Source organism: Haloferula chungangensis (genome assembly GCF_042664875.1).
Classification (GTDB): domain Bacteria; phylum Verrucomicrobiota; class Verrucomicrobiia; order Verrucomicrobiales; family Akkermansiaceae; genus Haloferula; species Haloferula chungangensis.
Genome location: NZ_JBHTBS010000007.1, coordinates 1 through 57,671 on the forward strand (window position 1 = coordinate 1; position 57,671 = coordinate 57,671).

General features: G+C 57.2%; 39 protein-coding genes and 1 pseudogene (1 of these 40 running past the window's edge). 20 read left to right on the forward strand and 20 right to left on the reverse strand.

Going from position 1 to position 57,671, the window contains the following annotated elements:
• Positions 1-245: 245 nt before the first annotated feature.
• Both ACFQY0_RS13500 and ACFQY0_RS13505 read right to left on the reverse strand, forming a co-directional pair.
• Positions 246-1,817 carry a sensor histidine kinase gene (locus tag ACFQY0_RS13500; protein WP_379713253.1) on the reverse strand — a complete coding sequence of 524 codons (1,572 nt, stop codon included), beginning with the start codon at positions 1,815-1,817 and terminating at the stop codon, positions 246-248.
• Complete coding sequence (locus ACFQY0_RS13505; RefSeq protein WP_379713255.1) at positions 1,814-2,536, reverse strand: response regulator transcription factor; 723 nt, start codon at positions 2,534-2,536, stop codon at positions 1,814-1,816. The genes ACFQY0_RS13500 and ACFQY0_RS13505 overlap by 4 nt, the downstream gene beginning before the upstream one ends.
• Before the next feature lie 157 nt (positions 2,537-2,693).
• Here ACFQY0_RS13505 and ACFQY0_RS13510 point away from each other — a divergent pair, with 157 nt between their 5' ends.
• A complete protein-coding gene (locus ACFQY0_RS13510; RefSeq protein WP_379713257.1) occupies positions 2,694-4,433 on the forward strand; it encodes a peroxidase family protein in 1,740 nt (579 codons plus the stop codon).
• Between the two features lie 376 nt (positions 4,434-4,809).
• A complete protein-coding gene (locus ACFQY0_RS13515; protein ID WP_379713259.1) occupies positions 4,810-5,196 on the forward strand; it encodes a VOC family protein in 387 nt (128 codons plus the stop codon).
• A 40-nt stretch (positions 5,197-5,236) separates the two neighbouring features.
• Here ACFQY0_RS13515 and ACFQY0_RS13520 read toward each other — a convergent pair whose 3' ends face one another.
• The 3 genes from ACFQY0_RS13520 to gnd all read right to left on the reverse strand — a co-directional run bounded on the left by ACFQY0_RS13520 (position 5,237) and on the right by gnd (position 8,001).
• The gene (locus ACFQY0_RS13520; RefSeq protein ID WP_379713261.1) at positions 5,237-5,608 is read right to left on the reverse strand and encodes a VOC family protein; all 372 of its coding nucleotides are present in this window, start codon (positions 5,606-5,608) and stop codon (positions 5,237-5,239) included.
• A 9-nt stretch (positions 5,609-5,617) separates the two neighbouring features.
• On the reverse strand, positions 5,618-6,364 hold the full coding sequence (locus ACFQY0_RS13525; protein WP_379713263.1) for a PEP-CTERM sorting domain-containing protein: 747 nt from the start codon (positions 6,362-6,364) through the stop codon (positions 5,618-5,620).
• 203 nt (positions 6,365-6,567) lie between these two features.
• Positions 6,568-8,001: a decarboxylating NADP(+)-dependent phosphogluconate dehydrogenase gene (gene gnd, locus ACFQY0_RS13530; protein WP_379713265.1), complete on the reverse strand. Its 1,434-nt coding sequence runs from the start codon at positions 7,999-8,001 to the stop codon at positions 6,568-6,570.
• A gap of 99 nt (positions 8,002-8,100) precedes the next feature.
• Between gnd and pgsA the strand changes: the two genes are divergently transcribed.
• The 8 genes and pseudogenes from pgsA to ACFQY0_RS13570 form a co-directional block, all read left to right on the forward strand.
• On the forward strand, positions 8,101-8,688 hold the full coding sequence (gene pgsA, locus ACFQY0_RS13535) for a CDP-diacylglycerol--glycerol-3-phosphate 3-phosphatidyltransferase (RefSeq protein WP_379713267.1): 588 nt from the start codon (positions 8,101-8,103) through the stop codon (positions 8,686-8,688).
• A 369-nt stretch (positions 8,689-9,057) separates the two neighbouring features.
• Positions 9,058-10,047 (forward strand): BON domain-containing protein, encoded by a 990-nt coding sequence (locus ACFQY0_RS13540; protein WP_379713269.1) that lies wholly within the window; start codon positions 9,058-9,060, stop codon positions 10,045-10,047.
• A gap of 44 nt (positions 10,048-10,091) precedes the next feature.
• The gene (locus ACFQY0_RS13545) at positions 10,092-10,364 is read left to right on the forward strand and encodes a hypothetical protein (RefSeq protein WP_379713271.1); all 273 of its coding nucleotides are present in this window, start codon (positions 10,092-10,094) and stop codon (positions 10,362-10,364) included.
• A gap of 76 nt (positions 10,365-10,440) precedes the next feature.
• A complete protein-coding gene (gene trpE, locus ACFQY0_RS13550) occupies positions 10,441-12,006 on the forward strand; it encodes an anthranilate synthase component I (RefSeq protein ID WP_379713273.1) in 1,566 nt (521 codons plus the stop codon).
• Positions 12,007-12,061: 55 nt separating this feature from the next.
• The gene (locus ACFQY0_RS13555) at positions 12,062-12,625 is read left to right on the forward strand and encodes an anthranilate synthase component II (RefSeq protein ID WP_379713275.1); all 564 of its coding nucleotides are present in this window, start codon (positions 12,062-12,064) and stop codon (positions 12,623-12,625) included.
• 275 nt (positions 12,626-12,900) lie between these two features.
• On the forward strand, positions 12,901-19,482 hold the full coding sequence (locus ACFQY0_RS13560; RefSeq protein ID WP_379713277.1) for a hypothetical protein: 6,582 nt from the start codon (positions 12,901-12,903) through the stop codon (positions 19,480-19,482).
• 21 nt (positions 19,483-19,503) lie between these two features.
• Positions 19,504-20,646, forward strand: a complete 1,143-nt coding sequence (locus tag ACFQY0_RS13565; RefSeq protein ID WP_379713279.1) for a hypothetical protein — start codon at positions 19,504-19,506, stop codon at positions 20,644-20,646.
• An 11-nt stretch (positions 20,647-20,657) separates the two neighbouring features.
• Positions 20,658-20,759, forward strand: a pseudogene (locus tag ACFQY0_RS13570) (glutamine amidotransferase-related protein); the annotation flags it as partial.
• A 94-nt stretch (positions 20,760-20,853) separates the two neighbouring features.
• Here the strand turns inward: ACFQY0_RS13570 and ACFQY0_RS13575 are convergent.
• The 4 genes from ACFQY0_RS13575 to ACFQY0_RS13590 form a co-directional block, all read right to left on the reverse strand.
• Positions 20,854-22,326: a hypothetical protein gene (locus tag ACFQY0_RS13575; protein ID WP_379713281.1), complete on the reverse strand. Its 1,473-nt coding sequence runs from the start codon at positions 22,324-22,326 to the stop codon at positions 20,854-20,856.
• A gap of 14 nt (positions 22,327-22,340) precedes the next feature.
• Complete coding sequence (locus ACFQY0_RS13580; RefSeq protein WP_379713283.1) at positions 22,341-23,738, reverse strand: hypothetical protein; 1,398 nt, start codon at positions 23,736-23,738, stop codon at positions 22,341-22,343.
• A 108-nt stretch (positions 23,739-23,846) separates the two neighbouring features.
• Complete coding sequence (locus ACFQY0_RS13585; protein WP_379713285.1) at positions 23,847-25,178, reverse strand: RICIN domain-containing protein; 1,332 nt, start codon at positions 25,176-25,178, stop codon at positions 23,847-23,849.
• 40 nt (positions 25,179-25,218) lie between these two features.
• Positions 25,219-27,021 (reverse strand): RICIN domain-containing protein, encoded by a 1,803-nt coding sequence (locus tag ACFQY0_RS13590; RefSeq protein WP_379713287.1) that lies wholly within the window; start codon positions 27,019-27,021, stop codon positions 25,219-25,221.
• 763 nt (positions 27,022-27,784) lie between these two features.
• Here ACFQY0_RS13590 and mgtE point away from each other — a divergent pair.
• Positions 27,785-29,185 carry a magnesium transporter gene (mgtE, locus tag ACFQY0_RS13595; RefSeq protein ID WP_379713289.1) on the forward strand — a complete coding sequence of 467 codons (1,401 nt, stop codon included), beginning with the start codon at positions 27,785-27,787 and terminating at the stop codon, positions 29,183-29,185.
• A 13-nt stretch (positions 29,186-29,198) separates the two neighbouring features.
• Positions 29,199-29,609, forward strand: a complete 411-nt coding sequence (locus tag ACFQY0_RS13600; protein WP_379713291.1) for a protein kinase family protein — start codon at positions 29,199-29,201, stop codon at positions 29,607-29,609.
• Here ACFQY0_RS13600 and ACFQY0_RS13605 read toward each other — a convergent pair.
• Positions 29,606-30,187, reverse strand: coding sequence for a hypothetical protein (locus ACFQY0_RS13605; protein ID WP_379713293.1), 582 nt, complete (start codon positions 30,185-30,187; stop codon positions 29,606-29,608). The two genes, ACFQY0_RS13600 and ACFQY0_RS13605, sit on opposite strands and share 4 nt — an antisense overlap.
• Before the next feature lie 287 nt (positions 30,188-30,474).
• On the opposite strand from ACFQY0_RS13605, the gene ACFQY0_RS13610 reads away from it, so the two are divergent.
• The 6 genes from ACFQY0_RS13610 (at position 30,475) to ACFQY0_RS13635 (ending at position 35,322) form a co-directional block, all read left to right on the forward strand.
• Positions 30,475-31,326 carry a protein-disulfide reductase DsbD domain-containing protein gene (locus ACFQY0_RS13610; protein ID WP_379713295.1) on the forward strand — a complete coding sequence of 284 codons (852 nt, stop codon included), beginning with the start codon at positions 30,475-30,477 and terminating at the stop codon, positions 31,324-31,326.
• 37 nt (positions 31,327-31,363) lie between these two features.
• Complete coding sequence (gene deoC / locus ACFQY0_RS13615; RefSeq protein WP_379713297.1) at positions 31,364-32,290, forward strand: deoxyribose-phosphate aldolase; 927 nt, start codon at positions 31,364-31,366, stop codon at positions 32,288-32,290.
• 39 nt (positions 32,291-32,329) lie between these two features.
• Positions 32,330-32,638 carry a carboxypeptidase-like regulatory domain-containing protein gene (locus ACFQY0_RS13620; RefSeq protein WP_379713299.1) on the forward strand — a complete coding sequence of 103 codons (309 nt, stop codon included), beginning with the start codon at positions 32,330-32,332 and terminating at the stop codon, positions 32,636-32,638.
• 69 nt (positions 32,639-32,707) lie between these two features.
• Positions 32,708-34,195 carry an aldehyde dehydrogenase family protein gene (locus ACFQY0_RS13625; protein WP_379713301.1) on the forward strand — a complete coding sequence of 496 codons (1,488 nt, stop codon included), beginning with the start codon at positions 32,708-32,710 and terminating at the stop codon, positions 34,193-34,195.
• Positions 34,196-34,206: 11 nt separating this feature from the next.
• Positions 34,207-34,479 (forward strand): hypothetical protein, encoded by a 273-nt coding sequence (locus tag ACFQY0_RS13630; protein ID WP_379713303.1) that lies wholly within the window; start codon positions 34,207-34,209, stop codon positions 34,477-34,479.
• A gap of 12 nt (positions 34,480-34,491) precedes the next feature.
• Positions 34,492-35,322: an aldehyde dehydrogenase family protein gene (locus tag ACFQY0_RS13635; protein ID WP_379713305.1), complete on the forward strand. Its 831-nt coding sequence runs from the start codon at positions 34,492-34,494 to the stop codon at positions 35,320-35,322.
• A 6-nt stretch (positions 35,323-35,328) separates the two neighbouring features.
• On the opposite strand, the gene ACFQY0_RS13640 is transcribed toward ACFQY0_RS13635, so the two are convergent.
• The 8 genes from ACFQY0_RS13640 to ACFQY0_RS13675 form a co-directional block, all read right to left on the reverse strand.
• On the reverse strand, positions 35,329-36,822 hold the full coding sequence (locus tag ACFQY0_RS13640) for a sulfatase-like hydrolase/transferase (RefSeq protein WP_379713307.1): 1,494 nt from the start codon (positions 36,820-36,822) through the stop codon (positions 35,329-35,331).
• 26 nt (positions 36,823-36,848) lie between these two features.
• Positions 36,849-40,271: a DUF7133 domain-containing protein gene (locus tag ACFQY0_RS13645; RefSeq protein ID WP_379713309.1), complete on the reverse strand. Its 3,423-nt coding sequence runs from the start codon at positions 40,269-40,271 to the stop codon at positions 36,849-36,851.
• A 145-nt stretch (positions 40,272-40,416) separates the two neighbouring features.
• A complete protein-coding gene (locus ACFQY0_RS13650) occupies positions 40,417-40,821 on the reverse strand; it encodes a YchJ family protein (protein WP_379713781.1) in 405 nt (134 codons plus the stop codon).
• A 168-nt stretch (positions 40,822-40,989) separates the two neighbouring features.
• Positions 40,990-45,114 carry a beta strand repeat-containing protein gene (locus ACFQY0_RS13655; protein ID WP_379713311.1) on the reverse strand — a complete coding sequence of 1,375 codons (4,125 nt, stop codon included), beginning with the start codon at positions 45,112-45,114 and terminating at the stop codon, positions 40,990-40,992.
• A gap of 596 nt (positions 45,115-45,710) precedes the next feature.
• On the reverse strand, positions 45,711-49,202 hold the full coding sequence (locus ACFQY0_RS13660; RefSeq protein WP_379713313.1) for a hypothetical protein: 3,492 nt from the start codon (positions 49,200-49,202) through the stop codon (positions 45,711-45,713).
• Between the two features lie 172 nt (positions 49,203-49,374).
• Positions 49,375-50,820, reverse strand: a complete 1,446-nt coding sequence (locus tag ACFQY0_RS13665; protein WP_379713315.1) for a DUF1501 domain-containing protein — start codon at positions 50,818-50,820, stop codon at positions 49,375-49,377.
• Positions 50,817-53,933 carry a DUF1553 domain-containing protein gene (locus ACFQY0_RS13670; protein WP_379713317.1) on the reverse strand — a complete coding sequence of 1,039 codons (3,117 nt, stop codon included), beginning with the start codon at positions 53,931-53,933 and terminating at the stop codon, positions 50,817-50,819. Before ACFQY0_RS13670 ends, ACFQY0_RS13665 begins: the two co-directional genes overlap by 4 nt.
• Positions 53,934-54,054: 121 nt before the next feature.
• Complete coding sequence (locus ACFQY0_RS13675; protein ID WP_379713319.1) at positions 54,055-54,816, reverse strand: AraC family transcriptional regulator; 762 nt, start codon at positions 54,814-54,816, stop codon at positions 54,055-54,057.
• Between the two features lie 101 nt (positions 54,817-54,917).
• On the opposite strand from ACFQY0_RS13675, the gene ACFQY0_RS13680 reads away from it, so the two are divergent.
• Positions 54,918-55,259: a hypothetical protein gene (locus ACFQY0_RS13680; protein ID WP_379713321.1), complete on the forward strand. Its 342-nt coding sequence runs from the start codon at positions 54,918-54,920 to the stop codon at positions 55,257-55,259.
• A 165-nt stretch (positions 55,260-55,424) separates the two neighbouring features.
• On the opposite strand, the gene ACFQY0_RS13685 is transcribed toward ACFQY0_RS13680, so the two are convergent.
• Entirely contained in the window at positions 55,425-56,588 is a 1,164-nt protein-coding gene (locus ACFQY0_RS13685; RefSeq protein WP_379713323.1) for a lactonase family protein, read from the reverse strand.
• Between the two features lie 43 nt (positions 56,589-56,631).
• Entirely contained in the window at positions 56,632-57,477 is an 846-nt protein-coding gene (gene folP, locus ACFQY0_RS13690; RefSeq protein ID WP_379713325.1) for a dihydropteroate synthase, read from the reverse strand.
• 57 nt (positions 57,478-57,534) lie between these two features.
• Between folP and ACFQY0_RS13695 the strand changes: the two genes are divergently transcribed.
• A protein-coding gene (locus ACFQY0_RS13695) for a hypothetical protein (RefSeq protein ID WP_379713327.1) crosses the window boundary here: on the forward strand, positions 57,535-57,671 show its 5' end (the start). Its footprint extends 454 nt past the window's final position; the window shows 137 of its 591 coding nt (coding positions 1-137); it begins with the start codon at positions 57,535-57,537; its stop codon lies beyond the right edge, outside the window.

Below are 57,671 nucleotides of genomic sequence, written 5' to 3' on the forward strand. Positions count from 1 at the left end.
AGGGTGACCCTTGGGTCCGTTCCCGACTTCCGATCGACTCTCGTCTCTCGCGCTGCGCTGTTCGGCGCGGCGGGGGGAAACTACATTTTCACCCCGTTACGTCAATACCTTTCGGGACGTTTTTTGAGGTTTTTTCCAAAATGACCAAAAACCCCTAGAAAACAAGGGTCCGCGGAACCTGGGTTTTTCTCGAAGGGGTCGGAAAAACGCGGTCGAGTGAGGGTCGTTTTGCAGATTCCTGCAATTCAGGCGGCTGGAAGGACCAAAATCACCGCCAAACCATGAGGATCGACACGGCGTGCCGAGACGGATCCGCCGCAGGCTTCAGCGGCGGTTCGGACGATCGCCATTCCAAGCCCCGCACCACCAGCTTCCCGATTGCGGGCTTCGTCAGGCCGATAGAAGGGTTCGAACAGGCGAGAAACGATACCAGGACCAACTCCCGGCCCGTCGTCTGCGATCATCAGCTCGACGTTCTCGCGCCTGGCTTTCGTGTAGATGGCAAGAGCGCACCCCGCACCTGCGTGCCGATGGGCATTCCGCATGACGTTCGCGACGGCACGCGAAAGCAATCTCCGATCTGCGAGAACACGCGTTCCATCGGCGACCCTCCACTCCACCTCATGACCTGGGCATTCCCGTTCCAGCTCTTCCTTCAGTAGGGGAAGGAGATCGACTGGCTCAAGATTGACGGAATTGGGCGCGGTTGAGGCCTTGGTAAAAGCGAGGATCTCCGAAATCAGATCTGACAACTCGCCAACGTCCTCATCGATTGAATCGAGTCGCTCTTTCTGTGCGGGGCTCAATCCGTGCTCCATGACGCCCAGGCCGGTCCTGATTCGCGCAAGAGGCGAACAAAGTTCATGAGCGACATCGCCGAGAAAGCGTTTCTGCCCCCGGAGGAGTCGGTCGATCTGCTGCGCCATTTCTTCGATCGACTCACCGAGGCTTCCAAGCTCATCCCTGCGGGAGCCGTTGATTTGGGTATCAAATTTCCCAAGAGCGATGCGCTCGGTTGCACGCGAGAGTCGCGAAACATAGCGAGTGATACCGACGATGAAGGGAGCCCAGAGGAGAAGACTTAGGAAGAGAACGGCAAGCCCACCCATAAGCCATGGCTGGAAGTCGAAGAACAAGCCTCCAGCAGAAGCACTGTTAGATCGCAGGATCAGCATGCCATGAAGAGGAGATTCCTCTTCTGGCTCGAAAAGCGGCAAATCGATGGCGGCCCAATAGCTGCCCGTGTCCGAGCGATGAAGAAACAGAGGGCGCACTTCAGGTCCATCATCCTGGCTTCTGCCGGGCCCCGGAGGTCTTCCATTTGGTGGTCTATCAAGAGACCCAAATCCCAGGTCGCCTTCGCCTCCGGTCATCCCATCCGGTGGAGGAGGACCGCCTCGACGACTTCTTCCATCCTGCTCGGGAAACCGCTCACGCTCACGCGGCGGCGTCGGCCCCCTCCCCCCGCCACCTCCCTGGTTCAACCTCTCATGAATATCTTTGGGGATCTCCAGTTCTCCCCCAATCACCGTATTCTCCGGCGGAGAGAGCTTGAGCATCGCATCCAGACCGTATGCTCCGAGATGGTCCTCCATGATCTCCGGCCACTCATCGCGGTTTGCTACTTTGAGATCTGAGGCCACCGCGCTCCCTAGAGTCTTCAAACGATCACCGGCAGCACCACTCAACACCGAGTCGAGCCCGAGTTTCAACTGCCAGTCCACGAAGATGGCGAAGGCTCCCGTCAGCACCACAAAGTGGATCAGCAACCACACCACCATTTTGGCCAAAAGCGGAAATCGGGGCTTCCGGCTCATCGCGCACCTCCTTCGAGAAGCTTGTATCCGACACCACGAATCGTCTGAATATACCGCGGAGCTCTGGCATCATCTCCCAGCTTCCTTCGCAGCTGGGAAACGTGCACATCGATGGATCTGTCGAAGACATCGAAGCGACGCTCGGAAACATCTTCTAACAGAGCTTCACGGGATTTGACCCGTCCCTTCGCCTTCATGAGTGATGCCAGCATCGCGAACTCGAGTGCTGTTAGATCCAGGACTTCGTTTTCAAGGAGCGCAACATGGGTCTCTTCATTCAACCGCAAATCTCCTACAACCAGATCTCCAGCAGGCTTCGACTCCGATTCGCCAAGTCCCACCCTCCTCGTGACGGCCCGCAAGCGCGCGAGAAGTTCCCGGCTCGAAAATGTTTTGGGAAGATAGTCATCCGCTCCCATTTCCAGTCCCACAATTCGGTCCGCCTCCTCACCCATCGCAGTGAGCATGAGAACCGGTACATTCGAGGTCTTGCGCAGCTCACGAAGCACCTCGAAGCCATCCATTCCAGGCATCATCACATCGAGAATGACCGCCTCGTAGCAACCCGTCTTCGCCTCCTCCAGACCCTCTGTCCCAGTGTGCCGCATGTCCACCTTCCAGCCCAGTGGGGCAAGATAATCGCGAATCAATCCACAGAGTTTCCGGTCGTCATCGATGACCAGCAGTGGGCGACCTTCCGAACCGTCATTTGCATCCATTGGGTGGATGCTGACTTAGAATCCGCCTCGAGGGCGACCACTTTTACCATTGCTTAACAGAATCCGCTGCCGTCCGACATCATCCCCTAACATGGCTCGGGCCCAATCAACTCCATGCGGAACCGGCAATTCCACGGAAACCAAACCATTCCAAGCCATGACCAAGAAAATACCAATCTCCACGAGTTTATTGATCGCCTCTACCCTCTCCAGTGCCCTTTGGGCGCGAGACGCGGATCGCTTCGCACCGGGCATCCCGGTTCCACGGCATCGGGAAGAACATCGAGCCGAGCGTCCACTCGAAGAATCGGAAACGGTGGAGTTTCCCGAGGAGTTCCGAAGCATCGATGGTCACGGAAACAACCTCGAGGAACCCGCGCTGGGTGCAGCCCGGCAGCCCATGCTCCGGATCTTTGATGCCGACTATGCCGATGCCTCTGGATCTCCTGCAGGCCCAGAACGTCCTTCTGCACGCGCCGTCAGCAACGCGGTCGTCGCAGGCGAGCAAGATCTTCCCAATCGTCGCGGCGCCACCGACTACCTTTGGCAATGGGGCCAGTTCCTTGATCACGACATCGTCGAAACTCCAACAATCGAACCCGAGGAACCTTTCGACATACGGGTGCCCATGGGAGACATCTGGTTCGATCCGAATGGGACTGGGACGCAGATCATTCCCATGAACCGCTCTTACTACGAAGATCACAGCGGAGTCCGCGAACAGGTCAATGAGAACACTTCATTCATTGATGCTTCAAACGTCTACGGTTCTGACAGCGTCAGAGCCTACGCACTGCGGAAACTCGATGGCAGTGGTGAACTCAAAACGAGTTCATCGGAGCATGGCGATCTCCTTCCTTACAATGAGGGTGGTGAGGAAAATGCGCCCGACTCCTCCGGCATCTGGTTCCTCGCAGGTGACGTGCGCGCGAATGAACAAGTCGGACTAACCGCCATGCACACGCTCTTCGTGCGGGAGCACAATCATTGGGCTGCGGAATTCAAAAAAGCCAATCCGGCAGCGGGCGACGACGAAACCTACGAGTTCGCACGGATGATCGTCGGGGCAGAAATGCAGCACATTACCTATAAGGAGTTTCTTCCCCTCCTCCTCGGAGCTCGCGCCATCCCCCCCTATCAAGGATACGATGGCGAACTGGATCCAACAGTTGCCAACGAGTTCGCCACCGCGGCCTATCGCCTGGGGCACAGCTTGTTGTCGCCAGAAATCCTGCGCCTGAATGGCGATGGAGAAACGATTGAGGACGGGAACCTTTCACTCTCCAACGCCTTCTTCGATCCGGCCCTGACGGAAGATTACGGCATCGACGCCGTGCTTCGCGGACTCGCCGGACAGCGCTGTCAGGAACTCGATATCACCCTGGTGGATGATCTTCGGAATTTTCTTTTCGGTCCACCTGGATCTGGCGGATTCGACCTTGCTTCATTGAATATTCAGCGAGGACGCGACCACGGAGTTCCATCCTACAACTCTGTTAGAGCGGAACTGGGCATGCCAAAAGCCCGCAATTTCCGAGATGTCACTCCTGATCGTGACCTGCAAGGGAAGCTAGCCTCGGTGTATGATTCCGTGGACGACATCGATCTCTGGGTTGGCGGACTTTGCGAGCCTCACGTCCGCGGAGCGATGCTCGGTCCCGTGCTTCACAAGATCATCAGCAAGCAATTCATCGCTCTCAGGGATGGTGACCGATTCTGGTATGAATCCGCATTGGATCCATCACTTCTGGAAATCATTGAGCAACAGACGCTTTCGAAGATCATCCGTCGAAACACCGAAATTGGTGCTGAACTCCCCGACCATGTGTTCCTTACCGACGAAATGCCGGCTCCTCCCTCATCAGCCCCTGACGGGAAGCCATCCCGCCATCGGTGAACCGGCACCGTTCATTGAGGCTTTCAACACCTGCAGATCCCTTGATCCCGTGACCTTCATTTTCATTCCCTTCACTCTTCTGGCTCTGGGCTATCCCACTTCCACTCGCAATTCTTCGACGAAGCGAGAGCCCCGCCCTCCTCCGCTACCAAGTTACCAAGCGATTCCGCCAGCCTCCTACCTCAAATCTTTGCCCCGCACGATGCTTCTTCCCCACTCGTCGCCGCCTGACTCAAAGCTCTGGGGACTTGGCTTCGTCGCCCCCACGAAACCACAGAAACCCGTGAAACGGCCTGCTCTACCCACTCTGGTAGACTTCTCCAGAAATCACCGATACACCGTTGACCCCGCACAGCCCGGCTCGCTTTAGTCATCCATGACGATTGAACACATTGCGTGGCAGGTTGAGCACCCTGGAGAAATGACTGAATGGTTTTGCCGACACCTTGGTTTCACCCTGAAGCGTGGCAGCGACGAACCTTTTCCGGTCCGATTCCTCGCAGATAGTGGAGGGCGGGTCATGATCGAACTCTACAACAATCCCTCACTCACGAGTCCGGACTACGCCTCCACCGATCCTCTTCTCATGCACCTCGCCCTCACCTGCGAGGACATGACGGAGAAGATCGACCTGCTGCTAGAAGCAGGTGCCACAATCGCACAGCAAGCCACCACCACCGATGCCGGTGACCTCCTCGCCATGCTCCGAGACCCTTGGGGCTTCCCCATTCAGCTCTGCCAACGGAAGATCCCGATGGTTTGACGGAGCGAGCAAGGGCAGCGTTTCGCTCCGGGCTTTTGAACTATGCGTGCCCGTCCTTCCGTTTGTGGATCCCGATGGAGTTCCCATCAGGATCGCGGACAAAGGCCATATGGCAAACGGGCGTTTCCAAAGGACCAAAATTGAATTCAACATTCGCGGCCTCGAGTTCCGCGACGGCTTTTTCAAAGTCGTCGACTTCCAGCGCCACACTGCAGCCATCTCTGCTCGGTTCCATCCCCGGCGCGACACCGATCGCCAGCGTGCCTGCGCCGATGTCGTATTCCACCCAGTGGCCACCTTCCATCTCGTGATCCATGGTGGCCGATAGTCCGAGCACGCCTTCGTAGAACTTGCGCGCCCGGGACATGTCTTTGACCGGGTAGACGGAGAAGGCGATTTCGCGGATGATCACAGTTCCAAATCAAATTCTTCTGCGCCGAGCGAGCAAACCGCCAAGACCCAAGGCAACCAGCGCCGTTGAGGTTGGCTCCGGGATGGTGGCGATCATAACATTATCCACGGTCACGCCCGAATCTCCCCTGAAGCACACAGCAAGGTATTCAAGGTTCCCCAGTTCCCCGCCGATAGCCGCGTAACTGGAGGCGTCTATAGCCAATGAATAGGGGGCCTGGTCTCCAGCCGCTGCTGCCACCAGAGAAATGGTCCCCGTTGGGACCTGCGCTGCCGCTTGAGCCGAACCGTCCAGCAGGTCGATACCGGCGGCTCCGTTTGACAAGTTACTGGCGCGAAACGCCGTCCCGCTCAGTTCAAAAAAATCGTCGGAGGCGGTCTCCCGGTTATTATTGTAGAGACCGATCACATCGAAGAAGATCGTATTGCCGGCCGCAGCTGCGCCCCAGTTGAAGCTGATATTCAACACGCTATCGCTTCCAACGCCAGTCGGCATGGTCACTGCCTGACCAATGCCATTGTTTACCGCTCCAGCATCCATTTTCGTGGCTACGCCTCCCACAACTGTCCAGCTACCTCCATTGGTGTACCATCCCTGGTCGAGATTCTGCCTCTCAATCCAAGAAGCATTTGCCACGGTATTCTGCGAAAAATCACCATCGTGGGTTCCACCGCCGATGACTACAGCTGCCTCCGAATTCGAAGCCACCAGACCCGCTACCAATATCAACTGAAAACTTTTGTTCATCGTGTTCATCGAATTATGTATCTGATTCAAACTGCCATTCCTCTGAATGGTTGATTGCTCATCGTCCTAATTTTAATTTGAGCTATCAAGAAAAATTCTGAGGACAGCTGAAACGCAATGGCTTCTGAACCCTCTTTTCCCTCTTGGGTCCCCAAAAAAATGCCCGCCACTCCTTGCGAAGTGACGGGCATGGGAATTGTTCGGAAATGCGATCAGCTGATCAGATCCGGCCAGTCTTCGGTGTGGAAGAACTCGCCTTCTGGCTTGTCGGTGCGCTCATAGGTGTGCGCACCAAAGAAGTCGCGCTGAGCCTGAAGCAGGTTCGCAGGCAGACGCTCGGCACGGTAAGCATCGTAGTAGCTGAGTGAACCACCGAAGGATGGAACCGGGATGCCATTCGTTGCGGCCAGTGCCACCACTTCGCGCCAATCCTGCTGGCCGTCGTTCAGAACCTTGGTGAAGAACGGGGAAAGCATCAGGTTCGTTGGAGGCGTGTCGCTCTGATACGCTTCGGTGATGCGGTTGAGGAAGCGCGCACGGATGATGCAGCCCCCACGCCAGATCTTGGCGATCTCGCCGAGGTTGAGGTCCCAACCCTTGTCGGCACCGACCTTGCTGATGAGATCAAGTCCCTGCGCGTAGGAGACGATCTTCGAAGCATAGAGGGCGTTGCGAACTTTCGAAACAAGCTCTTCCTTGCTCATGCCCTTCAGTTCGAAGTTCCAGTTGTCGGGACCTTCGAGGATGCCGCTGGCCACCTTGCGCTGATCACGCATCGAGGAAAGAATCCGAGCTTCGACAGAGCCGGCGATGGTCGAGAATGGAACCGCCTGCTCCACCGAACCCATCACGGTCCAGCGTCCGGTGCCCTTCTGGCCGGCCTTGTCGACGATCAGATCGACGATGTCCTTGCCGGTTTCCGGATCCTTCTGCTTGAAGATGTTGGCGGTGATTTCAATGAGGAAGCTTTCGAGGTCGCCCTCGTTCCAGTCAGCGAAAATGTCGGCGAGCTCCTCATTGGAGAAACCTGCGGCCTTGAAGATGTTGTAGGCTTCGCAGATGAGCTGCATGTCGCCGTATTCGATGCCGTTGTGGACCATCTTGACGAAGTGACCTGCGCCACCTTCACCGATGTGAACCACGCATGGCTCGCCGTCCACCTTGGCGGAGATGCTTTCGAAAATCGGCTTCATCACTTCCCAAGTGGAAGCAGGGCCGCCAGGCATGATCGATGGGCCCTTGAGCGCACCTTCCTCGCCACCGGAAACACCGGCTCCGATGAAACGCATACCGGCTTCCGCACAGTATTTGTCGCGACGCTCGGTGTCGGTGTAGAGCGAGTTACCACCGTCGATGATGATGTCACCCTTATCAAGAAGCGGGATAAGTTGCTCGATGACGGCATCCACAGGACCACCGGCCTTCACCATGATCTGGATCTTACGTGGGACAGCAAGGGACTGGACGAACTCTTCGAGCGTCTTGCTACCGACAAGCTTCTTGCCAGGGTTGGCCGCAATGAACTCCTCGGTGACGGAAGTGGTACGGTTAAATACGGAAACTTGGAAGCCGCGGGACTCCACGTTCAGGACAAGGTTCTGGCCCATGACGGCCAGGCCGATGAGGCCGAAATCGCTTTTACTCATGATCTTGGATTGGTTTACTGGACGCGGGGCTTTAAGGAACTCCGACAAAGAGCGCAACCCCTTGTTGCCAGATTGGTATGCATTCCTCACATTCGCGCCGTGAACCTCCCGAATGCCATCACCCTGTCACGCCTGGTCTTGGCCGCTATTTTTGTAGCGGCCATGGAATTTCCAGGACTCACAGGTTATTCGATCGCTCTGGGCACCTTTTCGGTCGCCGCCGCCACGGATTGGCTCGACGGCTATCTGGCCCGAAAATTGAACCTCGTCACCCCCCTCGGAAAGCTCCTCGATCCCCTCGCGGATAAGATTCTCGTCTGCGCCGCTTTTGTCTTCATGTCGGTGCTGGAGCTGGCACCGGTGTGGGCCACCGCCCTGATCATCGGTCGCGAATTCCTCGTCACCGGCCTACGGCAGATCGCGATCGAAGCAGGGCAGGTGCTGGCGGCGGATCGACTGGGGAAATGGAAAACGACCTTTCAGCTGGTCTTCGTCATCGATGCCCTCGTCTGGCTGACCTTTGACCAGATTCAGGGCGCTCCGGACGTCGTTCACTTCATACTGATGCTCACCAAACCCGAAGGTTGGCTCATGCCGATCTCGCTGTGGCTTTCCATCGCCCTGACCGCGATCTCAGGCGCCAATTATTTGTGGAATGGACGCAAGTTGCTGATTCCCAGCAGGTAATCTCGAAGCACAAGCCAGCAGACCTTCGTCCGCGCTGCAACCTCTTGCGGAGCAGGGCGACCGCGCTTTGAAGCGGCTTGGAAGACCGCAAATCCTCATGGGAACTCCGGCTTCAGCCCAATGCCTTCAAGGATTCGATGTTCGGATCGTGCGGATCCTTTGGGATCCGCACTTTCAAAGTGGGGGATCCCTTCATCGTGCTAATTGCACCCTTCCGGACGACGTAATGCGCTGATTTCGCATAACGCAAACTTTCGATACCGGGCCTCAACCGGCCATTTATCCTTGATAGTCTGTGACTTATCAAGATACCCAGACCGATGGCGCGGTGTTCGCTTGGAGATTGGGGAGCATTAACCTCCACTGATTATGAAAACGAACCGCATTTCACTTCTTACGGCTGCCCTCTTGGGAATCAGCCCGATGCTGGTTCTGGGCACTCCGGAACCAGGTCCTAGCACCGACCAGGGGTACGCCGAATTTCTCAAAGTGGCCTACGACTCAAGCCCTCGTTTGGAAGGCGCGGTGATTGATATCCAAGTCGAAGATCATATCGCCATCCTGAGCGGCCAGGTTGAAACCATCGACCAAGCCGAATTTGCCGCCTCCCTCGCCATCACGACTAACGGCGTCTATGGCGCGGTGAATCAGTTGAAAATCTCGCCCGAGCAATCGGAGCCGGAACTTGTCCGAGTCACCCGAGAGGCCCTCGACAAAAGCAAAGCCATCGATCCGAGCCGGATCCAGGTATCCCAGTCAGGAAACACCATCATCCTCAAGGGCGAAGTCAGCACCTACGATGAACGCGAACTCGCCCGCGAGATGGTTTCCAGAATCAAAGGCGTTCATCGCATCGAGAACCAGCTGAGCATCGAATTTGCCGATGTCCGACCTGAGGAAGCGATTCAGGAGCAATTGCTTATCCAGTTTCACGACGACCCGCTCTTCGACATGTTGCCTGTTAACATCAAAGTCAGCGACGGAACCGCCACTCTCAGCGGTCAAGTCGGGAGCCTCGATGAGAAAAATCGTCTTGAGCGCACCTCCCTCGTGACCGGAGTGATGTCTGTCGACTCCTCGAAGCTCCAGATCAATTCCGACCTCCGAATGGAAGGAATGGGTGACAAGCCCTACATGCCTTCCGACTCTCTCAAGGTCGCCAATCTGGTTCTCGAGGCAGATCCTCGGGTCGATGCTTCCTCGCTGCAGCTTGAAATGCAGAACGGCACCATCTTGCTGAGCGGCACCGCCCTCAGCCACAAAGCTCGCCACGCTGCCGAGGATGATGTGCGAGGCGTACCCGGCGTCCTCGGGGTCGTGAACCAAATCGAAGTTTCCAGCTCGCTCAGTAAACGCTGAGCCACCCCAACGAATCTCCCATAAACAAACAAACCAATAGAATCATGAAACTACCACTAATCATCAGCACCATCGCAGCAGCTTTCACTCTGGTTGCCTGTGACTCACCAGCCGAAAACCGTCGTGAAGACGCTCTCGAAAACAAGGCCGATTCCATGGAAGACGCCGCCGATAAGGCCCGCGACAGCGGTGAGCGCGCTGCGGATTCCGCTGAGGACATGGGTGCTGACGGCACCGCCGACAACATTCGCGAACGGACGGAACGCGCTGCCGACCAGCTCGAAGACGAAGCCGACGCGACTCGCGATCAGAAATGATCTGACGCTTAACTCAACCACTGAACCAATGGCAGCCCCGCACCTTCTGATGCGGGGCTGCTTTGTTTCTCCATGAATGAGCGATTTCTCACGCTCTTCGGGGCTTGCGCAGGACGCCAACACGGCCACACTCCCGGCCCACGTGAATCCGATCCCGATCGAGCCCTCATTAGAGGAATTCGCGCAACTGGCCGAGCAGGGAAACGTCATCCCCGTCTTCACCCAGCTTGCTGCGGATTTTGAAACCCCCTTGTCCGCGTACTTAAAAGTGCGCGACGGGCGCCATTCGTTTCTCTTGGAAAGCGCCGAGAGCACCGACAAAAGCGGACGCTGGTCAATCCTCGGCAGCGGCCCGCGCCGCATCATCGAAGCCCGTGGAAAGGAAATCACCATCCGGGAAGGCTCGAAGCTCACCACCGAGACTGTTGAGGACGACGTGCTCGCCGCGCTCGAGCGTCACATGGCACCCTACCGCTCGGTCCTCCATGGCAATCTGCCTCCCTTCTGCGGCGGCTTGGTCGGCTACCTGGCCTACGACGCCGTGCGCCAGTTCGAGCCTACCGTTGCGGCTCCGCCAAAAGATGAGCTCGGCATCCCCGACGCCGTTTTTGTTCTCGCCGACACCCTGATCGTCTTCGACCAGAAGCTGCGCCGCCTCCAGATCATTGCAAACGCCTTCCCGGCCGAGCACGAGACCCTGGAAGAAGCCTACATCGCCGCGCGCGAGAAAGTTTCCGCGCTTGTCGAAATGCTAAATCGCCCGCTCCACGTTCCCTCGCTGAACGGCCTGACAAGCGTCGAGCCCTGCGATGCCACCAGCAACACCACACAGGCGCAATACGAGGACATGGTCGTGCAAGGGAAAGAATACATCGCCGCCGGCGACGTCTTCCAATTCGTCCCGAGCCAGCGATTCGAGACCCCCTTCCATCAGTCTCCGGTCGACCTCTACCGCGCCCTGCGCCATGTCAACCCCTCGCCCTACATGTTCATCCTCGAACTGGAAGGCTTCGCCCTCGTTGGCAGTTCGCCGGAAGTACACGTCCGCGCGATCGATGGCAAAATCGACATCCGCCCCATCGCCGGGACCCGCTGGAGGGGCAAGACTCAAGAAGAGGACGATGCTCTCGCCCAGGACCTGCTGGACGACCCGAAGGAATGCGCCGAGCACCTCATGCTCATCGACCTCGCGCGCAACGACGTCGGCCGCATCGCCAAACACGGCAGCGTCAAAGTCGACGACTTCATGATCGTCGAGCGCTATAGCCACGTCATGCACATCGTCTCAAACGTGACCGGCGAGCTCGACCCCGAGCACAGCGCCTACGACGTGCTCCGTGCCACTTTCCCCGCCGGCACCGTCAGCGGCGCCCCGAAGATCCGCGCCATGCAGATCATCAACGACCTCGAGAAAAGCAAACGCTGCGCCTACGCCGGAGCCGTCGGTTACTTCGGCTTCGATGGCGGACACGATTCCTGCATCACCCTGCGCACCTGCCTTCTGAAAGACGGCAAAGCCTACGTCCAGGCCGGTGCCGGAGTCGTCGCCGACTCGAACCCGACCTACGAATACAACGAGACCGTCAACAAAGCGAAGGGCATGCTCCGCGCCATCGCCCTCGCCCGCACCATCGAAAGCTAACGGAGCGCGGACTTCAGTCCGCCCGTCACTTCCTTCCAGTTAAAGTTTCCGCCAAATGCTCCTCATCATCGATAACTACGACTCCTTCACCTACAACCTCGTCCAGTACTTCGGCGAGCTAGGTGCGGAAATGAAGATCATCCGCAACGACGCGATGACCGTCGACGAAGTGAAGGCTCTCAAGCCTTCACAGATCTGCGTCTCGCCCGGTCCCTGCACGCCGAACGAAGCTGGCATTTCCTGCGCCGTCATCAAGGAGCTCGGCCCCACCACCCCGATCCTCGGCGTCTGCCTCGGCCACCAATCCATCGGCCAGGTTTACGGCGGCGACGTCGTCCGCGCCGACCGTCTGATGCACGGCAAAACCTCGCCGATCATTCACGAAGGAAAGAGCGTTTTCAAAGGTCTCCCGAGTCCCTTCACCGCGACCCGCTATCACTCCCTCATCGTCAAACGCGACACCCTCCCCGATGACCTTGAAGTCACCGCCTGGACCGCCGAAGACGAGATCATGGGCGTGAAGCACAAGGTCCATCCCGTTCACGGCGTCCAGTTCCACCCCGAGTCGATCCTGACCGAGGAAGGCAAGACGATGCTGAAGAACTTCCTGTCGTTCTGATAGATCGGCCCACTCCGACTCACGGCGATTGCGGAGATACATTGAGGCTCCTGATGGTTCATCTTGAGGTGAACTACTCTTGGGACATGAGATCATTTCCCGGTCTACAACGATCTCTGGATATCTCACCGGCGGACGGCTCTACGATCCAGCCAGTGACTCAGTTTCAACTTGTGAGGGAACAAGCGGCAGTCTTCGATTCCTTAAATCGCAGCAATCGGGCGTACTCCCCGGTCGACAATTATCCCCATCGCTCCGCTTCGACCAACACTACCATGAATCATCAAAAGAGGCACATGTTTCGCGTGGTCATCATCCTTGCACTCGCATTCTTCGGCATCAATGCCGGTATGGCTCAGACCCAATCAACCTTGAGATTGGGGGCTCCATTTGCCACGAAGCTTTCCGCAATTCCCCACGAAATCCAGGAACTCGATCCAAGTAAGAACTATGCGATCAGCGGCGCTCCCAGCTGGCTTACCATCACGCGGGATCCCAATTCTGGATTTTTCGAACTCTCCGCATCGACTCAGGAACTAGAAGTCGGCACCTACAACGAAGAGATCATTTTCGCGAACGACGGAGAAACGGCTCACCGACTGCAGATCAATCTCTCGGTTCACTACCCCTTGCTCGTGGAGATGGTAGCACATCGGGATCTCCCATTCCTCTATGCGATTCATCGTGACTCCTCACTATCCGGCGTCGACAGCCTTGTCAGGATCGATGCGACGACGCTCAGACCCATCGAAGCGGTGTCGCTTGGCACATCCGCATCGGACCTTTCGATCGATTACGAGAACCAAAGGGTACTGTGTGTCAGCCACAGGCCGGGCACAGCCCACCTGATTCCGATCGACGACTTCTCCAGCGCAAAATCCATTTCCCTTCCAGACTTTCCACTTACCTATAACTTTGACGGAAAGATTGAATCCATCGGGGAAGATCTGATCGCCTACATCGACGGTTTCGGCCCGACGCCGATCAGAATTTACCGGCTTTCGACATCGTCAGTCGTTTTCGAAATCGGACCCGAACAACTGTTAGAGGATGGAGGATCCTTTTCGGCACTTCTGAAGGATCCCAACAAGCCAATCCTCTACGCCTACATCAGGAGGCAAGGTGCATTCGCCCAATCAGGGCGTATTGTCTCCCTCGCCACGAACGACGAAGGAGCGCTTCAACTTCAGCAAACGGCCCCGGAACCAACCAAGAGCACTTTATCATCCGCATCCAAGGTTTTCCAAATCACAGCCGATGGCAAACATCTGTTCTTCCTCGGCTCCTTCCACGAGTTGCCCAGTCTCAAAACCGTCCCGAGCCAAGGACGACAGAACGCCATTGGTGTCAGCTGCGTTTCTCCGACCGGAACCTACGGACTTGGCTCTTCCAACTCGATCATCGACATGACTTCCGGCGAGTCGCTGTTCCCGTTATCAAATAGAGCCACGGCCTGCACATTCACATCCGACTACGACCGCTTGATTCGGGCAATGGAGTCCAGAACGGTCCAGGCTGATGCGTGGTCAGTGATCCAGAGCACCCATCTACTTACCGCCCTTGGTGGGACCCTACCCGGAATGACGGTCTCACCAAAAAATGGCGAACCGGTGGTCGCTGAGCCAACACTCAATTGGCCTCCCATGAAGGGGGTCACTTCGTGGGACGTCTTCGTCAGCGAATCGCCATCGGATCTTCCTAGCCACGAAACCCTGGTCGGCTCCACCCCTTTCCCGACCTTCGCTTTGGAGAACAGCCTCCCTCCGGGAGTCACTCGATACTGGACGGTCCGCCCCACCGGAGGCGGGCAGCACCAGGCAGTGGAGAGCTTCACGACGAGTGACCTTCACCCTGAGTCATCCTTCGTCGGAATTCGATCAATGGAAGGAGTCGTCGAACTCGAGACTTCGATCAATGTCCACACAGCCAATACAACGATCTGGAGCGTCAGCACCACGGACGACTGGATCAAAGTTCCATCCGCTGAGCTGACGGGACCGGGTCAGCTGAAAATCACCCTCGACACCGCAGACCTTGGGGCGGGCTACCATCAAGGATCCATTAGACTTAGCTCGCAGGTCGGCGTTTTGACGGTACCCGTGAAACTCATTCTTGACCACTTCAGGGTCAGCGAACTGATCGCCGATCCCCTTCGACCAGGGGTCATTGGCTATTTCCCCCCGCAGACAAACGTGGGCGTGCTGGACGGATACATCTATACGATTGACCCTGAGATACTTGAAATCACATCCGCTGTGAGGCTCGATTCAGATGTTTCCTCGATCGCCATTCGCAGGGAGGATGGCAAGGTGATCCTATGTAGTGGGATCCCTTATCGTATTGTTACTCTGGATCAACCTGCGCTCGATACGATCGGATCGTTTCCTGTAGACCAAAAGGTCAATTCGATAAGCACGATTGGTGACGACACGCTGATCTTGGAACGGCAGTTTGGCTTCGATGTCCACGATAGCAGCGACGGCACTCTCCTTTACGCCATCGAAGCCGGAGTCACGGGATCGGCATCGGCGAGCTACTACGATCCCGTCAATGGCATCTACACCCGGATTTCCAGTTCACAGATCTCGCGGTATTCCATGGACCGAAGCGGTGCCAGCCTGCTCGGCATCTTCCAGCTCGACCAAATCAGCGACAATATCTTCGTAAGTCAGGACCTGAGCCATTTCTCCATCGGCCGGCTGATCTTTGATGGGGAATCGAAGTTCAAAACCCAGCTAAACCTGCCGTCCTTCACGGGTTTAGGAGGCCTCACGGCAGACGGCGCACTCGGATTCACCACCAACCGCTTCTATTTCACGGACTCAGGCACTGAGGCCGGAAGATTTCCTTTTAACCTTTCTTATGCCGTTGCCGATTCGTCGGGAGAGCGAATCATCGGATTTGGCCACGACGACGAACTTGCGTCATTCGAAATCAGTTCGGTCCTGAGTGACTTCGAGACGTTCCCCCGGGACCGCCAGGTCTTTCTGGACCTCCCCGATGAATTGAAATGGAGTCGAAGCGACGGGGATATCTCCTATCAAATCTACTTGGGAACGAATGAGGCGCAAACCGAGTCCGCCACTCCACTCTCCGACCTATTTCTCGGCGGAAGCATCCAAAACGCCCAAAGTCTGGAAGGCCTGATTTCTCACGGTGGAACCTATTACTGGAGGATCGACACGATCAGAGACGGTGAAACCGTCAAGGGTGAGGTCTCAAGCTTCACGATCAACCATCGGATTCATCAGGTGGGTGTTCCTGGCGGCGCCGCCGCGACGGAAGCCAAATTTCAGGATCCGCTTGTCCTGCTTGACTCATCCAATCTAGTCTCAATTGATCGGAGCGACTCAGGCTTTTCCACCGATGCCCAAAAGGTTCATCGCTATCCGGGCTTCGGGTCCACGGGGTCTCGTTCTTCAGCCTTTGCAGGCGAATTTTTGGTGATCGGAAACTCAGGATCGGGAGTGGGGATCAGCGGAGACAGGGACCGGGGAGAAATCGCGATGTTCACTCCTCTGGAGCATGGCTGGAGTGCCGAATGGGCGAGAACACCCGAGAGCTTTCTGGAACCGAAAAGTTTCGGCATATCGGTTGCGGCCAACCATTCGAGCATCTGGACCAACCAGCAGGCGAGTGGCACCACGGGCCCCAATGCAGGAGTTCTTCATGTCTATGACCTGGAAGGAAACAGAACCCAATCCTTGCAGCCTTCCGACAGCTTCAATGGCGACCGATTCGGTTCCAAGACCATCATCCGTGGCAATACCGCCGTCGTGGAAGCCAACGGTTGGGGAGCTTCGTTTCAACGGCGCTATGCGGACCTCTATGTTTTTGAGCGCAATCCGGCCAACAACCAATGGACAGAAGTGCAGAAGCTGAGTTCCGAACGACTCGACCGAGATCATCCGGGCGAATTCAGTTTCGACGGATCGAGAATCGCAGTCCAAATCGACAGTAGGAACCCGACCTTGATCGAGGTGTTCGAAAAGAACCTCTCCGGCCGCTGGGTTGCCGTGGACCGCATCATCCCCGACGAATCCCGGGACGACATTCGGGTCACCTTCAAAGACAACGTTTCCATAAGCGGTGACTGGCTCTGCGTCGACGCGTGGCTCAGTCTCGAATCAAACACCAATTCGGTGGATGTGGTGATTCCTTTTCACCGGAGAAACGGAATATGGGAGCAGCAGAGTCCGATCCGTATTCCGGACAGCTTCGGAGGCTTCCTTGAGACTTCACTCAGTGGCGATCAGGCTGTCGACGGAGGCATGGTCATGATCTGGACGAACGATGTCTCACCCGGGATGGATCGAAACTTTCTCGTCATTCTCGATGAGCAAGCCAACCGGAGACCACGCCTCACCAACTCACTACCCAAGAAGATCCAATTGCCAGCGAATGCTCCGGTATCGATTGAGATCGATACGATTGATCCCAACGGCGACGATGTGGCCCTCGAGATCATCTCCAAGCCAAGCTGGCTCCGCGATCGCAGCCCCGGTCCGAATCAGCATGTGCTTGAGGGAATGGTTCCGGCGATAACAGGAAAACACAGCCCGATTGAATTCAGGCTGAATGATGGCAAGGGCGGCCAGCGCTGGTATTTCTCGCTCGTCGAAGTGGTTTCGGATGACGCCGCCCCCAAGATTTCCGGGCTTCCGGAATCGCTGGAAATCAAACAGGGTCATGATCTGAGGATCGAACCCGAGATCGCTGGCGCCAAGCCCATTGAATTCCAATGGGAATTGAATGGAACCCCCCTGCCGGGTCAGACCGAAAGTCGTCTTCATATCGAAGGTTGGCCAAGCGAAGGCCTCTATCGGTTAACCGCACGAAATGCCGTCGGCATGGAGCATTCCACTGAGGTGATGGTGTCTGTTACGGAATCTGACAGGCTTGGTCAGGACTGGACCGCCGTAGGAGGTTCCTTCAATGCCTCATCCTACATGCCAGCCCGTTTGGGAAGACATACCTTCGTTCCAAAATGGTCTTCCTCCCCCGAACTCATCCTACCCAGTACAGAGAATCATTTTGCGGTGAGTGCTCAGGGCATCGTCACAGAATCCCTTCAGGACGCCACGACAGCGAGTGTCCATTTCCTGAACCTATCCGATGGCTCGCTTCGCGAATCCACCGTCACAGCTCCGCCTGATTTGTCGCCACCATCGATCCATGATGGCAGAGCATGGTTTCACACGCCAGATGCCCCAAGAAATGACCCAACGCCTCCTTCCACCGTCTACCGGGCATTTGACCTGCTCGACATCGGAACCTCTATCGAAATGGAATCGGATCAATTTCTCGGATCCTACTTGCTTGGCCCGATTCTCCAGCCAGGGTCCATTCTTCTGAATCGCAAAGGTCGCCCTGGAGCGGTCTGGCACGACCACCCGGTCCCAAGCCAACTTGCCGTCGCGCCCATCGACAACTGCTCCCTACACGAGCACGTGCTCTACTCAAGCCACGAGAACCTATTCGCGGCCCACCGGGCTTCCGACAACCGAATGCTTTGGTCAATTGCCCTCCCCGACAGTTCGGCGCGTCCCGTCGTCAGGGGAGATCATGCGATTCTCAGCAGTCGGAATTCGATCTCGTGCATCGACATTCGGAACCGCCAATTGACATGGACCTTCGAGCATTCGATGGGAAGCGTCCGAAATGTAGCCATTGATGAGTCACACGCCTACATCGCCGGAAGAAGCACGGTTTCCTCGGTCTTCCTTTCAGACGGATCGCCATCGACCAGCTACACCTCTCCCGTCCCTAATGAGAGCCTAATTTCAGTTATCGTTCTTGAAGACCACCTTCTAGCCTACAGTGACTCGTGGACACATGTCTTTGACAAGCAGAGCGGGCAGTTCCTCCAGTCTCTGGAATTAGGTGGCGAAGTCGCCTATTCGAACGGGCTTCTTGTTGGTATCGGTGGCACCCGGCAGGACCGGAGAATTCTCGCCTACTACCCCAATGCTGCCCCCATCTTCAGCGAACAATTCCCTGACTCAATTATCGATCCGGGATCAGCAGCCGACCTCCATCTCGCTCTCGGTGCGACTACCCTCAATCCAGACCCCAATGACCCCCTTTTCTGGCGGATCATCTCAAACAGCCGACCCGAAATTTTTCGCTCTCTGGAAATCAGCGCGGAAAATGGCGACCTCACCGTGATCTACAACCCTTGGGAGTCAGGATCCTCGGAGGTGACCATCTCTGCAGAGGACACTGCCGGCAATGTGACCGAAACCACGATCACCTTCACCGTCCCCGAACTCCCGCTTCCAGATCTCAGACTAACAAGCAACCTGCAGCTCAAACGCCAGACCGGTCTCTTCGAGCAATCCATCACCGTCACCAACAACGGAGCGCGCGAGATCGCCGGCTTCGACCTGACGGTCACCGGACTTCCTGAAGGGGTCTGCCTAAACAACAGCTCGAACTGCGAGGAAGGCACTTGGGCGGTCGAGCATCGACAACCCCTTGCCGCCGGGGCTTCTGTCACGCTGATCCTCGAATACTACGCACCTGTTCGCGGCACGGTCCTCGATCCCCAGATCGAGGTGTCGCTCGTGACCATTCCCGAATCAGACCCAGCCGCCGTGGACGAAGGTCTGGCCGTTGATCGCTGCGTCCGCCTCGACGACGGCCTGCTCATCGAATTTGTCTCCGAACCAGGAGAGCTCTACGAGGTCCAGTATTCGAATAACGGCACGGATTGGAAGGTCTCACCCGTGCGCATCCGGGCAGCAGGGAATCGGGTCCAATGGATTGACCGAGGACCACCAAGAACGGATTCACCACCAGCCGACAAGCCATCCCGTTTCTATCGGGTTCGTGAAATCACCTCCGATGCTGAATAAGAAACCCAACTCCATTTTAGAATGAAACAGGTCTTCATCTTTCTACTTCTCGCAACTCCCGCTTTCGGAGGTGACGCAAAGTCACCTGTCTCCAGCGGCGGAAACTGGCAATGGACCGTCTCTGCCGGCCCGGCCATCCGAAACATCGGAACTCTAAAGATCAACAGCGGCTACCGGAGTGGTGGGGTGATCCCACCATCATTCGTCGGAAGCAGCTCCCTCACGGAGCCAAACGTCGGTGCCGAGAGCTCCACGGATGATCGTTTTTACAACGACGGCTACGTCCGCCAAGACGCCGGAACATCCACCGACGGAAACACCTGGTATTGGGGCTACGACAACGCCGCTCAGGTTCAGGATAAACAGCTCGCCTACTCCGCAACCGGCTACCAGAGCATTCTGAGAGACAGCTACAGCATTCCATCTTTCGGCGCCTCAAGCCGCGATAGCCTTCGCGGCTTCTCTCCCCACATCCAAGTCGATGCCCGAGGACCACAAAAGCTTTGGGGATTCCAGCTCGGTTTCAGTGGGGGCTTCGACTTTACCCATGTCGACCAATCGCTCGCCTACTCGAACTACTCGGGCAATCAATTCCGTGACGACTACCGCCTGGACTATGTCGATAGCTACGATCTCAACGGTGTGATCCCACCTCTCGCGCCCTACTTCGGCACGCTCGGTGGTCCAGGCCCGGTCATCGGCAACGTTCCGACTTCCCGCTCGATCACGCCGGTGCTGCTATTCACCGACACCGCCAGCTTTTCCAATCAGGTCTGGTCCTCGATCGACATCAACGTCTTCAGTTTCACCGTCGGCCCGACCCTCACCCGCTCGTGGGGGCCACTTTCAATGAGCCTGCAAGGCGGTTTGATCTTCAACATCTATGATTGGGATGCACAACAGGGAGAACGCCTGACCGGAAGCAATTCGTCGGGCACCTCCACCGTCGCCAACTGGGCCGAAGGTGATTCGGGAACCAAATTCCGACCTGGCCTCTACGGCCAGGCCGACATCTCCTACGATGTGGGAAACAATTGGGCGATCGGATGCTATTTCCGTGTCGATACCGCCGCCGAGTTCAGAGCCCAGGCCGGCCCCTCGACCTTCAAGGTTGATCCCTCGGGATACTCTGCGGGGTTCCAGCTCAGGTACCTTTTGCCCTGAGCCGAGGAATCGTCAACGGCGTCCAGTTCCACCCCGAGTCGATCCTGACCGAGGAAGGCAAGACGATGCTTAAGAACTTTCTCGAGTTTAAAGCAACTCTCAGCTCACTCTAACAAGGTCCGACTGGAAAGGGGCCGCCGCGCGCGAGTGAAAAGCCGCGGGCAGCCCCATCGATGGCGTTCACACGGTCGGACTCATAGCCAGCTCTTACTTCATCCCGTGGCTTTCCCGCCACATCTGAGCCTCCTCCGGTTCTTCGGCGCTCCAGGATTCCAGCAAGGTTCGCAAGCCTGGCTGCTTCATCCAATCCGGCATCGCCAGCAGCCACGTCGCAGCGGCCTCGGGATCGTATCCACACCAGGATCGGATGAGGGACTCCCCCAGCCTGACATTGACAACGCCCTCGTCTGCAAACCGGCTGAACAGCTCCGCTGCAGTTTGAGGATCCCGCCTCGCCGTTCCCTCGATCAATCCACTAACGAAAGCAGAGTAGGAAGGATGCGCCTTCAGCGATTCTGCGAACTGAAGCGCCGCTTCATGGTCCTGCTCCCCCCAGACCACTCCGCAGCGTTTGAGGATCTCGGCCACGGTCTTTTCGTCTGAAAGACCCGTGGCATAGCGGGCGGCCGCCCTGGGGTCATTGTCGCTCCAGACGATATGAAGATCCGAAAGTAGCGTATTCCGGAGACTCTCGTCATCGACCTCGTTACGCCACTTCAGGACAGCTTCGGGATCACGATGGGCCCATCCATAGGCGAACTCCCGAATCAGCTCCTTTTGGAGATCATTTGAAGGAAGCTGACTGAGAAGGTAGTCTCCCACTGCCGCTGCATCCTGCTTGAGCCAGTGACGGATGCAGATGAACAAGGCCGTTCGCCGCTTCCGTCCCTCGGGAAGACTCTCAGCCCAGGCCCTCGCCGCGGGAAAATCCTGCCTGACCCAGGTTGTCATCAGATTCTCGACCGCTAGATTTCGGGCGTAGCCATTGGGAATCCTCTCTAACAACTTCGCGGCCCTGGCCGGATCACAAGTTGCCAACTGACTCACCATCATGCTCAGACCAAGCCCCTCGGACCTCCCGCCAGCTTCCTGCTGATACCAATCCATCGCAGCCAGCACCTCAGTTTCCGCCCAAACCAGGGCAATGCGGGTAAGGAGAAGCTCCTTGAGACCTGCGGCCTCTCGAAACTCCTTCTGTTCCACGAAATCCGTGACGGCCTCGAGGTTGATGCGGGCCCACTGCTCGACCAATTTCTCGAGAAGCGCGTAGTGCACCGGAGCCTCGCCATTCTCCGTGCTGAGCTGATAGAGATGAGAAATCGCTTGCGACGGATTCAATTCGACCCAGCGGAGGTAAAGCAAGCCGCGCAGTTCCTCCCGCTCGCGACCCGTCGGCAGCAAGGATGGATCATCAAGAAAGCTCTGAATCCCGTCGCCCGACAACTGATTCACCAACGAGTACCATCGAAGGGAACGACCGAACTCGCCTCGTTCACCCGCCGCCCGATTGATCTGATCAATCACTGCGCGCTCTGCCGTCTGCTCGACGGACACCTCCCTGACCCCGATGGCTGGCTCCGGTTCCGCTCGAACGGGAACCGTCAGCATCAGCACGGGTGCCAGGAACAGCACGCGGAAATTTCTGTTGATTGTGCCGACTTCCAACATCACTTGAATCATGATTCCCAAGATGCTCAGAACGAACTACCGGCGGGGATTACAAAGTCGTTAGGTTTGAGATTGTTGTGAAGCTCCGTCAAGAGGCTGCCTTTCTCCGCACCACTAAGCACCGATGAATCCGCCAGCGCATTCTCCGCTGCCTGCGCATCGACGGCCATCCAGACCGACATCACTTCCCGCACTTGAGCGTTCCGCAAAGACTCACTTGAAATGCTCTCGCTGAGATCGAAGGCGAGGGAAATATTGCTGCTTCTAAAAGTCCCAAGCGCGCGCTCCACCGCCCGATCCCGCACCGCACCCGCTTCAAGCGTCTCCAGCCAGTCTCTGCATCGGCTCGGCGAACTCATGCTGTAGACGGATGCCAGATGCTGTGCCGCGACCAGCTGTTCGGGTTCCCCCATCGATGCCATGACGCCAGCCAGTTCATCCGGGTCATTCTGGGCGATCTTAAAGGCAACCGTCTCAAGGAGGCTTCCATATCCGGGTTCATCCGAATTTTGGAGAACATACTCCAAGGCCCCCTTGCCATCCGCTCCACCAGCCCATCGATCTAGAACTCCCATGAGAGCATATTTCCTCTCCTCCCCGTCAAGTTCATGGACCCATTCCAAAGCAGATCCGACATCCTTTTCCGCGAGCTTGCAGGCAACCTGCGGAGCAAAGCTCAGCTTGCTTTCGCAAGATGCCATCTCCGAAATCACCGCTGCCGCGCTGTCAGGATCCTGCTCGATATAGTTGCCCATGACCTGCTGGTAGATGGAGGCGAACTGAGGTGTAAGTTCGGCCGTCTCAAGCCAGGAGAAAGCCCCCTTGATGTCTTGCTTCGCCCATTGATTGACGGTCAGCGACAATAGTTCGTCCCGCTGAGCTCCGACCGGCAATTGCTCCAACCGTGCGATCGCGCCCACGGGATCTTTTTTCGCCATACCCTGATAGACAGCCATCAAAAAACCACGCTCCTGACCGGGCGCCCCGCCATGACTGGCGACCCAGTTCAAGGCGCCCTCTACATCGGACTGCGCCATCTGCAGTAGCGCGTCGCAAATCAAATCATCCCGCTTGAGCCCCTTGGCAAAAGCAATCGCCGCGAGCGCGTCCTTCTTCGCCCACTCCGATACCAGCACCCGCAACATCGCCTCACTCCCAATCTCATCCGGTGAGTCCGCTGCCTCGCGGGCAATCGACTCGAAATCCTCCGCTTTCACCCCGTCGAATACCGAACGTCCCGTAACCCGTCGAACCGAAGAAACCTCAGGACTTGAAGAACCAACTCTTGCCCTCGGCACCTCACCCCGTTCCAAAAACCCGCCCCTATCCGAAGCGTCGGGAGCGCTTGCCCGCCCGATGATAACTCCGACCGCCAGAACAAGCGCCAGCACGGGAATCCAGGCAGTGTTAATTTTCCATTTCATAAAAACCATACTCGATCATCAGATCATTTGAAATCCTGACTAGCGGCGCTTCTGCCCAACTCAGATCAGAAGCGCCGCACTCAGGAAATATCAGCAAGCGTCAGTTCCTCACTTATACTCAATCTTCCATTGGAGATTGTGACTACTGCTACTGGAATTGTAGAGGTTCACGTTCTGACCATTTCCTCCACCGCTTCCTCCATTGATGGCGAATCCGGAAGCATTCCGTTTCCGCAGCTGATAGTACCCCCCTCCTTTGTCGACCTTCTGCCAATGCTGGTTGTAGTTCGACGAACCGGTCGTCCACAGATAGACGTTCTGAGCGTTTGCACCACCGTTTCCTCCGTCCAACGAATAGGAAGTGCCAAGCTTCTGATAGGTAAAATAGCCATTACCTCGGTCGATCTCTTCCCACTGCTGGTTCACATTGTTCGCATTGTAGCTCCACAAATAGACATTCTGGCCATTCGCACCACCGTTACCGCCGTCGATTCCATACCCAGACGCATTGCGTTTGGAAATGGTCACAATCGACGTGGGCTCATCGAGACAGTCCCGATTCGTCCAGCAGTAGATCTTTTGACCCGTGTTGGTTTCGAAATAACCGAAACACCAGCGAAAGGTCGCGATGACCGTGGACGAATCATAACCGTAGAGATTTTGAACGTAGTCATTCACGTCCATATCCCTCCAGAAATTCTTGCCAATACGCGAACGAGAGCACTGCACCCCGTGACGCTTGTTTCCGGTCTCAGGAAGGTTGATGAATCCGTTGAGGACCCCGTCCCGAATGTAGTAGTACTTCGCCTTTCCCGCGGAACTTGTCCGGTTAGGGATGATGTAGGATTCCTCAAGCGCTGAAGGAACGGGCACGTCAAGCACCGTGTGCATCACGTATCGCGTACTCCCGGCAGGATTGGCGGTGTAGCGCACGGCAGCACTTTCACGCCGAGCATAGATGGACTGCGTGTATGAACTGAGATTCGATTGAGGCTCCATGCGGTCGACTCTCGCCCATCCGCTATAGGTCCCCCCACCCTGGATTTCAGCGGCCGCCAGGTAGATACATTCCCGCGTGACACCATTGATCCTGATCTCCGCCCATGCTCCTGCGTGAACCTTCCCGTAATGCTCGCCATCATAGTAGCCGACCGGCCCCTCCTCGGTCATCACCTCAACTCCGTCTTCAGTGAGCTTGTTGCCATTATTGTCGTAGAGGTAGGTGGCATCGACCGTGATGGTCTCACTCCACTGAAGGGCGTTGGGGTTTGCATTTCCTCCCGAATCAAAACCCACCTGCCAACTCGTGGAATTGAAGGTCGAAGGAGGCGGATTGAATTGATCGTAATACGCCGCGTCATGGTAGTCATCAAGACCGGCATGGGCGCTTCCTATCACGATCGCTGACAAGGCACAAAAGTAGAAACGATTGTTGTTCATAGGACTCTTTCGTCACTGGTTGAGATCATCAATCGGGCTCTCATTGATACTGAATCCTCCACTGAAGGTTGTGGCTACTACTACTGGAATTGTAGAGATTCACATTCTGACCATTCGTTCCACCGCTTCCGCCGTTGATGGCGAATCCGGAGGAATTCCGCTTCCGAAGCTGAAAGTAGCCACCTCCCTTATCAACCTTCTGCCAGTGTTGGTTATAGTTCGAGGGTCCCGTCGACCACAAATAGACATTCTGTCGATCCGCCCCGCCATTTCCTCCGTCGATCGAATAGCTGGTTCCCTGTTTTTGGTAGGTGTAGTAGCCGTTGCCACGATCAATTTCCTGCCACTGCTGGTTCACGTTGTTCGCGTTGTAGCCCCACAGGTAGACATTTTGCCCATTGGCGGCTCCATTCCCTCCATCGATGCCGTAGCCGAGCGCACTTCGCTTGGCGATCGTCACGACTCGGTTGGCGTTCGTCACATTGTTATTGCTCCCGTTATTGGTGATCGCCCCGTAGGAGCTCCCCGTCGTCCCGGAACTGGCAGAGGTCAGAAGGAGTGGATAGGAAGTGAGATTGTCGATATCAACATTCGATGCATTGTGTGAGTCAACGGTCCCCAGATTACGGACGTCATCGAACTCACCCCCAATCAGAACCTTCAGGTTCTGGTTCACAGGATTCTCAGTTCCGCGGAGGGTGATCTCGTGATCATTCCCACCGATCCAGGCAATCGCACCCGAGCCGTTGTAATAGGGATCGCTAGCGGGAAGCACGGTGATGTCCGCTTCCAGGTTGTTATCGTTACTATAGGTCGTCCGATACACCGGCCCGTAAGCCACGTCGGCGCTGCAATTGACGATCGTCCCGCCTCGCAGACCAAAACCGGATTCACAACCGATGGCGGTGCAATCCTCGGCATTCCGATATCCGGATCCCAAAGGCATCGAAACTCCGGACCGCATGTATTTGATGGTGCAATTCCGGACCGTGATATTCGAGGTGTGCCTCGTGTAGGAAACGCCATCGACGACCGTCGTTCCACTCGTGTAGGTCCTGATACCATCCTCCTGAAGGCTCATCATGTAACCTGGAGGAAGCCTGTACCCCCAAACCGTTAGAAAGTCACGGTCGTAGGCCGGACCCGACGTTTCCGCCAACATATCGTCCGTGGAGCGAACTTCGCCTTCGATGTAACACCCTTCGATCAGAGCTCCGACGGCCCCCTGCATGAAAATCCCATGGCCGTAGGCCCTATGGATGAAGGTGCAGTTCTTCACATGGTTCGAATTGCCCCGGACCAGGCAAGCACTGTGCTTGAAGTGCTTGATCGCGTATCCCGAGCCCTTGCCGAAGGCGTCGCCATAGGCATAAGGTTGCGATCCCTTCACCGTGACATGGAATCCTTCGACGCGATTCCCCTCACCATCCATGAGGATGTTCAGTGCCGTTCGCGTCGGCCGGTCATCCACCGATCCGTCGTCGATCATGGTAAGGTTCTTCAATACGTTCCCGTTCCCCGAAATTGCGACCTCCTGAACATCCACGTTTCCAAATGCCTGAAAAACGTCCGTATCAATCATCAGGGTTACCCCGGTGAAGTCATAGGTACTATTGTTGCCTGAAACAAGCAGAAGTGGGTTGCCAAATGCCCCTGATGCGACATCCGCCGCATCAATTGAGTAGGTCCCTGGCGACAGTTTGACATTCGCATTGTTGTCGTCGAGATAGGTTTTAAGGGCCGACAAGGAATTGACGGTGGTCTGGGCGAGAGCCGCTGAACTGATTATCGAGGAAAATGCCGTCACCAGCACCGTCCTCAAGACGCTTGTTCGCCAAATCATGCTCTGTGATGATCCGATTCGGATCTGAGAGTCGAGCTGGCATGCTCCAGTTTTACTTTCAATGGTTTTTATTTTCATGTTCTACGGTTTGGATTTTGGGTTTGTAGAATACGATTCAGGACATAATCCCAGAATCATCGTGCCAGATATCAGAATGAAATTGCTCCCGTCGATCCTGATTCATTGCATATCAGCTCACCCTGTAAACTTTCGGAGATAGTGAAACAGGTGAGCGAGCGACCGCCCCTCCGAGGATCACCCCGGATCAAATGAGATCAGAGAACTGTGGCTCCCGTGAGACACGACAGGTCGAACGCCTGAGCGGGAGCAAATCGTCGGGCACGTCCAGCGTCACCAGCTGGCCGTAGGAGATTCGAGGATCAGAAACTTGACCCGACAGGGACGGTAAACCGATGCTCGGCTTTCCGGAATTTCGATCCTGAGGCTTCAGACCTCACCGAAACGTCACAAACTGCATCGCTTCTTCCCGATGCCAGTGAGCTAGCCTCCGTGCGTGTTGTTGGATGTCGCCCGAGGGGTCGGAAAAATCAGCCTCATTTGTCGGCACCACTTTCCCCTGATCAGGAAGGCCATCGAGCGATCCAGCCCCACCATCGAGGAAGGGCGGTTCCGCCCTCCTGGCGAGTCCGCCGCCTAAGCAAATCCTCAGAACATTCACTCCAGCCATCTCATGCACGGTCAGAATCGTCCCGATCGCTCACCCGGGCTTGCCCCCGCGCGACACTCCCCCCAAGCTCGCCCCATGCCGGACGAGGTCGCACCCCTACCCATTGAAGAACTCGCCCGCGCTATCGAGGCGGAGGATCAGAGCGCCATCCGCAGCATTGCGGAGGATCTTCACTATGCGGACCTCGCCCACATCTATCAGGAAGTCGACGACGAGAAGCACTCCATGTTTCTCAAGACGATCGGGCCGGAGATTGCCGCCGATATGATTGTCCAGCTCCCCGATTCCATGATCGAGGAAGCTCTCGATCACTTCAAACCGGCTGAGCTGAAGATCCTTTTCCACGAACTCTCCGACGATGACCGCGTCGACGTGCTTCAGGACGTCGGCGACGAAGCCCGCCTCCGCTATCTCGGGCTTCTCGGTCCGGAAGACGAAGAACTAACCCGCAGTCTGCTGCGCTACGAAGAAGATACCGCAGGTGGGCGCATGACCACCCGCTTCGGACGGCTCTTTGCCAACATGACGATCAAGGAAGCGATCGACATGCTGCGCCGGGAGCAGGAGAACACGGAAACGCTCAGCCGCATTTTCGTGGTCAATGCCAAAGGGCAGCTCATCGGTCGCATTCGTCTGCGTGATCTCGCATTCAATACTTGGGATACTCCGGTTCGCGACATCATGAAGGAAGTCGGCCCCGAGCAGTGCATCCTCGCCACCGCCGACCAGGAAGATGCTGCCAATCTCCTGCTCAAGTACGACCTGATTGTCCTCCCCGTCGTCGATGAATTCGGGCACCTCCTCGGAATCATCACCCACGATGATGCGATGGAGATCCTCCAGGAAGAGAGCACCGAAGACATGGAAAAATTCGCCGGTATCGCCGGCGAACCCGTGGAAGAGACTTACCTTCAGGCATCGGTGCTCACCCACTTCAAGCGACGCTTCGTCTGGCTCTTCTTTCTCGCCCTGCTTGCCATCGCATCCGGCTACGTGATGATGCGTTTCGAGGGGACCCTCATGAAGATTTTCCTGCTCTCCCTCTACCTTCCCATGGTCGTCGCGGCCGGCGGCAACACCGGGGGACAGGCCTCGACCATGGTCATCCGCGCGATGTCGCTCGGCGAACTCGTTGCGGGCACCGCCAGCCGGGTGCTATGGAAGGAATTTCGGCTCGGGGCAATTCTCGGCTGCACCCTGGGTTGTTCGATTGCCGCCCTCACCATTTTCATTCTGCCCGCCTTCCGCCCTCAACTTCCCGAGGGGGTCACCTTCTTCCGCTTCGGACTTACCGTTGCCATCGCCCTTGCCGCACAAATCACCACCTCCACCGTGATTGGAGCCTTGCTTCCTCTCGGTGCCCGTGCCATCCGTCTGGACCCGGCGGTCGTCGCGGCACCCGCCATTACCACCTTGGTCGATGTCTCGGGCATGGTCATCTATTTCACCATTGCCCAAGCCGTTCTCGGCCTCTGATCCCCAAGACAACATGAGAGAACTCAAAGACGGACTCCGCGCAGAAGTGCGACTCGATTGGATGAACCGCGTTCACAAGAAGTTGCGCGGCACCGATGCTGACAAGCGCTATGCCAACGAAGTTGCCGTTTTGAAAGTGCTCGAAGAACGCGGCTGCCCGAACGTCCCGCGCCTCCTCGAAGAACATCCGGAGGAGAACTATTTCGTCAGCACCTCATGCGGTCAGCCGGCACCCAACATTTCCGACCGGAGAACCAAGGAGCTCTTCGCGGAACTGGAACAAAAGTATGGCGTCCGGCACCTCGATGCCGAACGCCGCAACGTCACCTATGACCCCCATGCGGGGCGCTTCTGTTTGATCGATTTCGAACTTGCCGAGGTTTTGCCGGATCCCTCGCAGCCGCCGAAGGAGGCGTCGCTCTAAACGGCCACCATCTGCTCGGGAATCCCGAAAGCACTGCGTTTGCAGGCCCGTGCCCGATCGCTTCGAGACAGCCATTGGAGGAAATGGCCTGCCACAGTCGTCACCACCGATTCGGATTCACACAAGTCCGGATCCACCCAAGTGCTAATGGCCTCATCCTCACAGTGATCGCACTTGCAGATCATGACTTCGCAGACGTTTGGCAGTCCACGCGCGGCATCGATCGCCCCTTGCCCTCCGAGCACAACCCCTCCCAAGGAGGCAAGCGCGCGCAAAACCAGGGCGTAATCATTCCACCGATCGTATTCCGCACCGGTCATCCCCGCGCGGTTGATGATGAAATGCCGCGCCACGGGATCACCCGCCAAATAGCGGATATCTTCATAGTCGAAGTAGTCGAATTCTTCCGCGGGGTGGAGCGCGGCATCATTCACACATTCACAAATCTCCTTTTCGAGCTTCGACAAATCACAGCCGCAGGTCGCCCCAACAGCTAGAGAGAACGGGGGAGAAGGCATCTCGCACCAATGCATGAGACGCCCGACCGCAGACAACTTGCGATCATAAATAATTTTCATAGCGGATCATCCTCGCAGCTCCCCGATCAAAAAGCAATCCGCCTCTTCCGCAATCGTGATATCCGACCACAATTTGGATCAATCTGCGGAGTCTCCAAACGCCCCCGTTTTCATCCGCCAGAAAAGCGACAAATTTCTCCAAGCTGACTCATGAAGGCTCATTATTACTGATATCTTAACTACATCGGCTGATGGCTTTGCTGCAGTTTGACTTTGGGCGAAATTCTTCCGATCTGACTGACTCACCGTGTAAGAGCGATCGCCTCCGAACTGTAAATCCAAGCACCGTGCTCCGCCTCACCATCATTCTTGGAATTCTGACCCTGTCCACCGCAGCCGAGCCTTCGACCAAAGGGGTGGATCTGAAGCTCATCTCCTCGGTCAAAGGCATCAGCCCGAACGCCACCTTCACTCTTGGTGTTGAGATCCGTCATCACCCCGGTTTCCACACCTACTGGAAAAACCCCGGTGCCGTCGGTTATCCTACCCGGATCCACTGGAAGCTCCCGCAAGGATTCACTGTCGGACCGCTTCGCTGGCCAGCCCCTGAAATGTCCGACATGGCGGGCAATCCCGTCTTCGGCTACAAGTCCGACGTCACGCTCCTCGTCGACCTAACAGCACCCGGGAAACTTGATCCTACAGTCGAGATCGACGCCGCCATTTCGTGGATGGCCTGCTCCCGTGAATGTCATCCCGGAACCGAGACCTTCAGCTTGTCGCTTCCATCGAGTGCGCAAACCACTCCCGACCCCGCCACCAAAGCCGCATTCTTAGAGGCCGAACGACAGATTCCTCAAGAGTTGAAAGCCTGGGATGCTATCGTTGAGTCGAAGAACGACGACGAAAGAATCAGCCTCTTGCTCATCCCACCAGCCGGGATCCAGGATTTCGGAGCGATCCGTTTTTTCTCCAGCGACGGTCAAATTTCCTCGGATCCCGCCCCTCGGATCACCAAGCTCAAAGACGGCCGCATCCGCATCACCGCACCTCGCGCACGCTTCTCACCGGAGAATGTCAGTTCGCTTCCTTTCGTCATCGTCGCAGAAAAGCCCCTGAATCCCGATGGTTCCCACTTCGGCACTCTCGATCCTTGCTACCCCACTCAAGGAGCTACCCAAAACGACCCAACTCCCTGATTGTCCCCGCCCGCGCCGGTGTCCATGATCCCCCTCAATGAACGCCCCGGCCCACCGCCGCCTGCTCGCTGACATCGGAACCGTCGACGCCGTCGGCATCGAATCCCGCGTCGCGAAATACACCACCCGCTCGATCAAGAAAGCCTCGAAGGTTCAAGGTCTCAAGCTCGCCGCCTCGATGGTCGACTTGACGACACTCGAAGGTAAGGACAGCGCCGGCAAAGTCGCCTCTCTTTGCCAGAAAGCGCTCACGCCGCACCGCGGCATGGACGTCCCCCGCCCCGCCGCCGTCTGCGTCTACCCCTCGATGGTCCGCCACGCCGCCAAGCACGTCAAAGGCAGCGGCGTCCGCATCGCCTCCGTCGCCACCGCCTTCCCCTCCGGCCAGGCCCCCTTGAAAACCCGCCTCGCCGAAGTCCGCCAGGCCGTCGCCGACGGTGCCGACGAAATCGACATGGTCATCAACCGCGGAGCCTTTCATCAGGGTGAGTTCCAGCTCGTGCAGGATGAAATCGCTGCCGTCCTCGATGCCTGCGGCGACGCCACTCTAAAGGTCATTCTCGAGACCTCCGAGCTCGAAACCTACGACAACATCCGCGCCGCCTCCTTCATCGCGATGCAGGTCCTGCGCGAGGGCGACTTCATCAAAACCTCCACCGGCAAGACCTCGTCGAACGCCACCCTTGGCAACAATCAGGTCATGCTCGACGCCATCCGCGACCACTACCTCACCACCGGCATCGAGATCGCCATGAAGCCCGCTGGCGGCATCAAGACCGCCAAGCAAGCGCTCCAGTTCCTCATCGCTGTCAAAGAAACCCTCGGTGACAGCTGGCTCTCTAACACCCGCTACCGTTTCGGCGCCTCATCCCTGCTCAACGACCTCCTCCGTCAGCTCGAAGCCCAACGTACCGGCGCCTACCAAGCCCCCTACACCTTCACCGAGGACGCCTCTGGTTACTGAACAGCCGGACCGCTCGACACCAATCGCGCTTAGACAGCAATGAGAACCCCGATTCTACTAAGAACCACCCTAACATGTCTCGCCTTTCAGGCGTGCCATTCAGTCTCTGTCGTGCATGTATCGGACACCCGCGGCAACCCGATCCAGGGTGCTGTGATTCACACCATGCCCGCCTCAATGGACTCCCCCGAAATCCGCACCGACGGCGACGGATTTGCCGAAGTACCAGAGAGCATCCCGCCCGTCGACTGGGTCCAGGTAAGTAAAGAGGGCTATCTAGAAAGTGACCAAAAGACACTCACCGTAGAGAATCCACTTCGGGTCACACTCGAACCACTCGAACCCTGATTTCCTCATTTTCATCGACCTTGGCGCCCTTGGCGTCTTGGCGTTTCACCCCTCTTCCATCCATTTCCCATGCCCGTCAAAAAATCACCGAGATCCAAAACCCAAGCCCGCGAACTCCTCTTCGGCGACCTCTGGGAATTCGATCCGGCTCCCGAGTCAGCCTCACCCCACATCGCCGACCGCTACCAGCTCTTCATCGGCGGCAAACACGTCGCGCCGAAATCGAAGAAATACTTCGATTCCATCTCCCCTCGCGACGGCAAAAAGCTCTCCTCCATTCCGCAGGCCGGTAAAGCCGACGTCGACGCCGCCTTTGCCGCCGCCAAGAAAGCCTTCACCACCTGGTCGCAACTCCCAGGCGCCGAGCGCGGTAAGTATCTCTTCCGCATCGCCCGCCTCCTGCAGGATCGCTCGCGCGAATTCGCCGTCGCCGAAACCCTCGACGGCGGCAAGCCGATCAAGGAGTCCCGCGACTTCGACCTGCCGATGGCCGCCGCGCACTTCTTCTACCACGCGGGTTGGGCCGACAAACTCGAATACGCCGCTCCCGGTCGCACGCTCAAACCACTCGGTGTCATCGGCCAGATCATCCCATGGAATTTCCCCATGCTGATGCTCGCCTGGAAAATCGCGCCCGCCCTCGCAACCGGAAACACCGTCGTCATCAAGCCCGCCGAAACCACCTCGGTCACCGCGCTCAAGTTCGCCACCATCCTTGAACAAGCCGGACTCCCCCCCGGCGTCGTCAACATCATCAGTGGCGACGGCGAAACCGGAAAGCTCATCGTCGATCACCCCGACGCCGCCAAGATCGCCTTCACCGGCTCCACCGAAGTCGGCAAGCTCATCCAGAAATCACTCGCTGGCAGCGGCAAGAAGCTCACCCTCGAACTCGGCGGAAAAGCCGCCAACATCGTCTTCGACGACGCCCCCATCGACCAAGCCGTCGAAGGCGTCATCAACGGCATCTTCTTCAACCAAGGCCACGTCTGCTGCGCCGGCTCGCGGCTGCTCGTTCAGGAAAGCATCGCCGAGGAATTCACCGCCCGCCTCAAACGCCGCCTCGCCGTCCTGCGCGTCGGTGATCCGCTCGACAAGAACACCGACGTCGGGGCGATCAACTCCGCCGAGCAACTCGCCAAGATCAAGGAGCACGTGCAGAGCGGCGTCGATGAAGGCGCGGACATGCACCAGCCCGCCTGCAAACTTCCCAAGAACGGCTACTACTTCGCCCCGACTCTCTTCACCGGCGTCGCCCAGAGCCACCGCATCGCCAACGAAGAAATCTTCGGCCCCGTTCTTTCCATCCTCACCTTCCGCACCCCGGAGGAAGCCATCGAAAAGGCCAACAACACGCCCTTCGGCCTCAGCGCCGGCATCTGGACCGACAAGGGTTCCAAAATTCTCAGCATGGCCAGCAAGCTGAAAGCCGGCGTCGTCTGGGCCAACACCTATAACCAGTTCGACCCCAGCTCCCCCTTCGGCGGCTACAAGCAATCCGGCTTCGGCCGCGAAGGCGGCAAGCACGGCCTCCTTGACTACGCCTCCCTCGTCTAACACCAGCCAATATGACTCCTCCAGACAACTCCACCAAAGCCTCCCTCGGCTGCGGATCGCTAATCCTCATTGCCATCATCGTGCTGATCTTCAGCAACGGCAAAAATGACGAAGTGGAGAAGCAACTCCGCGACACCCGTTCCGAGCTCAAGGAACTCAAGGCTGAAGTCGTCACCCAATCCGCCACCCTTTCCCGAATCGAAGACGAGCTCAAAAAGGCCAACTCGAAGCCGCCCGGCCCCAAACCACGCGTAATTGTTCCGCCAAAAAGTCCTTCCGAATAACCCAATTTCATCATGCCTCTTCCCATCACCAAAACTCCCAAGTGCTACGTCGGCGGAAAATTCATTCGCAGCGAGTCCGCCCGCACCTACGAGCTTCATAGTAGCAAAGGCGAATTCCTCGCCCACATCCCGCTCTGCTCGCGCAAGGACCTGCGCAACGCCGTCGAAGCCGCTGCATCCGCCGGTGCCGGCTGGGCCAAACGCTCGCCCTACAACCGCGCCCAGATCCTCTACCGCCTCGCCGAGATGCTCGAATCCCGCTTCGCGGAAATGGCCGCATTCACCAGCGACAAGGAAGTCCGCAGCACCATCGACCGCATCGTCCACTACGCCGGCTGGGCCGACAAATACGAGCAGGTCCTCGGCAGCGTGAATCCCGTCGCCAGCTCGCACTTCAATTTCACCGTCAGCGAACCGATGGGCATCATCGGCATCCTCGCCCCCGAGGAAGCCCCGCTGCTCGCCCTCATGACCCTGATCCTCCCCGCCATCACCTCGGGAAACAGCGTCGTCGCCCTCGCTTCCGAAAGCGCGCCCTACCCCTCCATCCTCCTCGGAGAAATGATGGCCGTCAGCGACCTCCCCGGCGGAGTCGTCAACCTCCTCACAGGACCACGCAGCGAAATGTTGGACACCTTCGCCACCCACGAGCATCTCCGCGCCCTCAGCGCCGTCGCCGATCAGAAGGAAGCCACCACCCTCCAGCAAGGCGCCGCCGAATCCGTCAAACGCGTCAAGCTCCACGCTCCGAAGACCGACTGGTATTCCAGCGACCACGACTCCCCCTATGCGATCCGCGATTTCCTTGAAGCCAAAACCGTCTGGCACCCAATCGGAGCCTGAGAAGGCTCATTGGGGATCAACCTGGTCCGAGAACCGATACGGGTCGTCATGGGCCTTCATCTGGGCGAGCAGCAGTGCCTCCATTTCCTTGAGCTTCTCCGCGTGCTTCCCGTCGACCGAGAGGTCTACTTGGTTCGGTCTCGGCTCGTTCCCGGTAAGCTTGGCGACCTTTGCATCATGGTGTTCCTTGAGCAGTTCGTCCGGATTCTCCGCAAGATTGAAAAGCTGGGTGACGACCTCTCCGCGCTCGCCTGATTGGTACTTGATCAACTTCCAATCGCCCTTCTTGACCGAACGCATGCCCGGCTTCTTGCCTCCGCAATACGCTCCGTAGAGCACCTCACGCACCGCCGTCTTCTCACCCTTGAGAACCGGCACTAGGCTGACTCCCTCATTGGTCTCCGGCGCTTCGACGCCTGTTAGATCACAAATGGTGGCCAACACATCGAGCAGGTAAGAGTTCCCGGGAGCCCGCGACCCCGGCTTGATCCCCGGGCCCTTGACGATGAAGGGCACCCTCCAGGTGTGTTCATAGAGATTCTGCTTTCCTTGCAAACCATGCCGGCTGATGGCCATGCCGTGGTCGGCGGTGTAGATAATATAGGTGTTGTCCAGCTCTCCCATCGCCTTGAGCTGGTCGAGCACCTTACCGATCTGAATATCGATGTTTTCGCTGCAGGCGAACTCACGGCCGAGCTCATTGCGCATCGTCTGCTCATCGCGGTTCTTCCAAACTCCGCTGACATTCACTTCATCGCGCACATCCATGTGTGAGTTGTCGAAGGGATGGGCGGGAAGATAGTTCGCCGGAAGTTTGGGTTGTTTCGGATTAGCGGGCGGCAATGTGGATTTCTCCTTGTGATTGATCGCTCCATACTTCGCAAGAAGCTCCGGCTTCCCATCGCGGGTGTCATGCGGATGGGAGAAGCCGAAATAGATCAGGAACGGATCCTCATCCTTCGATGCCTCCCGCTCCTTGAGGTAGTTGAGCACCTGCTCGGCATGCCAACCGCTGCCCGTTTCATCCGTGCCCCCCCGCTTGGTGGCATCTCGGACCACCGTAAACTTCTTGTTGGCCGCCGCATAGCTGTTGCCCTTCTTGCAGGTCCGCATGGTATCGTAACCGGCTGCGTTGAAGACCGCTGCCATGGTGTGATCCGCGAGATCTTTGGGAATGAGATCCCCAACGACAGCATCCCTGCCCTTGCCCGGAATATGCCATAGCGTGCGCCCTGACATGATCATGTGACGTGATGGCGTACACACCCCACCGATCCAGGCTCCCATATGATGCGCCGATTCGAGCACCATCCCCTCCGAAGCAAGACGATCGAGCACCGGCGTCTGGAGAGCCGACTCAGGGTCGTAGGCCTTGAGATCGAAGGGCGATTGATCATCGGCGAGAATGAACAGGACGTTCGGGCGGTCCGCCGCAGTTGCAGCTACACTGGCGAAGATCGCCAGAGAAGTGATGGTCCGAAGAAGCAGTTGTATTTTCATGGGCAATTTTGGGATATCTGTCTCGGTTATTGTGCCTCGACGATCATGACACCTCGCATGATTCGCCAGTGTCCAGGGAAGGTGCAGATGTAGGGGTAGTTGCCGGGTTCCTGCGGCGTCGTGAACTCCATTTTGACCGTCTCACCATCGGGAACCTGAGGGGTGGAAAAGAGGATCAGGTCCGTTTCGGGGACATAGTGCCTTGCCATCGCATCCGCCTGAGCCGCCATCGCATCGGCCATCGCGCCCACCTCGGCTTCCGTGCCCGGCTTGGTGATGACCACGTTGTGCAACATGTGATCGACGTTCTCAAAAATGAACTCGTAAGTCTTTCCCGCTTTCACCGTGAAGCTCTTCACATTGAACTCAAGCGCCGCCGGAATGGTTTTCAGATAGATGTGTCCGTCGGTCACGGTGGCATACTTCTCGTCATACACCTTGGCCCAGTGCTGGTGCTCGTCTGCGTCTTTGGCAAAGTGGATCCCTTCAGGTTTCTGACCGACCAGCGTGGCCAGATGGAGCGTCGCCTTGCCCATCCGCCTTCCTCCAAGCCTCGTCGTGGTTTCGATCACGTTCATTCCTTCAATCAGATTCACCGTCAACTGACCGGATTTGGAATGCACGTCTCCCCGCGACCGGCGCACCGGGATGCCGTTGAAAGTAATGTTGAGGTGGGGATCACCCGCATAGCTCAGAATCAGGTCGCGGGCTTCATCACTCTGAAAGTAGAGGGAAGCGCCACCGTCTTTCTCCTTCCGAAGCCAGCCAACCAGTTTGGATTCCGGCGAGACTGTTAGAATCGGAAATTCCGGACTCAAAGGCATCCGGCCATGCAACTGAGCCAGCTTCACCACCCGGTCGAGGGGCGTTCCGTCAGGAGCGGAAGCATCATCGACGAGCTTCATCCAGAACGGATCCCGCGAAAGAAGATGACTCGCCACGGAAATCACCGCCATCCGGGTTCTCTCGTCGGGCGACTTCATCAGGTCCGATGCCAACAACTTCGCCTCATCACCCAGTGATGGAGCCCACCACCGAAGTGATCTCGCGGCAGCACGCTGGATCGGCAGTTCCCTGGAGCTTACCAGCTCGCGGAGAAGTTCCGGCTGAGAAAAATCCTTCTCACGCTCGAACAGCCACAGAAGTTCCAATCCGAGTTTACCGTCGCTCATACCCTCGGCGATCCGGCTCTTGGCATGGGCGAGGACCTCGCCCGATGGACGACGCTCCAGTTCCTCGCGTGCCAGCTCCTGAACGCGGACCTGGGGGTGGGTGAGGAGATCGAAAAGCTCATTCAATTCCGCGCCAGCAATCTTCGGCGGCGTGGCCAACGCCGAACCCTTTCGGGTCACCCGCCAGATCCGACCATGCGAATAGTCACGATTCGCATCCCGGATCGAGTGCTGCGCGTGACCGATGATCGGGTAGTAGAAATCAGAAACATACAGCGCTCCATCAAGTCCGAAACCAAGATCCGTCGGGCGGAATACCTTGTTCTCACTCGAGAGTAGATTGATCGACTCTCCGGCCTTCACCCAGGTGCCTCCCTCGAGCTTCAGAGGCGTGTAAAGCACCGCATTTTTTGCCAGCAAATGCCCCGTCAACAGGCCACCACTCCACTCCTGCGGGAAGTGCGGGCTGGACACGAATTCCAAGGTGCATCCCTTATCGTCGCGGAATGGCATTCCCATGGTCGGCAAACTTGAGGTGCCGACCGGGGTCGCGACATTATAGAAATCACAATCGATGATCTGGCCACCCCCGAACATCTGGATCGACTCCCCCCACGGGTTGAATGAAACCTTCCATGGATTCGGATGCGTCGTCTGCCTTTCAACGGTCAGAGTCTGTGAATCCAGATCGTAGAACAAGGTCGCAGCGTCCTTGGTTCGCACCACACCCTGGGGTGTCTCGAACTGGCCACGGTGGAACAAGGCTTCATTGACGATCAGCTGCCCCTGCGGGGTGCGTTCCAGATAGCCTCCATGATGGGTATCCGTATCATCAGCACCGCGCAGAATCTCCTCCCTCACATCGGCCACATCGTCGCCATCGGTATCCCGGAGCCACAGAAACTGGCGGGCTACGGAAACGATGATGCCATCCTTATAGAAAACGAAACCATCCGGCAGTTTCAGTTTGTCGGCGAAGACGGTCCTCTTGTCGGCCTTCCCGTCGCCATCGGTGTCTTCAAAAATGAGCACCTTGTCATCGGAAAGCTGACCCGGCAAAGGCACCGGGTAGCTCGCAAAGCAGATCACCCACAGCCGACCTTGCGCATCGAAATTGAGCTGCAGCGGATTGACCAATTCGGGAAACTCCTCGCTTGAAGCGAAGAGATTTACGTCGAATCCATCCGCCACCGAGAAGCCGGCAAGGTCTTCTTCCGTCGATTGGATCACTCCCAGGCCTTTTCTTGGGGTGCTTGCCGGAGGCGTTGCCTCGACCACCTCCAGTTCTGGGAATGACTGGACGCTTTTCAGATCAGCGGCCTGCTTCCAGATGGCCTCATCAAGTTGGTTGGCGAGCACCAGGTGATGGGGAATCTCGCTCGCATACTCGTAATCGCGACGGCGCACGCCGTAGTAGTGAATGCCATTGGCGGGGTGGTAGGCCATCGCCACTTCATAGGCCTTCCGGGACACCAGCTTGCGTAGCGCTAGAAATCCCGGTGATTCGGTTTCGATCCTGGACACCTTCTCGGCAGATGACAGAGCAGCCGCCAGCACCTTGGCAAGCTCACGGTTGCCCGCGTCATTGAGATGCATGCCATTGCTTGTTAGAGAGGCTTTGCTCTCGGCAAAAAGCTTTTTGCTCGGACCAAACAGATCGATGAAGCGCACGCCCCTTTTCTCGGCCGTTTCCTGCATCACCTTGCAGTACAGCTCGATGTCCGCATTGCGGGCGACGGGATCCGGAAAGTCGCCGCTCGCGACCTTCTCTACGGCCGTTGGCGAAACGAGCACCAGTTCGCTGGCGGGATGCCGTTGCTCGATGATCGACAGATAAAGATCGAGGTCCTTGGCAAACTTCGCGAGCCCTTCAGCCCCGGCAAAGGACTCATTCATTCCAAAACACATCACCACCCGCTCGCACGGAAGCTGCTTGGAAATATAGCCCATGTGATCCCCAAACTTCTCCGCCCGGATTCGGAAGCCGACTTCGTCACCGGTGTAGGCCATCGAGCGGAAACGTTGTTGCTCGCCGGCATTCGCCACCTGAAGCAGTGACTCCAGCGTTCCGTCCTCCTGCTGGCGTTCGACGAAGCTGTTCCCGTAAAAAATCGTCAGGCCATCCGCCTTCACCGACACGTTCGGCATGCCATTGGTCGACGCGGTTTCGGCCGAATTCACAGCGGTCTTTTTCCGCGTCGGCTTCTCCGCTGACTGCAGCGTCGCTCCGGTCAACAGAAAGGTAAGCGCGAAAATGAGTCGGGAAATTGAGACCATGGGCCCCATTCTACGATCCCTCCAAAGGCGATTCTTACCAAAATTCGTGTCGTCAGCCGAATCCGGCGCGCGGCGAACGCTTCTCGAATCGACTGGGAGTTCAGGCTCGCCCCTCACGCGATCCCCCGCAGCGGGGTTCGGAACTTCAATCCTTCCCGTCGAGGTATTTCCAATCGCCCTTGTAGCGTTTGAAGCGCGAGACCTCGTGCAGTTCCTGCGGCTCGCCATTGACGAAAAAGTTCGCGATGAACTCGACCTTGCCGACCTTGTCCTCCTTGCCTCCCTTCGCCACGGCGAGGACCTCGAGGTTCGCCCAGTTCACCTGATAGACCATCTTCTCCAGGCTTTTGCGAAGGCCCTTTTCACGGGTATCCGGGTGGGTCGTCTCCACCAGAAAGTCCACGCGCCGGAAAAAGTAGGCGCTATAACGGGCTCTCATCAGCTGCTCCGCCGTTGCCGGCTTTGCCTTCGAGTGATGGAAAGGCATGCAGCAATTCGCATAGTTGATTTTGCTTTTGCACGGGCACAACGATGCCTCCCGCTCCTTCATTGGCCTCACCGATTTATCGCTCACCCGGAAAGCTTCTCCCGAATGGCCGAACTAATCAAAGAAAACCTCTTGGCCTCGGAGCTTCGTGGGGTATCGACGCTTCCATGAAAAATCCCGGGCAGCCCTGAGGCCGCCCGGGATGGCACCCATTCCAAAAAAAGTTCCCAATCAGGACGGATTATTCAGGGCACTCAGCCGTCCAAAAATCTTTCCATCGCTGGCAACCGATTTGCTGATCGTGACCGTAACGGTCTCCACACCATCGACGGGAGCGCTGATGCTGACTTCCGCAGCGGGTGTGGGCGCGATCCCGATGTCGATCCAGCTCTCCGCTGCCATGTCGGTGGTCGAGTATTGGAAGGTCTGGGTGGTATCGGTCGCCGAGAGAGCCAGGCGCTGGAAGGTGAAGACGAAATTCTCACCGGAGGCATCGGCCGTAGGCAAAATCCCCGGATCCGCGATCTCCGGATTTCCGTTGAGCACATACTCGAGCACGTTCTCGATACTGTCATTGTCCGAGTCTCCATTGGGTGATGTGTCCGCTACGGTGAATCCTGAGATCCAGCTGTCATACCCGGGAGTCCCCGCCTCAACGGTCAAGGTGCGGGTGCTTTCGGTGAAGGTCCACAGATTCCCGAGGGTATCGAGGGTCCAGACGCCCGGACTTGTCTCATTAAAGAACCCGAGGGTGCTCTCCACGGAGACCGCATCGAATCCAGCGGTGAGATCCGTATCGTCAATCAGCACCCAGCTGTTTCCGGCGGAGCTATTGGCTCCTCCCAGGTTGAAGACCACCGTCCCTTCGAAGCTGAAGGAACCTGTTCCACCCGGCACACCCCGGACCTGATTGATGACTCCGTTTGCCGCGGGTGCGAATGTCAGACCACCCGTCGAGGTGATTACCAGAGCGCCTTCCTCCACGGTCGTGAAGCCGGTGTAGGTGTTCATCCCGGTGAGCGTCTGGGTGCCGGAGCCCACTTTGGTGTAGCTGCCGACGTGGTTGGCGTTGTTGGCCAGGACACCATCAAAAGTTCCGCTACCGTCATCCACCCCAAAGGTGAAGGCGGTGTAGCTGGTGATCGCAGCCGTTCTGAATCCTGACGTAATGGTACCCGCGCCTGTGAGTTCATCGACCTCAATGTTGGCTTCCGCGCCGCCAAAGCTTGCGAAGGCTTCAACGTTGAGACCCGACAAATTGCCGGTCCAAATGTCATTATTGTTAGATCCTCCCACGAAGTTGCCTGCCTGCACGTCAATCAGCGCTCCCGAATCCAAAGCGAAGACGGCGCTCCCGGCACCCCACCGAAGGGCCGCATCGCCCGTATTGAGGACCGTTCCTCCCCCAGTGAAGGTGGTGTTTCCAACTTGAGTGACGCCGCCACCGCCGTTGAAGACCGCAAACTCAAGGGTCGCCCCCGATTCGACGTGATAGGAGGGCACGGCACTGATTCCGACGAATGTCAAAGTGCCTCCACTAACGGTGACCGGACCTGACATGGCATCGGTGAGACCTTCAAGCCGAAGGACGTCTGGGCCGAGTTTTTCCAACGCTCCACCACCACTGACCGCTCCTGAAATGAAGCTCGTTCCCGAGTCCATCCCGGCGTTGAAAGTGAGCGTGCCTTCGTTGGCGATATCGGAATAGATCGACCCCAGCCCTTGCGCCGCATTGAAGTGGAAGGCTCCATGGTTGACGATCGGGCTGTCTGGAACAAAGCCGTCCGTCACTCCATCTCCGATGTTCAAGGTACTTCCCGTCGCGATGGTGGTTGTGCCCGTATGGGTGTGGTCGCCAAGCAGAGTGACTTCCCCGCCGCCCCGGATCTGGACATTGGTCGCACCCGAGATCCCCGTGCCACTGGAAACCGATGAGATCACATAAGGATTTGCCGCCGAGTTGATAAATTCGACCAGTCCTGTTTCAACCGGACCATTGACGCCGACGTTGAATTCGGTGACTGGGGTGGCAGTCGTGTTGTTCCAGTAGGCGTCCGCGAAACGAACGGAGTTGGAAAGCAATGTAGCCACATTGAAAGTCACCACCGATGCCGGTGTGCCCCAGCTGTTATTCGAGAAGTTCGCCGTAGTACTCTGGTCCCAGGTCGAGCCGGTGGTTCCCGTCCAGAAATTATAGTCGCCCGGCAGGTAGGTAAGCGTATGGTCGCTTTCGGTGTAGATCCACTGAAAGAGGCCGTTTGGCTTCACCCAGACTCCCGGAGTTGAGGTCTCGGCAAAATCACCAGTCGGGCTGGTTACCACGAAGCTGGCACCGTAATTTACTGAAGCGAGGTCTTCAGCATCGATCAGCACCCATTTGTTGCCCATCGTGGCATCGGCATTGGTGAGATCGATATTCAAACCGCCATTGAAAGTAAGATTACCGATCCCTCCAAAACCAAAGGCGCCCACAACCTGATTGCTCGTCCCGTTGGTGGTCGGATACATCGTAATTGCGCCACCCTGCTCGATGAAGAGATGGCCGGTCTCCACCAACGTATCACCGGAGTATGTGTTGGCTCCGTGAAAATGGACGTCTCCGTCTCCATCCAACCCGATCGAGACCGTGCCCGCCGTGCCCGGGGTCATGCCTTCGGGGTCCTGGATCACGCCATGAAGGCTGAAATTGGAACCAACCGCCAGCTGGGCAATCGTGAGGTCTCTTCCATCCGATCCCGGACTTCCCAGATTGATCTCGGCAATTTCCACCGTCGAGTTCGCGTTGCTGTGCAGCGAGGCAAGCCCGGCGTGGTCACTCGGAATCGTGATGCTCGGACCACTGACGGTAGCTTGGCCGAATCGAAGGATCACATCATCGTTGACGGTGCTATCGCCCAGCACAATGGGAGATGAAGGACTCAGACCGGGGCCTCCGTTCAATCCGAGATGCAAGGTTCCGGATTGCACCAAGGTTTCTCCGGTATAAGTGCTTCCACTTCCCCCAAGCATCAGCGTTCCGGAGCCGATCTTGGTGAGGGATCCGCTTCCGGTGAGTGCTGGAGCGCCGTTCGAATCGAGGTTGCCATTCCCCACGATGAGCTCGATCGGCGCAGGGCTTTCCGCATTGTTTTCCAGAACAATCGGCAGGCTTCCAGCGAATCCCCCTACTGTGAATACACCCTCCGTTACCGATTCGTCGAAAATTGGTTCGGTATTCCCTGAAAGCCGGCTGTATTGCAACGCCAGACCGTCCTTCAGCACCAGCTCGCTGCCCCCGCTGACCGTGGTCAAGCCGGTATGCGTATTCGGACTGTTGAGAGTCACACTCCCTCCTCCGCTCACCAGGAGATTGGTGGTCCCCGTGATCCCCACCTCGTCCTCGCCACTGATCTCGTAATCCAGGAGGTTGTTGGAAAAGTCCAGTGTGCCGCCCGGAGCCGAAACTCCTCCTGCGGCGACCGTTAGAACTCCTTGAGTCACATCGACGGCAGTGCCCGAGTCGAAGTAGGTATCACCGAAATTTACTCGGTTCTGAATCTCAAGAGCTTCGGCAAAAGTGGCCCCGGCGAGGGGATCAAGCTTGTCGTTGGTCGTAAAATTGACCGTGGTGCTCTGATCCCATGTAGCTCCCCCAACGCCCGTCCAGTAGTTCGGGTCCGACACGAAGGCCGAGAGCGAAACCAGCTGAATGGATCGGCTGAACTCATTGTCCTGAGCATAGCTCAAAAAGCGATAGCCCTGATTAAAGTCAAAGACCGGGATGTTACCGGAGGCCTCCGTGATCCCATTGATCGAGTAGCTCCAATCCGCACCTCCAGCGCCATCTGGAACGACGGTCATCACCACGGGCGTCGAAACACCCTCGACGAAATCCACATTTGTCCCGGATGTGTCCAAGATGGTCACCGCACTTCCATCGGTGAAATTCAGCCCCTTGTTCGTTGTCTGCGAGGGTATCAGATTGACGCCGATGCTATAGACCGAAGCCGTGGCCCCGAAGGGATTCCACTCCGTGTAGGCAGCCACGTCTGTATCCTCACGAATCAGGCCGAAGGAAAACATGTTGGCAATCAAGTTCGCTTGGCCGGTCATCGTGTATTCCACCGCCAACTCAAAGCCTCCGCTCGACTGCACGACATTGTCGGAGAAGACGATGGCTCGGTTCTGAAAGTTTTGATTGGCTCCCGAATACGTCAGATCTCCATTATCACTCCAAAGGTGGTTGCTTCTGAGAGTCAAATTGGTGGCCCCTCCGCCAGTACCGGCATTGGTGGCCAAGGTATCGTTATCAAAAAAGTCCTGATAGACGAGTGTCTGCGCCTGGACAGCCAGGGCCGAGAGGGTCAAGGCGGCCATAACTGGAAGATTGCAGGCTTTTCTCGACATGAATGAAGCGTCGCCCCGTCCTCGGAGGCGACTCGATAAAACAAGATCTGATGGGTTCATTGGAGTTGGGTCTTTGATTCGTGCGATTTCAGGGTTGGTTCAATTTCAGGGGTTTTTCGAGGGGGTCATTTCGAAGATCGCTCTTCTCCTATCCAGAGCCGGGCGCTTCGCCTGACCGACCGTTTGCCGCGCATTCCTCTTCGCACCGAGGAGCTACGGGTATTCCGAGAGCACACTGCAAGACACAGGCTCCCAAAAACGGAGAGAGAGGATGGCTCGGGACTTTCATTGGTTCTCAATCTCGGACTCGGGCGAGCCAAGGAGAGGCACCCGAGAACTCATTAAACCTCATTGACACAATAAAAGGCTTAGGCCGCCCTCCACAGATGAACACCCTCCAAATAGGGGGTGCCCTGCCGAGATATCCCTCACTTCAGGCGGAAGGGCGGTTCCGTGCCCAAGGTCGGCAGCAATCCATACCCGCTATGGATTGCGCCGGAATCCTGCGACAGAAATCCTTCGAAACTCACCAAGCGTGTCTCAAGCTCGAGCGGGGGTCCCCCCTTTCACCCAAAGGCCGGGTCGAGGCCCAGGGTGCCGTGATAGAGCTTGGCGGCATCCGGACCTTGGAGTTTTTCCAACTCGGATTCAGCTCGCTGGAGCTGCTCGCTCATGTCGGCGAGCTCGCCAGCCTGGAGCCGCGAACGCCTCTGAAGAAAGCTCGAAAGGTCCGCCACATGGCGCGCCCAAAGCCGGCGGTCTGCCTTTGCCTTCGCATCCAGACGGGCGGCGTACCAGTCGCTGGCGAGCATCGCCTCTCGGGAAAAAAGCGCACGCACTTCGGGATCGTGCACCGTTTTCCCCTCCCATTCCCCGTGCGCCATGATGCCAAGCAGTGCCTTGAGCGGAGGAATCGCATGATCGATCGATCCATCTTCAAAATAATAGCGCGCGACCTTCTGATGAGCCTCCGCGATATGCTCGATGCCATCGACATACTCATCCATGTCCTGCTCTTCCGGACAAAGCATGTCCGAAGGAAACACGCGGCCCGGATCACTGAAGACGCGACCAAAGAACCGCTGCACGAAGTCCGCCGTGATGCGCCAGCCCAAGCGACTCGCCGGGATGCTTCGGCCTCGGTGTTCAAAATCAGCCAGCGGCTCGAGCAGCCCATTTTCAAGCAACCACTTCGGATCGCGCTCCGACAAATGCATGCGGCTCCAGACTTCCGGAATTATCAGGCTGATGTCGTGATCGACCTGGTACTTGCGACCGATGTGACCCGCCGCACTGCAGAAAGCTCCAGCACCGGTAAGCAGCATCGAAATCAGCGCATTATTGACGTCGTGGATCGGCAGGAGACAGTTGAAGGGCCCTTTTGTTAGAGCGCCTTCCGATCCGGCCCCGGTCGTCGATGGAGACTTCCCGGTGAGGCTTGCGATGTAGTCCATGAAAAGCTCGGGAAGCTCCTGATAGTGAATCGGACCAAAGACCGCAAGAGGGCGAATGCCCGCCTCGGGATCCGCTGGATTGTTGCGACGTCCGGGAAGCACCGCATGCACCGGATTGAGGACTGGCTGCCCCGATTCAAGCCGGCGATAGAGCTTCGCACCCACAGCCGCAAGATACTCGCCGCGAGGGTTGTCCAAATCGGGGCGGTTCTGGAGATAGCGCGGGTTCTTGGTCGGCTTCCCATCGACGATGCGCGGATTCGCAGTACAGACAAACCAATCGGGCTTCTCAGACGCCGCAACACGGTGGATCATCTCTTGAGCAGGCTGGGTGAATTGCTCAAAGCGGATCGCATCTTCCATCATCTCCTCTGCTTGAGCCCGCGGAAGAGGTTCGTAGTTTGAAAAGAACATGCCGCCACGTGCGAAGTCCGCCTCGGTCGCACGGTCGTAACCGCGAATCACCGCGTCGTCCGGACGCTGGAAAAGACGGAACTCGCAGTTCGTTACGAACTTGTAGGCAGGTTGGTTCAGTTGCGGATGCAGCCCACTCAACCATTCGGTGGGAACTACCACCGATGCAGAGATGTCATCTTCACGCTGGAGTTTGACCGCGGGAGCAAAGTCTTTGCGAATCCCAAAGGTCCGCCACGCCCCTGACTGAGTGAAACCGACCCGCAGGTAGCGGGTCACCAAGGCCTGGTTGCGAAACTTCAATTCGATCCCCGGTTGACCATCAATGATGTCGACACTCAATCGCGAATCCCAGTCATCCCCCCACTCCGGCTGATAGCGCCGCTTAATGACCAACAGGAGTCCACGCACCCAGCGCGGGATCGTTCTCAGCCAGTCATTGTAGGAATCGGTAAAGAGATCGCTCGGTGTCAGCATCCGCACGGCCGAACCGAAGGAGCGGGAAGGGTCAAGAATCCCACGACTGGGAAGTTGTGGCTGACGAGGCTTCTTGAAACGGGCCGTGAAAAAATCACGCGGCTTTGCCAGAATCTCGCGAACTTGTTCGATATCCTTCTCCAGGTTGTTGACCGTTACTGGGCCGGAAAGCATCGCATCAGAGAGTGCTTTGGATATCTCCGACTTGCCGCCACCCGAGACCGTGCTGGGTTTGTGGCAGAAGGTGCCCTCTGCCTGAGTCCCCACCAAACGCCAGCGCTGGCCCTTGATGCTCTGGCTCATCTGAACCTTGTAACCGGAGGGCGTCACATAGGTCTCCCCCACCAGCAGCTTCCGCTCTCCGCTCGTTCCATTCCCATTCGTCCATGTAATCAACAGACTGCGCAGGTCGATGGTTGCCGTCTCTGGCAGATACACAATGTTCTTCCACTCACGATCGATTCCGCAGCCGTCAGGCTGGAGCTCCATCCGATCGCCATGAAGGCGCACCACATCCTCCCAGGTGTGATCCACCTGCGAGCCAAGTTGGCTCACCGAAAAGCTCTCACCCAGATCGAATGAAGGGAACGCCAGGGCACCACCCGCATGCTCTTCTTCACAGAGACCAAAAAGATTGGCGGAAAAGCTGATCTGCGTCTTCACCTCTTTTTTACAGTAACCATAGTAGCTATCGGCAATGAGCGTCACGCAGACGCCTGATGCATCGCGACAAGCGACTTTGAAGGCCCCGCCGTCGTTGTAGAGTTCATCCTCCTTCTCCCAGCACATGCCATCCTGGATCTGACGAGGACTCGCCTCGGAAACATGTGGAAGCCCGAGGTCCTTTTTCCTGAGGCTTGTGAGATGAGGAGCAAGAATCACCGCACCGCTGTGACCAGTCCATCTCCCCGCATCGAGCCGGGCATCATTCTCGGGCAAAAACGGATCACCCGCATTGCCGAAAATACTTTCCACGAAGTCCAGATTACTCACCAGCATGCCCGGGGCAAAGAAGCGGATCTCCATTGTCCGCTGGGGCATGACACCCGGGACTTCAGGACAAACGACCGGCCGCAGCAGAAGACTGACGAAAGTTTCAGCCCGTTCATTCTCGGGCCGTGTCGCGGTGTAAGGAAGAGGCAGAAGATCTTTCGGGGGGCTCAACGCCGCTTTCAGCAAACCCGCAAAGGCGCGCCGAGACACACCCTTCTTATCCGTCGGAATCGGAAGCCCATCTTCAACCACGTGGAAGACCCCTTCGGTTGTCCGGCGATCCTTGGCCGGATTATGACAAACGCCTTGATGCACGCGGTATGAGGAAAGGATATCAGAAGTCAGCGTGTCGGAATCAGCTGGCACCGAGAACACCCGCGCCAAGCCATGCCGATCCAGTGCCAACGAAGGGCCCGGAAGCATCGACTCGCCCGGCTCGAAAATCCCCTCCACGTGCTCACCGAGATACTTCACGAGGAAATCCTGAATCGCCTGGTCGACCGGACAGAGCGGCTCACCGAAAATCCGCAGCTTCTCTTCAAAGTTCGCCAGCAATGATCGTCCCAGATCCAGCAACGGAGAATCTCCACCAGATTCCGGAACCACATAACCACATGAAGCGAGCTTCACGTTAGCCAACTCTCCCAGACGCTCACGCGCGGCATCAGCTTCGGCCTTCGTCGGGAAAAATCCGATCGTCTCTTGTAGTCTTCGGTGCACAAACGAAGACTACTCAGGAATCGGGGAAGACCACCAGCGAATGGTAAGACAATATGGTGACGGAATCTGTCACTCATTTCACCAGATCCTATTGATCCAGAAGTTCGCATGACGCTCTCCCATCATCGCCGCCCATACGCCGGACAATCGCCCTACAGACTTCGTCGCCAGATCAGGCCAAAATGGGCTTCACGATGTGACCATGGACATCGGTCAGACGGAAGTGGCGACCCTGGTACTTGAAGGTCAGTTGCTCGTGATCGATGCCCAGCAAATGCAACACCGTCGCATGCAGGTCGTGGACGTGGACCCCGTCCTTGACGATATTGTAACTGTATTCATCGGTCTCCCCGTGCGTGTATCCCCCTTTGATACCGCCACCCGCCATCCACATCGTGAAGCACCGCGGGTGATGATCGCGGCCGAAGTCTTTGGGTGTCAGCTTGCCCTGGCAGTAATTCGTGCGACCAAATTCGCCGCCCCAGATGACGAGCGTATCCTCCAACATCCCGCGTGCTTTGAGATCCTTGATCAAGGCCGCCGCCGGCTGATCAGTCAGTCTCGATTGCGTGCGGATCGCCCCTGGCAAGCCGGCATGGGCATCCCAATCCTTGTGGTAAAGTTGAATGAAACGCACGCCGCGTTCCGCCAGACGACGAGCCATCAGGCAGTTGTGGGCAAAAGTTCCCGGTGTCTTCACATCGTCGCCATACATATCGAGGGTCGCCTTCGATTCGCTCCCCATATCCGTGGCCTCAGGAACCGATGCCTGCATTCGAAAGGCCATTTCGTACTGAGCGATCTGCGTTTCAAGATAGGGATCGGATGTCTTCTCCAACTGGAGCTGATGGAGCCTGTTGATGTGCTCGATCACCGAACGACGACTCCCTCGGCTGATCCCCTCAGGACTATTCAAATAAAGCACCGCATTCTTGTTCGGAGCAAAGCGCACGCCGTCGTGCTTGGCAGGAAGAAAGCCACTCCCCCAATAGCGCGAGGTCAGCGGCTGACCACCGGCAGGCTCGGTTGTTAGGACCACGAAGTCGGGCAAATTCGCATTCATGGTGCCGAGTCCATACGAAAGCCACGAGCCGATCGTCGGGCGACCCGGGAACTGCGATCCGGTCTGCATCATCGTCACCCCGGGACCATGGTTGATTGCCTCGGTATGCATCGATTTGATGAAGCAGAGTTCATCGGCAATCTCCGCCGTGTAGGGCATCAACTCGGAAATCGTCGCACCACTGTCACCATGCTGGCTGAAGGAAAATGGGGAACCTACCAGAGGAAAACTCGCCTGGTTCGTCGACATGCCTGTTAGACGCTGACCCTTGCGCACCGACTCTGGCAGCTCTTGGCCATGCTCCTTGTTGAGCCGTGGTTTGTGGTCAAAGAGATCCATCTGCGATGGCCCACCCGACTGGAAAAGATAGATCACCCGTTTGGCCTTCGCCGGAAAGTGCATGCCTGCAGGAATCCCGCCAAGGCCTCCAGCATTGGCCTGCCCCGTCATCTGGGCGAGCGCGATACCACCCAGCCCGATGCCGGTGGAATTCAGAAATGCACGCCGGCTCATGCCGATCGGGCTTTCGTGACCTGTACAAAGTGGGTTTTTCATCGTTCAATCAGGGATTCGTCGAGATTCATCATGGCGTTGACCAGAACCGTCGCGGCGGCCTGCCTGTCAACCGGCACCGATTCATCCATCGGTGTGTCTCCGACCTCGAGCATCTCGCGCGCGCCCTCAGGGTCGGCTTTGAAAATAGCCAACTGCGAGTCAAGAAGTTCAATGAGGATCTCCGTTTCATCATTCGTCGGCAGACGACTTGTGAGAGTTTGATAGGCTTCCGTGACGAGCGCCTTCCTATCATCTCCATGAGCCTTGATGAGCCTCACCGCGAGCACTCGCGAGGCCTCCATGAACTGCGGGGCATTGAGCAGGATCAGCGATTGAAGTGGCGAAACCGTGGTATCGCGCCGCACCGTGCAGACATCACGCTTCGGGGCGTCGAAGGTCGTCAGCATCGGCGCCGCAGCCGCACGTTTCCACCAGGTGTAGACACTCCGCCGGTAGAGCCCATCGCCTTTGTCAGGTTTCACCGGTTCGAAGGAGACCTCCACTTCATAGGGCTTGGCCGGAGGGCCACCCCACTTGTCGACCAGCAGACCGCTTGCTGCCAGCGCGTTGTCACGAATCATCTCAGCCGTCAGCCGTGTGGCATGACTGCGCGCCAGAAACTCGTTTTCGGGATCCTTCGCGCGCATCTCAGGCGTCGCCTCAGTGCTTTGACGATAGGTCGCGGAAAGCACCATCTTCTTCAAGAGCTCCTTCACATCCCATCCATGATTCATGAAATCGCGGCTCAGCCAATCAAGCAACTCGGGGTGGGTCGGAAGGGTGCCTTGATTTCCGAAGTCCTCGGTCGTTGCGACCAGCCCTCGACCAAATATCATCTGCCAGTAACGATTCACCGTCACCCGACTGGGCAAGGGGTTCCCCGGATCGACAAGCCACTCAGCAAAGCCCAATCGGTTCTTCGGCAAGGCCGGATCCATCGCAGGCAGGAAGCCGGGCGAGTCTCCATTCACTTCTTCGCCGTGGCTGTCGTAGGCACCGCGCTCCAGAATGTAGGCTTTCTTCGGCGGTGACATTTCGTCCATTACTGAGATCGCAGGGATGGAATCCATCACCCCATTCCACTCGGCACGCGCCACAGTCAACGCCTCAAGCGCTGCGATGCTCTCACCATGCTCGTTCTTGAGGAAGTATTCCTTCAGAGCTTGTTTCTCGTCCTCCGTCAGAGTCGCGGCATCCTTGTTCAGCAGGCTCACGAGGCTTTCTCCATCGAAAGCCTGCCTGATCTCAAGCGCGCTGACTTCTCGACTCCAGAAGCGGAATTCATCGATCAGGCCGTCCCGCAGCCCGGACTCACGGTAACGCTGCCCCAGCACCACTCCGAGCTTCTCGCCCTTGTCGGTTCTGGTGAAGGCATCAATCGCCCTCGTCAAACCATCCCTGACAACATCGACCTCCGCCTCCCTGCCATCGATGAAGATCCTGAGGCCTGATGCTTTGCTCGATCCATCGTAGCTCGCACCCAGGTGGACCCACTCGCCCGTCTTGAGCACCTCCTTCGCCTGTACCCGGATCGCATTTCCCGGCCAGAAGTGCACGACCGAGAGCGTCGGCTTGCCATCGAGAAGCAGGAATTCATAGCCCATGCCCGCCGAGTCATCGGCCCCCTTCCCTCGACTGAGGATATTGGCGCGTGCCACGATCTCGGAAGGATTGACCCACAGCGCCGCCGACCATGCTTGCTCGCGTTCGTAGGCACCGATATCCTCCAATTCGAGCGGATCATCACCTGTCACTTTGATCGCCTTTCCGTGCGGCCCATCGACCAGCACGTTGAGAATCTTGTTAGATGCTGGGTGATCGGGATTGGCCAGATTCGCGATCGTGCCATCCTTATCCATTTCCTCAAAAGCCAGATAAGCCTCCAGACCGTCCTGGCTCGGAGCACCCGGTCGCGCCTGCAGCCACGCTTCGAAAGCCGAGTCCGATGAAGCCAAAGCCTGCCTGTAACGATCCTCCATCCTCGACCGTTCCTGCTCTTTTGCCCTCAGTTCCTCCCTCTGGGCATCGCTCGGAAGCGACAGCGCCGGAGTCGGAACCGCTTCGGTAAAGTAGGAGATCAGCCCCGCCTCATCGATGTTCGCAAAGAGCGAACTCATCGAGTAGAAATCCTTCGCCGTCAGTGGATCATACTTGTGATCATGGCAGCGCGTGCAGTTCATCGTCAGACCAAGAAATGCCGTACCCGCTGTTTCAACCCGGTCGCCGACATACTCGACCCGAAACTCTTCCAGGACACTTCCCCCTTCGATATTGTGGCCATGGAGACGATTGAAAGCCGTCGCCAGAATTTGATCCTCGGTCGCATCAGGAATGAGATCCCCGGCGATCTGCTCCTTCATGAACTGGCTGTAAGGCATGTTGTCGCGGAAGGCCCGCAGCACCCAGTCACGCCACGGCCAGACGCTGCGTTCGTGGTCGCGCTGGTAGCCGTAGGAATCCGAGTAGCGGGCCACGTCCAACCACTCGGCGGTCATGCGTTCGGCATAGGCATCCGAAGCAAGCAGGCGATCCACCACTTTTTCATAAGCCCGAGGATCCGTGTCCGCCTCGAAGGCCTCAAGCTCTTCGAGCGTCGGCGGCAAACCTGTTAGATCAAAACTCACCCGGCGCAGCAGCTTGGACTTCGGAGACTCCTTCGCGGGCTCCATGCCGTGCCGCTCAAATCCTTCGGCAACAAAGCGGTCGATTTCATTGCGCGCCCAGCCTTCGCCAGCCTTCGGCACTTCGATCACATCCGCCACCGGAATGAACGACCAGTGCTTCTCATAGGTAGCCCCTTGAAGAATCCACGCATCAAGAAGCTCCTTCTCTCCATCCGTCAGCGCCATCTTCGAACTCGGCGGCGGCATCAGTTCATCTTCATCATCCGTGTGGATCAGCTGGTGCAATTCGCTTTTATCCAGGTCACCGGGGACCACGCCAAAGTATCCGCCAAGGTCCGCCGTCGCATGCTCGAAGGTATCCAGGCGGAACTCCGAATCCTGGTTCTTGGCATCCGGTCCGTGACACTTGAAACAACGATCCGAAATGATCGGGCGGATATCCCGATTGAACGACACTTCCTCGCTGAAGACTGATGTCGCAGCTGCCATCAGAAGAAGCGTGGTAAAAAATGGAATCGAACGGGAATTCATTGCAATAACGTCACTAGCCTAGCAGAGGGTAAACACCCGTCTAGACTGCCAAATTGCAATTTTGGTATGATTTGACCGATCAGCGAAACTGAGACCGGTAGGATTTCGGGCTCATTCCGGTTGCTTTCAAAAAGCGCTTTCCGAAATGGCTCTGGTCACAAAATCCACATTCCACCGCGATTTCCGCCATTGTTTTGTCGCTCAAGGTCAGCATTCGCTGAGCCGTCACGATCCGCAGGCGGAGCTGATACTCACTGGGAGACATGTGTAGGATCTGACGAAACCGCAGATTAAAGCGAGTACTCGAAAGCCCGACCATTTTTGCCATCTCACGCATCGAAACCGACTCTGAAAAGTGCTGCTCCATGTGAGCGATCACCGGTGCGAGTTCCCTGAAATACGCCACACGCTCCTTTGGAGAATCCACCGAGTACATCACTCCCGCGATCCCAACCACCTCCCCCTCGGCATCGAACATGGGAGCCTTGGTTGACACATACCACTTCGGAGCCCCCTTCACGTGTGGGACCAGCCACACCTGTCCCGGCAAGGCCTGCCTTGACTCCATCACCCGCCGGTCCTCGGCATGATAGGCTTCCGCCAACGCAGGTGGCTGGAATTCCGAATCCGTCCGTCCAAGGAGCCCATCGAGGGATTCGAGTCCGAATACATCCCGAAGCACCAGATGGTTTACCCCGACATAGCGATGCCTCTCATCCTTCGCGTAAAAAAAAGTCGATGGCAAATGCTCAAAGAGTTCGAAGAAGGTCCGGGCTCCGGGACACTTCTTCAAAAACCTCTCCCGACATTCACGTCCGGCCTCGATTTGCTCTTTAGTCATCGCGATGAGCGCAGACTAGCATGGTGCGCAGTGACGTCCAGAGTGACGCCCTTCTGCGCACGACATCGACATCTTGCACATTACGGTAAACATTCATCCCAATGAACATCCGCTCCGCACTCATCATGATCGGCATCGCATCGCTGGCGATGCCTGCTTTCGGAAACGATCAGACTCTGAAATCCGAGGAGATCCGGGTCGGCAGCATGGTTCTTGCCATCGACGCCGCGCTGAAGTCTCCCGAGAAAAAGGAGTCACTTGAAACCATCGCCCGATACGGCACGGACACGCGGCACTATGTGATGATTCGCGGTTGGTTGTCGGAGTTGCTCAAAGGCACCGAGAGCCAACTCGCGGCAACCACGGACCCCGAACTCAAAGCCAAACACCAACAAAAGGCCGACTTCCTGAAAAAGGCCATCCGCCGAATCGATCTCGAGTAAAGCCGACATGGAGAAGGACTTTTCAAGTCCTTTGCCCGCGACGAACGATCCTCTAACAAGCTGATTAGAATTCCATGCCGGAGGACGCCTTAAAGTAATAGAGCGCAGCGGATTGAAAGCCCCTCTTCCGGTCGACCAAAGGACTAAAAAAGTCCTTCTCCCTAGTCACGGATTCGCCGTGCCCATCGAACCCGGCTTTCCAGGAAGCTTCAGCGGCTCACCCAGCAGTTTCAAACGCCCACCTTCCACTGCGAAGACACTGAGGTCTTCGCTATCCAGATTGGCGACGAAGAGCCGTCGACCATCATGACTAAAAGTAATTCCTTCGGGAAACGAACCCGTCTCTACCCGGCTGCGTTCTTCCAAGTTCTTCCCCACCACTTCATAGAGCACCACTTCGCCATGCTCATGATGGAACCACTTCCCTTTGAAGATATCGGTGCCTCCATTGAGCAAAGGAACCGCCACGTATCTTCCATCAGCACTGACGGCCAGGCCTTCGGGACCGTCTCCAACTGAGACCGTGTCGCAGACATGTGGGGCCTCACCAGTATAGTCGATCAAACTCAAGGTATCGATGTGCCCGTCCGGAAGTCCGTTGTTTCCCGTGTTGCAGACGATGGCCATTTCACCGTTCGGCAGAAACTTCACATTGTAGGGGGAGCGCCCGACCGGGATATCGCGGGCAGGATCGTAGTGAAGTTTTCCTTCACTGATCTCGATCTGCGCGACCAGATGCTCGCTGAACTTGGTGACCAATGCCTGCTTCCCGCTTGGATGGAAGGCCACCGCTGCCGCCTCTCCATCGATCGCCACCGTATCGGTCATCTCGACCTTCTTCCCGTCGATCCTGAAAAGCGAAATCGATCGATCGGCGCGATTGGCAACCAACAGGCTCTTCCCATCACGGCTGATCGAAATTCCAGAGGGCTGCGCTTTGGTCTGAACGACCCTGACAGGGCTATTGCTTCCACCCTCCAGGTCGACAACATGAAGCAGATTGGCCGGCTCCGAACTCCAGACCCCGTCGATCTCCAGCCAGTTCAGCGAGGTCGCGACGATTGCCAACTTCTGATCCGGAGTAACCGCAAGGTTGGTCGGTGGCCCAAAGATGGAGTTTGAAATCTCCATGTTCACCATCTTCTCCGGAATCCCCTCGCTTTCCGAGAGATCGATCAAGGTCACCGTATCAACTCCCTTGGGAGCTACCTTTGTCAGACCTTCCGCACGACACTCCACTTTCAAATCGTTTCCAATGATCAGCCATTCGGGCTCGGCGAACACCGGAGCAATCGCCATCAGGAAAAGCGGAAAGAGACATGTTTTCATCTTTTGAAATCAATGCTCCAGGGGGCGACCTGGCAAGCCTGCATTATGAGCGTGGAGGGAGTGCGTCGATCGCCTCCACCATTCTCAGCGCTTCCCGATTCGACTTCACCTCGTGCACCCGGTGAATCATCGCACCGCTCTCTCGGGTCCAGGCTGTTAGAGCGACCGTCGGCCAGTCGCGATCCTCCATGGCATCGCTTTCCAACAGTTTTCCGATGAAACTTTTCCTCGACAGCCCGATGAGCAAAGGGCGGTCCGAAACCTGCAGATCCCGCAAACCGCGCAGCAGCGCAAGATTGTGCTCAAGGGACTTTCCAAAGCCAATCCCGGGGTCAAAGCACAGCGACTCTCCGCTGATCCCTGAAGCGGTTAGATCCTGCAATCGCTCCTCAAAAAAGCGTCTTACTTCACCGACCACGTCTCCGTAGTGAGGCTTCGATTGCATCGTCCGTGGATCGCCCTGCATGTGCATCACCACCACCCCGCAGCCGCTTTCCGCACATGCCCGCACCATCTCCGGATCCCGCAAACCACTCACGTCGTTCACGATGTCCGCGCCGGCCTTCAGAGCCGCGCACGCCGTCGCGGCTTTCATCGTATCGATCGAAATCAAGCCATCCCATTCCGCCCGCAGCGCCTCGATCACCGGCAGCGTCCGCAGCATTTCCTCACTCACGCCCACATCCGCCGCCCCCGGCCTCGTCGACTCGCCACCGACATCGATGATGTCCACACCCTCGGCAATCATCTGCCGCGCGCGCTTCAGCGCCGCCTCCGGGGCGTCGTGATTTCCTCCGTCCGAAAAGGAATCCGGCGTGACGTTCAGAATGCCCATCACCATCGCCTGACGGCTCAAATCCAAGGTCTTTGCTTGCGTTTTCCAGCGCATCTAACGCCCGAAATGCCCCCTTGCCCCCCACCTCGCCAAGCACTAATGTCCGCCCCCATGAACTTGAAGCGCCTGACCCTGATCCTCGGACTCATCGTCTCACCGCTTGCGCACGCCCAGATTCCGGGTGTCGATATCGATGGACCCTTCGTCCGCGTGAAGCGCAATGAAGACGGCACCAAGACCGTCTTCGA

Excerpts from the sequence above, each read along its gene's own strand:
- ACFQY0_RS13540 (WP_379713269.1), top strand. The coding sequence starts at position 9,058 with ATGAAAACGAACCGCATTTCACTTCTTACGGCTGCCCTCTTGGGAATC.
- ACFQY0_RS13645 (WP_379713309.1), bottom strand. The coding sequence starts at position 40,271 with ATGGTCTCAATTTCCCGACTCATTTTCGCGCTTACCTTTCTGTTGACC.
- ACFQY0_RS13500 (WP_379713253.1), bottom strand. The coding sequence starts at position 1,817 with ATGAGCCGGAAGCCCCGATTTCCGCTTTTGGCCAAAATGGTGGTGTGG.
- trpE (WP_379713273.1), top strand. The coding sequence starts at position 10,441 with ATGAGCGATTTCTCACGCTCTTCGGGGCTTGCGCAGGACGCCAACACG.
- ACFQY0_RS13555 (WP_379713275.1), top strand. The coding sequence starts at position 12,062 with ATGCTCCTCATCATCGATAACTACGACTCCTTCACCTACAACCTCGTC.
- ACFQY0_RS13590 (WP_379713287.1), bottom strand. The coding sequence starts at position 27,021 with ATGATTTGGCGAACAAGCGTCTTGAGGACGGTGCTGGTGACGGCATTT.
- gnd (WP_379713265.1), bottom strand. The coding sequence starts at position 8,001 with ATGAGTAAAAGCGATTTCGGCCTCATCGGCCTGGCCGTCATGGGCCAG.
- ACFQY0_RS13670 (WP_379713317.1), bottom strand. The coding sequence starts at position 53,933 with ATGGCAGCTGCGACATCAGTCTTCAGCGAGGAAGTGTCGTTCAATCGG.
- ACFQY0_RS13545 (WP_379713271.1), top strand. The coding sequence starts at position 10,092 with ATGAAACTACCACTAATCATCAGCACCATCGCAGCAGCTTTCACTCTG.
- ACFQY0_RS13640 (WP_379713307.1), bottom strand. The coding sequence starts at position 36,822 with ATGAAAATACAACTGCTTCTTCGGACCATCACTTCTCTGGCGATCTTC.
- ACFQY0_RS13505 (WP_379713255.1), bottom strand. The coding sequence starts at position 2,536 with ATGGATGCAAATGACGGTTCGGAAGGTCGCCCACTGCTGGTCATCGAT.
- ACFQY0_RS13560 (WP_379713277.1), top strand. The coding sequence starts at position 12,901 with ATGAATCATCAAAAGAGGCACATGTTTCGCGTGGTCATCATCCTTGCA.
- ACFQY0_RS13665 (WP_379713315.1), bottom strand. The coding sequence starts at position 50,820 with ATGAAAAACCCACTTTGTACAGGTCACGAAAGCCCGATCGGCATGAGC.
- mgtE (WP_379713289.1), top strand. The coding sequence starts at position 27,785 with ATGCCGGACGAGGTCGCACCCCTACCCATTGAAGAACTCGCCCGCGCT.
- ACFQY0_RS13635 (WP_379713305.1), top strand. The coding sequence starts at position 34,492 with ATGCCTCTTCCCATCACCAAAACTCCCAAGTGCTACGTCGGCGGAAAA.
- ACFQY0_RS13575 (WP_379713281.1), bottom strand. The coding sequence starts at position 22,326 with ATGATTCAAGTGATGTTGGAAGTCGGCACAATCAACAGAAATTTCCGC.
- ACFQY0_RS13625 (WP_379713301.1), top strand. The coding sequence starts at position 32,708 with ATGCCCGTCAAAAAATCACCGAGATCCAAAACCCAAGCCCGCGAACTC.
- ACFQY0_RS13650 (WP_379713781.1), bottom strand. The coding sequence starts at position 40,821 with ATGAAGGAGCGGGAGGCATCGTTGTGCCCGTGCAAAAGCAAAATCAAC.
- ACFQY0_RS13600 (WP_379713291.1), top strand. The coding sequence starts at position 29,199 with ATGAGAGAACTCAAAGACGGACTCCGCGCAGAAGTGCGACTCGATTGG.
- ACFQY0_RS13510 (WP_379713257.1), top strand. The coding sequence starts at position 2,694 with ATGACCAAGAAAATACCAATCTCCACGAGTTTATTGATCGCCTCTACC.
- ACFQY0_RS13655 (WP_379713311.1), bottom strand. The coding sequence starts at position 45,114 with ATGGCCGCCTTGACCCTCTCGGCCCTGGCTGTCCAGGCGCAGACACTC.
- ACFQY0_RS13525 (WP_379713263.1), bottom strand. The coding sequence starts at position 6,364 with ATGAACACGATGAACAAAAGTTTTCAGTTGATATTGGTAGCGGGTCTG.
- folP (WP_379713325.1), bottom strand. The coding sequence starts at position 57,477 with ATGCGCTGGAAAACGCAAGCAAAGACCTTGGATTTGAGCCGTCAGGCG.
- ACFQY0_RS13630 (WP_379713303.1), top strand. The coding sequence starts at position 34,207 with ATGACTCCTCCAGACAACTCCACCAAAGCCTCCCTCGGCTGCGGATCG.
- ACFQY0_RS13565 (WP_379713279.1), top strand. The coding sequence starts at position 19,504 with ATGAAACAGGTCTTCATCTTTCTACTTCTCGCAACTCCCGCTTTCGGA.
- deoC (WP_379713297.1), top strand. The coding sequence starts at position 31,364 with ATGAACGCCCCGGCCCACCGCCGCCTGCTCGCTGACATCGGAACCGTC.
- ACFQY0_RS13680 (WP_379713321.1), top strand. The coding sequence starts at position 54,918 with ATGAACATCCGCTCCGCACTCATCATGATCGGCATCGCATCGCTGGCG.
- ACFQY0_RS13515 (WP_379713259.1), top strand. The coding sequence starts at position 4,810 with ATGACGATTGAACACATTGCGTGGCAGGTTGAGCACCCTGGAGAAATG.
- ACFQY0_RS13585 (WP_379713285.1), bottom strand. The coding sequence starts at position 25,178 with ATGAACAACAATCGTTTCTACTTTTGTGCCTTGTCAGCGATCGTGATA.
- ACFQY0_RS13685 (WP_379713323.1), bottom strand. The coding sequence starts at position 56,588 with ATGAAAACATGTCTCTTTCCGCTTTTCCTGATGGCGATTGCTCCGGTG.
- ACFQY0_RS13675 (WP_379713319.1), bottom strand. The coding sequence starts at position 54,816 with ATGACTAAAGAGCAAATCGAGGCCGGACGTGAATGTCGGGAGAGGTTT.
- ACFQY0_RS13580 (WP_379713283.1), bottom strand. The coding sequence starts at position 23,738 with ATGAAATGGAAAATTAACACTGCCTGGATTCCCGTGCTGGCGCTTGTT.
- ACFQY0_RS13620 (WP_379713299.1), top strand. The coding sequence starts at position 32,330 with ATGAGAACCCCGATTCTACTAAGAACCACCCTAACATGTCTCGCCTTT.
- ACFQY0_RS13605 (WP_379713293.1), bottom strand. The coding sequence starts at position 30,187 with ATGAAAATTATTTATGATCGCAAGTTGTCTGCGGTCGGGCGTCTCATG.